Annotated in this window: 51 protein-coding genes, 1 tRNA gene and 1 riboswitch (1 of these 53 only partly in view); of the genes, 15 read left to right on the top strand and 37 right to left on the bottom strand. The window is 38.9% G+C overall.

The window, feature by feature from the left end; translation table 11 throughout:
* The 3 genes from H0185_RS21495 to xylA all read right to left on the bottom strand — a co-directional run.
* Window positions 1–672 carry the 5' portion of a carbohydrate ABC transporter permease gene (locus H0185_RS21495; protein ID WP_221875548.1) on the bottom strand. 207 nt of this gene lie to the left of the window's left edge, so the window shows 672 of its 879 coding nt (coding positions 1–672); the start codon lies at window positions 670–672; the stop codon falls past the left edge of the window.
* Window positions 673–775: 103 nt separating this feature from the next.
* Entirely contained in the window at window positions 776–2098 is a 1323-nt protein-coding gene (locus tag H0185_RS21490; RefSeq protein WP_425515841.1) for an extracellular solute-binding protein, read from the bottom strand.
* 270 nt (window positions 2099–2368) lie between these two features.
* Window positions 2369–3694: a xylose isomerase gene (gene xylA, locus H0185_RS21485; RefSeq protein ID WP_221875547.1), complete on the bottom strand. Its 1326-nt coding sequence runs from the start codon at window positions 3692–3694 to the stop codon at window positions 2369–2371.
* Window positions 3695–3974: 280 nt separating this feature from the next.
* On the opposite strand from xylA, the gene H0185_RS21480 reads away from it, so the two are divergent.
* The gene (locus H0185_RS21480; protein ID WP_221875546.1) at window positions 3975–5072 is read left to right on the top strand and encodes an ABC transporter ATP-binding protein; all 1098 of its coding nucleotides are present in this window, start codon (window positions 3975–3977) and stop codon (window positions 5070–5072) included.
* Window positions 5073–5138: 66 nt separating this feature from the next.
* Here H0185_RS21480 and H0185_RS21475 read toward each other — a convergent pair whose 3' ends face one another.
* Window positions 5139–6569 (bottom strand): glycoside-pentoside-hexuronide (GPH):cation symporter, encoded by a 1431-nt coding sequence (locus H0185_RS21475; protein WP_221875545.1) that lies wholly within the window; start codon window positions 6567–6569, stop codon window positions 5139–5141.
* A 469-nt stretch (window positions 6570–7038) separates the two neighbouring features.
* Between H0185_RS21475 and H0185_RS21470 the strand changes: the two genes are divergently transcribed.
* The 3 genes from H0185_RS21470 to H0185_RS21460 all read left to right on the top strand — a co-directional run bounded on the left by H0185_RS21470 (window position 7039) and on the right by H0185_RS21460 (window position 10399).
* Window positions 7039–8193, top strand: a complete 1155-nt coding sequence (locus H0185_RS21470; protein WP_221875544.1) for an ROK family transcriptional regulator — start codon at window positions 7039–7041, stop codon at window positions 8191–8193.
* Between the two features lie 583 nt (window positions 8194–8776).
* Window positions 8777–9109 (top strand): hypothetical protein, encoded by a 333-nt coding sequence (locus H0185_RS21465; RefSeq protein ID WP_221875589.1) that lies wholly within the window; start codon window positions 8777–8779, stop codon window positions 9107–9109.
* Window positions 9110–9130: 21 nt separating this feature from the next.
* A complete protein-coding gene (locus H0185_RS21460) occupies window positions 9131–10399 on the top strand; it encodes an erythromycin esterase family protein (protein WP_221875543.1) in 1269 nt (422 codons plus the stop codon).
* Between the two features lie 139 nt (window positions 10400–10538).
* On the opposite strand, the gene H0185_RS21455 is transcribed toward H0185_RS21460, so the two are convergent.
* The 6 genes from H0185_RS21455 to H0185_RS21430 form a co-directional block, all read right to left on the bottom strand.
* Complete coding sequence (locus H0185_RS21455; protein WP_221875542.1) at window positions 10539–11324, bottom strand: hypothetical protein; 786 nt, start codon at window positions 11322–11324, stop codon at window positions 10539–10541.
* A gap of 186 nt (window positions 11325–11510) precedes the next feature.
* Window positions 11511–13106 carry an amidohydrolase gene (locus tag H0185_RS21450; protein WP_221875541.1) on the bottom strand — a complete coding sequence of 532 codons (1596 nt, stop codon included), beginning with the start codon at window positions 13104–13106 and terminating at the stop codon, window positions 11511–11513.
* A 238-nt stretch (window positions 13107–13344) separates the two neighbouring features.
* Complete coding sequence (locus H0185_RS21445) at window positions 13345–13875, bottom strand: hypothetical protein (protein ID WP_221875540.1); 531 nt, start codon at window positions 13873–13875, stop codon at window positions 13345–13347.
* Window positions 13876–14120: 245 nt separating this feature from the next.
* Window positions 14121–14570, bottom strand: a complete 450-nt coding sequence (locus H0185_RS21440) for an SRPBCC family protein (protein ID WP_221875539.1) — start codon at window positions 14568–14570, stop codon at window positions 14121–14123.
* A 284-nt stretch (window positions 14571–14854) separates the two neighbouring features.
* Window positions 14855–17059, bottom strand: coding sequence for a transglycosylase domain-containing protein (locus H0185_RS21435; RefSeq protein WP_221875538.1), 2205 nt, complete (start codon window positions 17057–17059; stop codon window positions 14855–14857).
* An 83-nt stretch (window positions 17060–17142) separates the two neighbouring features.
* On the bottom strand, window positions 17143–17373 hold the full coding sequence (locus H0185_RS21430) for a hypothetical protein (protein ID WP_221875537.1): 231 nt from the start codon (window positions 17371–17373) through the stop codon (window positions 17143–17145).
* A gap of 439 nt (window positions 17374–17812) precedes the next feature.
* Between H0185_RS21430 and H0185_RS21425 the strand changes: the two genes are divergently transcribed.
* Window positions 17813–18682: a DUF1002 domain-containing protein gene (locus H0185_RS21425; RefSeq protein ID WP_221875536.1), complete on the top strand. Its 870-nt coding sequence runs from the start codon at window positions 17813–17815 to the stop codon at window positions 18680–18682.
* 127 nt (window positions 18683–18809) lie between these two features.
* On the opposite strand, the gene H0185_RS21420 is transcribed toward H0185_RS21425, so the two are convergent.
* From H0185_RS21420 to H0185_RS24580, 3 genes are all read right to left on the bottom strand, one after another.
* Complete coding sequence (locus H0185_RS21420) at window positions 18810–19538, bottom strand: MOSC domain-containing protein (protein WP_221875535.1); 729 nt, start codon at window positions 19536–19538, stop codon at window positions 18810–18812.
* A gap of 93 nt (window positions 19539–19631) precedes the next feature.
* Window positions 19632–20354, bottom strand: coding sequence for a metallophosphoesterase (locus tag H0185_RS21415; RefSeq protein ID WP_221875534.1), 723 nt, complete (start codon window positions 20352–20354; stop codon window positions 19632–19634).
* A 537-nt stretch (window positions 20355–20891) separates the two neighbouring features.
* A complete protein-coding gene (locus H0185_RS24580) occupies window positions 20892–21176 on the bottom strand; it encodes an ROK family protein (RefSeq protein WP_425515842.1) in 285 nt (94 codons plus the stop codon).
* 467 nt (window positions 21177–21643) lie between these two features.
* On the opposite strand from H0185_RS24580, the gene H0185_RS21405 reads away from it, so the two are divergent.
* The gene (locus tag H0185_RS21405; RefSeq protein ID WP_221875533.1) at window positions 21644–23131 is read left to right on the top strand and encodes an MFS transporter; all 1488 of its coding nucleotides are present in this window, start codon (window positions 21644–21646) and stop codon (window positions 23129–23131) included.
* Window positions 23132–23768: 637 nt separating this feature from the next.
* Here H0185_RS21405 and H0185_RS21400 read toward each other — a convergent pair.
* Window positions 23769–23865, bottom strand: a tRNA-Sec gene (locus H0185_RS21400).
* 144 nt (window positions 23866–24009) lie between these two features.
* Here H0185_RS21400 and H0185_RS21395 point away from each other — a divergent pair.
* The 3 genes from H0185_RS21395 (at window position 24010) to H0185_RS21385 (ending at window position 25381) form a co-directional block, all read left to right on the top strand.
* Window positions 24010–24435 carry a DUF2621 domain-containing protein gene (locus H0185_RS21395; RefSeq protein WP_221875532.1) on the top strand — a complete coding sequence of 142 codons (426 nt, stop codon included), beginning with the start codon at window positions 24010–24012 and terminating at the stop codon, window positions 24433–24435.
* 112 nt (window positions 24436–24547) lie between these two features.
* Window positions 24548–24650: riboswitch (guanidine-I (ykkC/yxkD leader) on the top strand.
* A 75-nt stretch (window positions 24651–24725) separates the two neighbouring features.
* On the top strand, window positions 24726–25067 hold the full coding sequence (locus tag H0185_RS21390; RefSeq protein WP_221875531.1) for a DMT family transporter: 342 nt from the start codon (window positions 24726–24728) through the stop codon (window positions 25065–25067).
* Entirely contained in the window at window positions 25067–25381 is a 315-nt protein-coding gene (locus tag H0185_RS21385; RefSeq protein ID WP_246629342.1) for a DMT family transporter, read from the top strand. The genes H0185_RS21390 and H0185_RS21385 overlap by 1 nt, the downstream gene beginning before the upstream one ends.
* 220 nt (window positions 25382–25601) lie before the next feature.
* Here the strand turns inward: H0185_RS21385 and H0185_RS21380 are convergent, their stop codons facing one another.
* On the bottom strand, window positions 25602–26090 hold the full coding sequence (locus H0185_RS21380) for a CcdC family protein (RefSeq protein ID WP_221875530.1): 489 nt from the start codon (window positions 26088–26090) through the stop codon (window positions 25602–25604).
* A gap of 109 nt (window positions 26091–26199) precedes the next feature.
* On the bottom strand, window positions 26200–26907 hold the full coding sequence (locus H0185_RS21375) for a cytochrome c biogenesis CcdA family protein (RefSeq protein ID WP_221875529.1): 708 nt from the start codon (window positions 26905–26907) through the stop codon (window positions 26200–26202).
* 246 nt (window positions 26908–27153) lie between these two features.
* On the opposite strand from H0185_RS21375, the gene H0185_RS21370 reads away from it, so the two are divergent.
* A complete protein-coding gene (locus H0185_RS21370; RefSeq protein ID WP_221875528.1) occupies window positions 27154–27324 on the top strand; it encodes an aspartyl-phosphate phosphatase Spo0E family protein in 171 nt (56 codons plus the stop codon).
* Between the two features lie 115 nt (window positions 27325–27439).
* On the opposite strand, the gene H0185_RS21365 is transcribed toward H0185_RS21370, so the two are convergent.
* The 5 genes from H0185_RS21365 to sirA form a co-directional block, all read right to left on the bottom strand.
* Complete coding sequence (locus H0185_RS21365) at window positions 27440–29236, bottom strand: ABC transporter ATP-binding protein (protein ID WP_221875527.1); 1797 nt, start codon at window positions 29234–29236, stop codon at window positions 27440–27442.
* A gap of 3 nt (window positions 29237–29239) precedes the next feature.
* Window positions 29240–30988: an ABC transporter transmembrane domain-containing protein gene (locus tag H0185_RS21360; RefSeq protein ID WP_221875526.1), complete on the bottom strand. Its 1749-nt coding sequence runs from the start codon at window positions 30986–30988 to the stop codon at window positions 29240–29242.
* Window positions 30989–31286: 298 nt separating this feature from the next.
* A complete protein-coding gene (locus H0185_RS21355; RefSeq protein ID WP_221875525.1) occupies window positions 31287–31802 on the bottom strand; it encodes a hypothetical protein in 516 nt (171 codons plus the stop codon).
* A gap of 216 nt (window positions 31803–32018) precedes the next feature.
* Window positions 32019–32234: a YneF family protein gene (locus H0185_RS21350; protein ID WP_221875524.1), complete on the bottom strand. Its 216-nt coding sequence runs from the start codon at window positions 32232–32234 to the stop codon at window positions 32019–32021.
* Window positions 32235–32321: 87 nt separating this feature from the next.
* Window positions 32322–32765 (bottom strand): sporulation inhibitor of replication protein SirA, encoded by a 444-nt coding sequence (gene sirA, locus H0185_RS21345; RefSeq protein ID WP_221875523.1) that lies wholly within the window; start codon window positions 32763–32765, stop codon window positions 32322–32324.
* 253 nt (window positions 32766–33018) lie between these two features.
* On the opposite strand from sirA, the gene H0185_RS21340 reads away from it, so the two are divergent.
* On the top strand, window positions 33019–34038 hold the full coding sequence (locus H0185_RS21340) for a DUF3231 family protein (RefSeq protein ID WP_221875522.1): 1020 nt from the start codon (window positions 33019–33021) through the stop codon (window positions 34036–34038).
* 154 nt (window positions 34039–34192) lie between these two features.
* Here the strand turns inward: H0185_RS21340 and tkt are convergent, their stop codons facing one another.
* From tkt to yneA, 4 genes are all read right to left on the bottom strand, one after another.
* Window positions 34193–36199, bottom strand: a complete 2007-nt coding sequence (tkt, locus tag H0185_RS21335) for a transketolase (protein ID WP_221875521.1) — start codon at window positions 36197–36199, stop codon at window positions 34193–34195.
* Window positions 36200–36385: 186 nt separating this feature from the next.
* Complete coding sequence (locus H0185_RS21330) at window positions 36386–36625, bottom strand: DUF896 domain-containing protein (RefSeq protein ID WP_221875520.1); 240 nt, start codon at window positions 36623–36625, stop codon at window positions 36386–36388.
* A gap of 185 nt (window positions 36626–36810) precedes the next feature.
* A complete protein-coding gene (locus tag H0185_RS21325; protein WP_221875519.1) occupies window positions 36811–37476 on the bottom strand; it encodes a YneB family resolvase-like protein in 666 nt (221 codons plus the stop codon).
* 10 nt (window positions 37477–37486) lie between these two features.
* The gene (gene yneA, locus H0185_RS21320; protein ID WP_221875518.1) at window positions 37487–37807 is read right to left on the bottom strand and encodes a cell division suppressor protein YneA; all 321 of its coding nucleotides are present in this window, start codon (window positions 37805–37807) and stop codon (window positions 37487–37489) included.
* A 156-nt stretch (window positions 37808–37963) separates the two neighbouring features.
* Here yneA and lexA point away from each other — a divergent pair, with 156 nt between their 5' ends.
* Window positions 37964–38587 (top strand): transcriptional repressor LexA, encoded by a 624-nt coding sequence (gene lexA / locus H0185_RS21315; protein ID WP_221875517.1) that lies wholly within the window; start codon window positions 37964–37966, stop codon window positions 38585–38587.
* A 292-nt stretch (window positions 38588–38879) separates the two neighbouring features.
* Here the strand turns inward: lexA and glnA are convergent, their stop codons facing one another.
* The 8 genes from glnA to miaA all read right to left on the bottom strand — a co-directional run bounded on the left by glnA (window position 38880) and on the right by miaA (window position 47359).
* The gene (gene glnA / locus H0185_RS21310) at window positions 38880–40214 is read right to left on the bottom strand and encodes a type I glutamate--ammonia ligase (RefSeq protein ID WP_221875516.1); all 1335 of its coding nucleotides are present in this window, start codon (window positions 40212–40214) and stop codon (window positions 38880–38882) included.
* A gap of 37 nt (window positions 40215–40251) precedes the next feature.
* On the bottom strand, window positions 40252–40653 hold the full coding sequence (locus H0185_RS21305) for a MerR family transcriptional regulator (protein WP_221875515.1): 402 nt from the start codon (window positions 40651–40653) through the stop codon (window positions 40252–40254).
* A 178-nt stretch (window positions 40654–40831) separates the two neighbouring features.
* A complete protein-coding gene (locus H0185_RS21300; protein WP_221875514.1) occupies window positions 40832–42103 on the bottom strand; it encodes a methionine gamma-lyase family protein in 1272 nt (423 codons plus the stop codon).
* Window positions 42104–42116: 13 nt separating this feature from the next.
* Window positions 42117–43379 carry a GTPase HflX gene (hflX, locus tag H0185_RS21295; protein WP_221875513.1) on the bottom strand — a complete coding sequence of 421 codons (1263 nt, stop codon included), beginning with the start codon at window positions 43377–43379 and terminating at the stop codon, window positions 42117–42119.
* 365 nt (window positions 43380–43744) lie between these two features.
* Window positions 43745–44482, bottom strand: coding sequence for a metallophosphoesterase family protein (locus H0185_RS21290; RefSeq protein WP_221875512.1), 738 nt, complete (start codon window positions 44480–44482; stop codon window positions 43745–43747).
* 183 nt (window positions 44483–44665) lie between these two features.
* Window positions 44666–45622 (bottom strand): stage V sporulation protein K, encoded by a 957-nt coding sequence (spoVK, locus tag H0185_RS21285; RefSeq protein WP_221875511.1) that lies wholly within the window; start codon window positions 45620–45622, stop codon window positions 44666–44668.
* Window positions 45623–46144: 522 nt separating this feature from the next.
* Entirely contained in the window at window positions 46145–46375 is a 231-nt protein-coding gene (hfq, locus tag H0185_RS21280) for an RNA chaperone Hfq (RefSeq protein WP_221875510.1), read from the bottom strand.
* A 27-nt stretch (window positions 46376–46402) separates the two neighbouring features.
* A complete protein-coding gene (gene miaA, locus H0185_RS21275; RefSeq protein ID WP_221875509.1) occupies window positions 46403–47359 on the bottom strand; it encodes a tRNA (adenosine(37)-N6)-dimethylallyltransferase MiaA in 957 nt (318 codons plus the stop codon).
* A gap of 280 nt (window positions 47360–47639) precedes the next feature.
* Here miaA and mreBH point away from each other — a divergent pair, with 280 nt between their 5' ends.
* A complete protein-coding gene (gene mreBH, locus H0185_RS21270; RefSeq protein ID WP_246629350.1) occupies window positions 47640–48647 on the top strand; it encodes a rod-share determining protein MreBH in 1008 nt (335 codons plus the stop codon).
* Window positions 48648–49063: 416 nt separating this feature from the next.
* Here the strand turns inward: mreBH and H0185_RS21265 are convergent, their stop codons facing one another.
* From H0185_RS21265 to mutS, 3 genes are all read right to left on the bottom strand, one after another.
* Window positions 49064–49249, bottom strand: a complete 186-nt coding sequence (locus tag H0185_RS21265; RefSeq protein WP_221875508.1) for a twin-arginine translocase TatA/TatE family subunit — start codon at window positions 49247–49249, stop codon at window positions 49064–49066.
* Between the two features lie 153 nt (window positions 49250–49402).
* Complete coding sequence (gene mutL, locus H0185_RS21260; RefSeq protein WP_221875507.1) at window positions 49403–51406, bottom strand: DNA mismatch repair endonuclease MutL; 2004 nt, start codon at window positions 51404–51406, stop codon at window positions 49403–49405.
* A gap of 43 nt (window positions 51407–51449) precedes the next feature.
* Complete coding sequence (gene mutS / locus H0185_RS21255) at window positions 51450–54164, bottom strand: DNA mismatch repair protein MutS (RefSeq protein ID WP_221875506.1); 2715 nt, start codon at window positions 54162–54164, stop codon at window positions 51450–51452.
* 518 nt (window positions 54165–54682) lie between these two features.
* On the opposite strand from mutS, the gene H0185_RS21250 reads away from it, so the two are divergent.
* Together H0185_RS21250 and H0185_RS21245 are read left to right on the top strand one after the other, a co-directional pair.
* Complete coding sequence (locus tag H0185_RS21250) at window positions 54683–55396, top strand: ABC transporter ATP-binding protein (RefSeq protein ID WP_221875505.1); 714 nt, start codon at window positions 54683–54685, stop codon at window positions 55394–55396.
* Window positions 55389–56588, top strand: a complete 1200-nt coding sequence (locus H0185_RS21245; RefSeq protein WP_221875504.1) for an ABC transporter permease — start codon at window positions 55389–55391, stop codon at window positions 56586–56588. Before H0185_RS21250 ends, H0185_RS21245 begins: the two co-directional genes overlap by 8 nt.
* 360 nt (window positions 56589–56948) lie before the next feature.
* Here H0185_RS21245 and H0185_RS21240 read toward each other — a convergent pair whose 3' ends face one another.
* Window positions 56949–57497: an outer spore coat protein CotE gene (locus tag H0185_RS21240; protein WP_221875503.1), complete on the bottom strand. Its 549-nt coding sequence runs from the start codon at window positions 57495–57497 to the stop codon at window positions 56949–56951.
* Window positions 57498–57671: the final 174 nt, after the last annotated feature.

Here is a 57671-nt window from a genome sequence, read left to right as displayed (position 1 = left end):
TAGTGAACCCACAAAGGATAAAACGATTGTTACTTTAATGACCCCCATAATAAGTGGAAGTTTAATCTTATAAGCAATTTGCAAAGGAGAGGCTCCATCAATTTTTGCCGCCTCAATAACAGAGTCTGGAATATTTTTTAGTGCCGCATAGTAAATCAAAATGTAAAACCCTGCATATTGCCAAATAATCGGGACAAAGATGGCACCTAAAACTAGATTAGGTTCAGCCAACCACGCTGGCGGATTATCTACACCGAAAAAGACGAGAAGGCTATTTAATAACCCATTCGAAGGGTGATAAATTTTTAACCATAACTGTGCAATGGCCACTGAAGACAATAGCATTGGAATTAGGTAAATTTTTCTTAATAGGTCTGCACCTTTTATTTTGGCTGCAAGAACAAGCGAGATCGCTAAATAGCCAATTAAACTTAATAGAGAAAAGATGGCCAGCAGTAATGAGTTTAATGAACTCTGCCAAAAATCATCATCGGTTAATAATTTGGTATAGTTACTTAAACCGATAAAGTCCATCTCTCCGATTCCGTCCCATTTCATTAATCCATAATATCCAGTCAAAATAATTGGGACATAAATTAACACTAAAATTAATAGGAGTGCTGGCAACACATACATAGCGATTACCCATTTATTAGACATCACTTTGTTCATCTAATCATCCCCTTTCCCTTGTTTAAAATCAGAAGGTATAATTAAGGAAAAAAGGGCATATCCATTTAATCGATATACCCTTTTCCTCCTGTTCATCCCAGTTTTATTCCTCGTCTGCGAGGACCTCTTCATGTCTGGTCGCGAATTCTTCTGCGGTAATTTCTTTTCCAAATAACGATTGAATTAAATTCAAATGCTCTTGTGCGGCAGACGCGCTCATTTGGACATCTGCATATAGAGTGATGTTTGAAGCCTTGTTTAACTCATCCAAAACATCAATAAACATCTCTGGTAAATCCAATTGAGAGGTATCTACTTTTGTCGCTGGGATTACACCGGCACCTGTAACAGATACTTCTCCCCATTTTTGAACAAAGAATTTTACGAAATCCTTTGCTTCTTGCTGAACCTTTGAATTCTCAGAAACGAATAATCCTACACCAGGGCCACCAACAAAGCTATTGATATCTCCTTTTCCACCTTCAACCAATGGGAATTTAAAGAAACCAATTTGATCCTTAAATTCTTGTGGAACATCTTCATTTGTTGTGAAGTTTGGTAATTCCCATGATCCCATCATATACATCGCAGCTTTTTCGTTCATAAATGGTCCTTTTGCCTCTTCATTTGAAAGCCCATTGTACCCCTTAACAAATGCACCAAGGTCTACTAAATTTTGAATCTCAGCAGCAGCCTGTACCAACGCTGGATCTTCAAAAGAACCAGAACGGTTAATCGCATTGGTTAATGTTTCCTTTCCACCAATTCGGTCAGCCAAATACATATACCACATGGAACCTGTCCACGGCTCTTTATTTCCAACAGTAATTGGAGTTACTCCATTATCGACTAGTGTTTTGACGACATTTTTAAAATCATCAAAAGTCTCAGGGACCTCCAGATTGTTTTCTTCAAAAATTCTTTTATTATAATAAATCGGAGCAATATTTAGTTCCAGTGGTAAGCCATAGGCTTTTCCATCCACTGAAAAAGCCTCTGTAGTTCCAGAAATAAAGGATTCACCCAGCTCACCTTCTAAAACATCATCCAGCGCAGCAAACTTTCCACCTTCAACATACGGTCTTAAAAAGCCTGCAGCCCATGTGAGCCCTACATCAGGCAATTGATTCGACGAAGCTAAAACCTTAATCTTCTCTTTATACTGATCATTTGATAAAATTTCTGTTTCAATCTTTACATCTGGATTTTCTTCCTCATACTGCTTAATAATATCTTCGACGATTCCATGATGCTGCTTTGAACTCCCTGCCGGCCATAGGTGCATCATTTTTACGGTAACTTTGTCGCCTCCGCCTGCAGTACCACCACCGTCACCAGCGTCATCACCTCCGCCGCAACCACTTAAAACGATGGCCGTCATCATTGTAAGAAGTAACAGCAAAGAAATACCCTTCTTTTTAAACAATATATTTCCCTCCAAAATTTTTGTCGTCACTCTAAAAAGAGCAGAAAATCTGCCATAAAACCTTCCATCTTACTCTTCTTCAAGTAGTTTCGATTTATTCATAGGAGTCCGTTTTCTTCCTGCCTTGCTTATCCACAAAAATTATGGATTCACCAAAAAGCTGGGTACAAACGTAGACCAGCTTTTTGGTTTATTTATTATGTGTTTCTTCTTAAAAATCGTTTGAACCAAGCGACTTGTCCATCACTTAACAAGCACTTCTATATTCTCTTATCCTCTAACTGCATCCAATAAATATTGATTTAAGATGGCCTTTAAATTCTCTTGACGTCCTGATTTATTGCTTTCAACCTTATCTAGTTTAAGAGCATACTCGCTTAGTTTGTGGAAGTCTGCCTTTCCTTCCACCACTTCAAGACCGATTCCCTCTCTATAGCTGCTGTAACGATCGGCAATGAAGTTCTCGAAAACCTTATCTTCAATCAGTTTTTGGGCAACCTTTGTTCCAACTGCAAAGCTATCCATTCCGGCAATATGTGCAAAGAATAAATCCTCAGGATCAAACGAGCCTCTTCGTACCTTCGCATCGAAGTTCAAACCACCTGAGCCTAGTCCACCGTTCTGGATAATTTCATACATCGCTAATGTTGTGGAGTACAAATCTGTTGGGAATTCATCCGTATCCCAGCCGAGTAATGGATCACCTTGGTTTGCATCCACAGATCCTAACATCCCATTGATGCGCGCAACACGTAATTCATGTTCGAATGTATGACCAGCAAGAGTAGCATGGTTCGCTTCAATATTAAATTTGAATTTGTCTGCCAAATCGTACTTCTGTAAAAACGATATTCCAGTCGCAACATCAAAATCATATTGATGTTTCGTAGGCTCTTTTGGCTTTGGCTCAATAAGGAACTGACCTTCAAACCCGATTTCTTTTGCATAATCGAGTGCCATATGGAAGAAACGTGCTAAATTATCAAGTTCAAGCTGCATATCTGTATTAAGTAAAGTCTCATAGCCTTCACGTCCGCCCCAGAATACATAGTTTTCAGATCCTAATTCTTTTGCTACTTCAAGTCCCTTCTTTACTTTTGCAGCGGCATAAGCATAGATATCTGCATTTGGAGAGGTTGCTGCACCAAATAACCAACGCGGATGGGTGAACATATTGGCCGTATTCCAAAGTAATTTGGTTTTACTCGTCTTTAAATGATCTTTAATGACCCCAACAATTTGATCAATGTTGTCTAAAGTTTCTTTTAAAGAATTCGTCTCAGGTGAAATATCAAAATCATGGAAGCAGAAATATGGAACATCTAGCTTTTCAAAGAATTCAAAGGAAGCTTCAACACGAGCTTTGGCTAAATCCATTCCGGTAAAATTGTCATAAGGTCGAACCATTGTCCCTTCTCCAAATGGGTCAGAACCTTCTCCAGTAAAAGTATGCCAATACGAAACTGCAAAGCGTAAAAACTCTTCCATGGTTTGTCCGTTGATTGTTTCTTGCGGATTATAGTATTTAAAAGCATATGGGGATTTGGAATCCGGCCCCTCGTATTTCACTTGATTTACATTTCCAAAATAGCTCATTACCCGTACCCTCCATCTTTATAAAAATTAAGTTGTTGGTAACACTGATTGAGAAATGATTGCCACCAATTTCTAGTGTGTTGCTTGAGAGTTAATTTATTCTTTAAAATTTATCTGACCATTCCGCCAATCGAAGTTGCCTTATACGTACCCAATTTCGCCTAGGTTAAATAGTGATCCAATGCATAGGTCTGTTAATCATTTCCTATACTACAGTTAGGTTTGTACTTATAAGCAATGATAGATAGAGTTCAATACATATAGGAGGGAATAAAAATAAATGGCGGAACTTCGACTAGAACATATTTATAAAATTTATGATGGGGACGTTACGGCAGTAACTGATTTTAATTTAGATATCAAAGACCGAGAGTTTATTGTATTTGTAGGACCATCTGGTTGTGGGAAATCCACCACTCTTCGTATGATCGCAGGATTAGAAGATATCTCAAAAGGGGAATTCTATATCGATGATCGACTGGTAAACGATGTTCCTCCAAAAGATCGCGATATTGCCATGGTTTTTCAAAACTATGCCTTGTATCCTCATATGAAGGTCTATGATAATATGGCTTTTGGATTAAAGCTGAGAAAAATGGATAAACAAGAAATTGATCGACGGGTGAGGGAAGCGGCAAAGATTTTAGGACTTGAACAGTACTTAGATCGAAAGCCGAAAGCACTATCTGGTGGGCAACGCCAGCGTGTTGCTCTAGGTCGGGCAATTGTTCGTGATGCAAAGGTCTTTTTAATGGATGAGCCATTATCTAACCTTGATGCAAAACTACGTGTTCAAATGCGCTCTGAAATTATTAAACTTCATCAACGCTTAAACACGACAACCATATATGTTACCCATGACCAAACAGAAGCAATGACAATGGCTACTCGTATCGTTGTGATGAAAGATGGGATTATTCAACAAATTGGGGCACCGAAAGAGATTTACGATAAACCAGAAAATGTTTTCGTTGGTGGATTTATTGGTTCCCCTGCGATGAACTTCTTTAATGGGGAACTGAAGGAAAATAAGTTTGTAACTGGAAATTTTTCATTCGAAGTTCCAGAAGGCAAATTAAAGCTTTTACGTGAGAAAGGCTACATCAACAAGCCCATTACCCTTGGAATCCGTCCGGAAGATATACATGATGAACCTTTGTTTCTTGAAATGTCACCAGGTTCAACCTTCACGACGAAAATCGATGTTGTAGAATTAATGGGGGCTGAAACGATTCTTTATACTACCATTAATGAGCAAAATATGATTGCACGAATTGACTCAAGAACAGATATTAAAGCCGGACAGAGTTTGGCTTTAGCCTTAGATATGAATAAAGCACATTTCTTTGTTCATGACACTGAGGTAAGAATACGCTAAAATATGTGCTTTCCTGCCAAACAAAAAACAGGCTATCATATGTTGATAGCCTGTTTTTTTACTATTTTAGAGTTGTCCATTTGATATTTGTTCATTAACTTTTTGACGATTCTCTAATTCTCTAATAACCTTTGCATACGTTTTGTCATCAAGGTTATAGAACTTAATGTCAATCATCGCCAACACAAGTAAGACAATTGGTACAACTGTTGTTGTAAGCAAAATACCCGTTAAAGAAGATTGAGTTTGAGCTTGGTTTGCAACATAACCGAATTGTGTAAGAACTAAACCAGGGATGATTCCTCCAAGCGCCATACCAAATTTAAAGAAGAAACCAACGATTGCGTAGATAAGTCCACCCATTCTTTTTCCTGTCTTGTATTCACCATATTCGATTGTCTCGGGGATAAGTGCCCACATGTATCCTCCAGCAGTTAGAGCTCCTGCAGCCGCAACCAAACGGAATATCATGATTGCCCAAACTACGGATGGTGGTGTTATAAGGATACCTAGTAATCCAACGATCGTAACAGCTAAGGAAATATAAAGTAATTTTTTCTTTCCTAGCTTTTTATTTAACCAAGGAATAAATGGCAGGATTACAAAAGCTGGAAGCGTACCAATCAAGCCATACCATTTAACAAGATCAGGACTATCCATATTGTACGTAACATAATAAATACCCACGGAGTTAATAACTGAATTCACACCAAAGATAATGATAAAGAAGATACTTAAAACAACTAATGGACGGTTTACACGCAACTGTTCAAAAATATCAGTTGGTTTAATTTTCACGCCAGCCTCTACTACTTTTACACGTTCTTTTGTTGATTTAAAAGTGAAAAGGATAAGCAGGGTTCCAACAACCCCCATAATTCCCATTGTTATTTGCCAACCAAGAGCTGTATCGCCTGACATATCTCCGATGTATGAAGATAAGAAAGGTACAAAGAAGGAAACAATTAATCCACCGATGTTCGCGAAAATCATACGAATAGAAGTAATGCTGACTACTTCATCGTTGTCACGGGTCATCGCAGATGTTAGAGCTCCATATGGAATATTAATAAATGTATAAACAACTGTTAACAAAGTATAGGTAACATATGCATAAACCAACTTACCCCACTCATTGAAGTCAGGAGTTGTAAAACAAAGAACTGCTAAAATGGCAAAGGGAACTGCACTATATAACAAGTAAGGTCTAAATCTTCCATACTTTGTGTTTGTTCTATCTACAAGACTTCCGATGATTGGATCGTTAATTGCATCGAAAACCCTAACTACTAAGAACATTGTACCTGCCGCAGCGGCAGAGATACCAAAAACATCGGTATAAAAGAATAATAAATATGTAGAAACAGTAGCATAGATAAGGTTACATGCTAAATCACCTGAGGCATAGCCCACCTTTTCTAATTTACTTACTTTTGTATTGCCGCTTGTTTCCGTCACTTCTGGACTTCCAAACTCAACTTTTTGTGCCTGAGCCATAATGTCATCACCTTCTATATTTTTATCACTAACTTTTTGGTAACCTCACAAACAAAATTTGAATACTGTAGCGGTTACGTTATAGAGTTTTAAAAAACATCATTCTAAATCCCTGGAACTGCTTACAAATATAAGTAATAAATCTATTAAAATTATGTATGCAAATGCATACTGGGTGTTTTGTCTTTATCATATCCTTCATTGAAACATAAAATCTTAAGATTTAAGAACGGTTACATAAAATGGTTTAAAACGATCAAAACCACATTGGTATGCCATCTTAATACAATGTTTCTTCTATGAAGCTAGAATTCATTTCCTTCCTTCACACTTTGTTAGTTCGTTCAATGAACTAACTATTAAAAATCATAAACCCGTTCTGTTTTTTTGTCAACGGTTTCAAAACAAAAATAGACAACTCACTTTTTTGTGCTAAAATAATAACAATGGAAGAAATAGGGGGATCATAATGGTATTCGTAGATAAATACGCAATACGTGAGATGAACGAAACAATTGTTCTCGAACATATTGTGAATCAAGGACCACTCTCACGTGCAGCCGTTGCGAATAATACGCATTTAAGCAAAGCGTCTGTTTCTGAGATTGTAAGAAAGCTAACAGAAACCAATCTTGTCCATGAAATTGGCATTGGTGACAGTACGACCTCCGGTGGCCGACGACCAATTATGCTAGAATTGAATAAACATGCAGGGGTTAGCTTAAGCTTTGACATCGGTTATAATTACATCGCTACGATGCTTACCTATCTTGACGGTGAAATTATTACTGAGCAAATTATAGAAGATAAGATTAATAGAGAAACGCTTATCGACAAAATTGAAAACGTTGTCATAGATTATCAGCAGATGATCCCCAAAACAAGCTATGGTATTGTTGGGATTACCATTGCCATTCATGGTGTTGTGTATGATAATTCAATTGTGTTTACTCCTTACTATGATTTAGCGAAATTAAATATATGTGAGGTCTTAGGGAACCGTCTCGGAATTCCTATCTTTATCGAAAACGAAGCAAATCTTTCAGCGATTGCTGAGCAAACCTACTCATCAAACTATAAAAATTTAGTTAGCATCAGTATCCACTCTGGGATTGGAGCCGGAATTATTATTGATGGGGAACTTTATACTGGTGAAAGAGGCTTCAGTGGTGAAATTGGACATAAGATTCTCTTTCCTGATGGAAAACCATGTCCCTGTGGAAATCGTGGTTGCCTTGAACAATACTGTTCTGAAAAGTCAATTCTCGAATTCTTTACTGAAGGAAACCAACCCACCGAAACAACCATTGCTCAACTTAAAAGTGCTTATTTGACAAAGGATCCTAAAGTGACTGAGTTAATTGATAGAGCCGCAAAATACTTAGCGATAGGAATTAATAATGTGACAACCGCCTTTAGTCCGGGCGTCATTTTTCTTAAAAGTAGGTTAACTCGTGAAATTCCTGATTTTCTCGAGAAAATCAATAGCAATCTTAACAGTTTTATTAATGAAGATGTTGAACTGCGGAATTCAACTCTTGGAGATCAGGCAACCTTATTGGGTGCATCAGCTGTAAGCATTCGGAATTTTTTACGTATAAAATCCATGAAAATACAGCGCTAAGGCTTATTCTTTCGCACATTCAGATAGGTAGATTCAAGGGTAAATGACATTTTCCTTAAAACGAAAATGCAAGCGTTATCAATTCTATTCTATTAAAAACCATTTTACTTTTCATCCTTTGTTAGCTAATTAGAAAACAAAAAGTACGTACAGAATGAATCGACAATTCGTCGATTCATTTTTTATTTAATCCCTTTTTTCTGTATTTATATACATGCCCTTCATTCACTAAAAGGAAAAAGAGAGCCACTAATTTACAAACAATCTCCCCTCTACTGTCGGTTAAAACCCTTTCCTTATGAAAACACTATGGTATGGGGAACTTTATTTGAATGGTTGTTTTCGAGATGCTAAAACTCTAAAGCTAATGGTAGCGTGACCTCCCCCAGTTCTTAAGCGTTCATCTCGTTTGCAAGCTCTTTTCTCATTTGTAATTTTTTTGTAGCTAACCAAGAATGAGCTCAGGTTAATGTTTTTCCTTTAGAAGCAACCTAGTTTGAGGAAAGAGTCAATTGATTTAAGAAGAGGGTGTGTTGTCTTGGACGATCATGTAGTGGACGTATTGGATGATGAATTAAAAAAAATGATTGATGTGGAAATACAAAGAATGACGTACACAAAAAATTTCCGGTCTCCGTCTGCAGAGGAATGGTATATCTTTTTACCCAACTACAAAGACCCTTCAACTGGCGGTGCCGCAGCTAAAGCCATTATTCAATACAATATCTTTGACAATAAAGAAATTTTTATCAATACGACAATTATCTTCGACGATCCTGCTCTCTTTAATAACAAACTGAACCGTCTAGTTTATGCCCTTTCAGATGAAATTGTTAATCGTCTGGTTGGCTATGCAGATACCCTTTTATCTGTACATGCTGGTGAAAATTCCTACAATGCTGTGTATAAACAATAACCATTATTGGAGGGGGTTAAGATGAATCATAAATTAGTTGAAAGTATAAAAAAGGATGCCATTCCACTAAAAGATTTCAATGACTACAGTCCACTAATGAAAAAAGTGGCTGAGGCTAAATTTGTTTTACTGGGAGAATCCTCTCATGGCACATCCGAATATTATCAAATTCGGGCCAAGCTCTCCAAACAACTTATCCAAGAAAAGGGCTTTACTTTTATCGCTGTCGAAGGCGACTGGCCAGCTTGTCAACATATTAATCGGTATATAAAAAGCTATGATAACCGATATAAGAATGCACGAGAGGCCCTGACCGCTTTTGGACGTTGGCCTGCTTGGATGTGGGCAAATGAGGAGTTAATTGATTTAATTGAATGGATGAAAACCTATAATCAGGATAGGCCAAAAGAAGAGCAGGTGGGCTTTTACGGGGTTGATGTTTATAGTTTATGGGAATCAATGGAAGAAATCATTAAGTATTTGGAGAAAACCAATTCTCCTGATCTTGAAACAGCCAAAAAAGCCTTCGCTTGTTTTGAACCCTTTAACCGTGACCCTCAGCTCTATGGTGTATCAGGCTCATTTTACTCTGAGGATTGCAAGGATGAAGTAGTCAAACTGCTCACTGAGATAACATTAGAAAAGAAAAAATACACAAGTTACTATGAAGAAGGCAAATTGAACCTCGAAGTGAATGCAATTGTGGCTGCAAATGCTGAAAATTACTATCGAACAATGGTCACTGATGATACAGAATCATGGAATATTCGTGACCGGCATATGGTAGAAGTCCTGAATAAAATTAGCTCCTTTTATGGAGAAAAGGCGAAAGGGATTGTTTGGGAGCACAATACCCATGTTGGGGACGCACGTGCAACTGATATGGCTGAAGTAGGGATGGTAAATGTCGGGCAGCTTTTGCGAGAACAAAATGCCGACGATGAGGTGTTTATCGTTGGATTCGGTACCCATCGCGGGACCGTCATTGCGGCAGATGAATGGGGGGTAGATTTTGAACGAATGATTGTCCCTCCTGCTCAAGAAGGAAGCTGGGAGGATGTGATGCATAAAGCTGGTCCGCATGACAAACTCTTAATTTTCGATAAAAATAATCATGATAGCTACACCGACAGCATTGGTCACCGTGCAATTGGAGTTGTTTATAATCCTAGGTATGAGCAATATGGAAACTATGTTCCATCTATTATGAGCGAACGGTATGATGCATTTATATACATTAATAACACCAACGCCCTTCAACCATTAGAAGTGGAAAGAGTCCTTCTTTAATTCTTTTGGCTCCTTCCTCAAACCTTACTTTCACGAAAACAGCACTTCATTCAAACATGGAAAACCCGCCACGAGGATTCCCCTCATCGTGCGGGTTATTTATGTATGATGTATCATAAAATAAAACAATTCATCCTATCTATTTCAATGTACTTCTAAACTGGTCATAATCAGATTTAATATAATGAAAAGCTGCTTCATGTCCACCAGCGTCTGGATGGGTTATTTTCAGTAATTTTTTATAGCTTGCCACTACTTCTTTCGGACTGGCTGTTTTTGATAGTCCTAACTTTTGTCGATAATTAGGTGATTTCATAGGTCGTTGTGGCGTCTTCTCAGGCTCTTTTTTATTCCCTTTATAGAGCTCTTCTTTTAACCTTAATATTTCCTTTCGTAACTCAATGTTTTCTTTCATTAAAGCACTAGTTTCTTGCTGTATTTCCCGATTTTCATTTTCTAATTGGACAATTTCTTTTCTGTATTGCTCTTTTTGCTGAAGAAGTCTATTAACTGAATTTTCATGGAGCTCTTCTAAACCCTTTATATGCTCGTCTTGTGCTTTTAATTTTGCTTTTAATTGGCGAATGACTCTTTCTTGATTTGAGAGATTCGTTGAGTATTGCTTAGCATCCTTTTCACTTGAAATGTATTCGGACAGCTGCTTTCCTTCCCCAACATTTTGAATCCTTCCTTCACGGAGCCATCGTTTAACAATTTCCATCCCTGTACTAGAAGCAACACCGGCGTCCATCAATAGATTAATGGCTTGATCCGTATCATCGAGGATGTATCCTGATTCTCTACGCTTGGATGGGGCATATTTCACCTTACGTTCAAGTAGCCAACGTCTAACGGTTAGAATTCCTACATCTTCTGCAACTCCTGCGTCCTTTAATAATTCAAAGGCCTGATCCGTGTTCACCATGGTCCCTCCTTCTTCCCTCTTCAGCTAGTACGTCATTTGTTAATCCTAATCATATAGGAGTTAGTAATTAAAGGGAATGGATAAAAAAGACTAAAAAAACGGTGAATCCAATGGCTTATTTTTATAGTGCTATTTGCGTAAAGATTATTGCTAACATCCTCAACATCATATTTTTTCAAATGGTAGTTATTTTTTTCGATATTTTATTTCTCCTCCAATAATCGTCATTTCAATATCCGTGGTTAATAGTTCATCGGGGTCTTCCATTTCGAAAGGGTTGGCTGAGTAAACCGTCATATCCGCTAATTTCCCTCTAGTAATTGTCCCCTTTATTGTTTCCTCATTTGTCGGGTATGCTCCAAGTTCGGTAAATAAGCGAAAAGCTTGCTTCATCGTGAGCTTTTGTTCTGGATAATAGCCATCATGCGTTTCTCCTGGTTTTTTACGGGTAACGGCTGCATGAATTCCAAGTAGTGGATCGACTGGTTCAATCGGGGAATCCGACCCCCCTGCACAAATGACCCCACCATCGATTAATGATTTCCAGGCATACGAAAGCTTCATTCTTTCTTTTCCTAAACGTTCCTCGACCCACGGGAAATCACTCGCTAAAAAGCGTGGTTGTATATCCGCGATTCGATTTGGATGAGAAAGACGTGGGATAAGTTCTTCCCGTAAAACTTGTGCATGAATTAATCTGTCACGATAAGTGGTTGGCGGAAATTGATCCAACACATCAAGAACATTTTCCAAAGCTTTGTCCCCAATCGTATGAACAGCAATGGGCATATCTAACTTGCGAGACCGTCTGACAATATCATATAGATGTTCCTGATCATACATCGCATCCCCATAATTCTCAGGATCATCCTGATAGGGTTCAGATAAAAGAGCGGTCCTTCTTCCGAAAGCTCCATCTGCAAAGATTTTGACTGCCCCAATTTGCAACGTATCGTTCCCGTAGCCTGTATACATTCCAAACTCTTTTAAGTCTGGTAAAAACTCATGGTTGATTAAGAGATTACTACGCAAACCAATTTTTTCTCCATTTAATAGCTCATCAAATAGCTTCCATGTTTTTTCTAATCCTCCCAAGTAAAGAGGATCATTCGTATGGACACTTGTTAAGCCCTTTTCCATGGCAACATGCATAGTTTTACGCATGACATCTTTCCATGTTTCATAAGAGTGGGCCGGAATATTCCGTTTTACCAAGGTCATTGCAGATTCAAGCAACAACCCAGTCGGCTGCTTCGTTCTCTCATCTAATACAATTGTTCCGCCTTCAGGAACCGTGATGGCTGGATGATACTGACTCATTTTAAGAGCCTTGCTATTTACAACCGCAGCATGTTGACAAACCCTTGTTAGCATTAAAGGATTCCCTGGGGCTACAAAATCCAGTTCAGAAGTCGTTGGGATGCTTCCGTCAGTAAATAAATTTTCATCCCAACCGATCCCTAATAGCCATTGATCTGGTTTTAGTAGCTTTGTATGTTCCTGGATTTTAATTAACATTTCATGTTTGGAGCTGACACCCGTTAAATCTAAATGGATAAGACTATCTGCGATAATGGAAAGATGAAGGTGACTATCGATTAAACCTGGTGTAACGGTGTTCCCTTCTAAATCTATAACACAAGAGGTGCCACCCCATTGAAGCAGAATTTCTTCCGTTGTGCCCATGTCAATGAAACGGCCATTCTCGGTGACAACGGCCTGTACATTTGGAATACGTGAATTGAATGTATAAAAGTTTCCATTTGAATAGATTGTTCTCAAGCTAAATCTCTCCTAATAGCCTATTTAATGCTTTTATTTTACCATTCAACCAGATTGATAGCACAGGGGCAGGGATACAATTACTTTGGCTTTTTAAGTTTTAGCAACATTCTTTTCGAAAACAGCATTTACTATCAATAGGATTCGATCCCCAAAAGCATAAAAAAATAGCGTGAAGCCCTATGGGATTTCACGCCTGAAGCTTATTGTATGAGTCTCTGACATTCCTTATGATTGGTTACTTGCGATCTTTTCTTTCTACGGCATATTTTGCCTCAGTGTAACTTGTTACCTTCCCATTAATAGGATCATCCTCTTCAAATTGGATAAAAGAGATTGTATGTATTCCCGGCTTAAGCATAGAACCTTGTAAACCTATTGATGTATCTTTTCGGTCAACAAACTGTTCCGGTCTTACATACGTTTTATCTACAAACACAAATGATTGTCTACTTCCATCGAAATCTTCTGCATCAATGCCAATTTGTATCCGACGATCATCACCATCCACAAAAAACACTGGCGTTTTCCCATCTTCGGAGGTGCCAGCTGGTGTATGAATCGTAATTTCACCGCTCCCTTTTTCAGTAACCTTATTTGGAAATGGGTATTTTCCCATCATCATTTCCTCATTGTCATTATCGTTCGTTTCCATAATCGTACTATATCCACTCATATTATTGTTTTCCGCACTATTATTACAGCCAACTATTGTTACAAGAATAAAAAATATTCCAGTCAACATGAATACTCTAGCAAATCGACCCAATCCTTTTCCTCCTTAAATTATTTTATTGAACAGGTAAAGTTAAAGGAAAGGTTGTAGCAACCTTAAGCACAATCCTTAAATAGGGTGCCCAATTGAATGAAAAACATACTCTGATCAATAAGACAACTGAATTGGTGGCACTAGTTGTATAATCATGGCAACGAAATAAAGTCACTCAAATAAAAATAGGAAGAGACTCTCAATCTATAGATTGGGAGCCTCTTCCGTTATAAAACTACCTTTTATTACACTGTTTTGATTTGATTGGCAACTGCGGTTGTAATATCCTTTGTTGTTTTCGGGACGAATTTTTTTAATACCGTCTTTTGCATGGTAGCAAGTGGGCCTTTTGTGGATACAGGCTCAATCTCAAGATAACCTGTTATCCGTGTATGATTGTTATCAATCACATCTGCTTCATAATGCCCTTTCCCAACAAAATCCTCTGAAAGACTCCTAAAATGGAAGGCTACTTTTCTTGGTTCAACCCATTCCTTGATATCAACCTTCAGTTTGGCTGTTTTCTTTAATATCCCTATATCCCCTTTAATTGCCCATGTCGATTGTTTTTCGTTCACAATCTCATGTTCTTCATAACCAGGTACTGTAGCAGCCCAGTTATCAATATCGCTTATGTACGTCCAAATTTTTTCGATTGAAACTGGAAGTTCAATTGTATGTTTCCCATTCGCCATTTTTTCACCTCATTGGTTATTTACATGTTGTTACCACAAAATGAGTGTTTCATATTCTTCAATCTTTTTGCTCAATATTAACTTTATGGTTTACACATGTTGGCTATGACTAATTATGTTATTTGACCCTGAATCGTTCACCCTCGCTTCATACAGTAATACTGTGATTCTTTAATAGGAAAGACACAAAAAGATGACCTCATGGAATGTTTGAGGTCATCTGAAAAAATTCTAGGTTTATTGTTCCTAGCTTTATAGGCAAATCAAATCCGCACTTTTTATGATTAATCGTCCTTATCCTTCTTTTTATCTTTCTTCTTATCCTTCTCTTTCTCTTTCTCTTTCTCCCTACCGTTTCTGTTCTCCTTACCGTTTCCTCTACCCTTTCCATGGTTCTCTTTCTTTTTCAACCAATTCTTTTCGGGATTTCCTCGATCCTTTTTTTCTTCCTTTTTCGGCATTGGAGGTGCGGGCACATAATCCCGTTTAACTCCTTTTATATATAATTCATTTTGAATTTTTTCTACAGATTCTGGCTGTACAAAACGGCCACTCTCTTCGGCGTATGCCTGCATCATTGTTTTAAAGATATAATGGGCAATCCTCGAATCCTCTGCTGTCAGGTAGTTTCCGGTTCCGTTCTGGGCATATCCAGTCCAGACAGTCATCGTATAGCTGGGGGTATAGCCAGCAAACCAGCTATCACTTGTGGCATCCTCTGGATAGCCATATTTACTAAGCGTCTTTGCGTTGAAGTTGGTAGTTCCTGTTTTCCCCGCAAGATCAACTCCCGGTAAGGCTGCTAGTTTCCCTGTTCCATTCGGTGCATTGATGACTCCCCGAAGCATATCTGTCACCATATATGCGGTATAGTCCTGCATCACCCGCTCCGCTTTCGGCTGAAAATCGATTACTTTTCCATCAGGAAATTCGACTTTCGATACAAAATGGGGCTTCCTATAGATTCCTTCATTGGCAAAGGCTCCATAAGCTCCTGCTAATTCAATCGGAGAAACTGTATTACTTCCGATTGAATAGGACTCGTATACTGTTCCATTAGGATAAGTAATACCAAGGTTCTCTGAGAAAGCTTGTGCCTTATCCAATCCCACGCTCTCCAGTGTTTTTAAAGCAGGAATATTTCTTGACTCAATCAGTGCCTCGCGGATGGACATCATCCCACGATAATGTGTATACGCATTTCGGATTGGATCCCCTGTTGAATACTGGTAAGGAGCATCCTCGATTTGATGATAAGTAGACCAATTTAAATATTCAATCGCAGGTCCATAGTCAAATATTGGTTTAAATGTTGAGCCAGGTTGGCGTTTTAAATCAGTCACAAGGTTATGGCCACGGAACGTGGTTTTAGACTCATTTCGTCCACTTCCAATTGCTCGTATTTCACCTGTTTTTGAATCCATAAAAGCAAAAGCAGTCTGAAAGCGGTCATTAGGATAAGCGACCAGGTCCCCTGCTAGAATCGAATCAGCAACCTGTTGAGCCTTAGGGTCAAGCGTTAGGAAGATTTTCAATCCATCTTTTGTAATATCCACGTCTTTTATCTGTGTTTCTACTTCCTTTACCGCAGCGTCTAAAAACGCTTCATATGGCATGCCGTTGCTCGTTTTTTCTTCAACAATCCCCTCAGTCACTGGAACTTGTTTAGCTTCATCTCTCTCACTATTGGAGATATAACCATGTTTATTCATTAATGTAAGAACCACATTACGTCGATGTGTTGCTGCCTGAAGGTTTTCCGGCTTTGTCGGATCATAATTATTCGGACTCTGCGTCAATCCAGCCAGCATTGCTGCTTGGGGCAATGTTAATTGGTCGAGATTTTTTATATCCAACCCATAATAATTCTCAGCTGCAGCCGCCACACCGTAAGAACGGTTCCCAAGATTAATTTTATTGACATACATTTCAAGAATCTCTTGTTTGCTATACTGCTGATCCAGTTGATAGGCTAGGTACCATTCCTGCACCTTTCGCTTAATCGTTTTTTCTGGTGTTAGAAATGAATTTTTAATCACTTGCTGAGTAATCGTACTAGCGCCCTGGCTACCAAATTCTCCGGTTACGTTCACAAAAATTGCCTTAGCTGTTCTTAATATATCTATCCCACGATGTTCATAGAAGCGGTTATCCTCCGTCGCTAGGATAGCTTCCTCCAATTGTTTCGGAATTTGGTCGTACGAAATTTTTGTTCGGTGTTCCGTTCCATACTCGTGGATCATTTGGCCGTCTTTATCATAAAACTTCGATGATAGCGGGTCAGCTAATTGGGCTGAATCTAGCTCAGGAGCATCTTGAATGAAGGCATAAACACTGACCCCAACTACTGCTAAGCAAATGAAACAAAAAATTAGGAATCCGATTAATAGCTTTTTTATCGTTTTCGTTGGCTTTTTCTGTCGCCTGTTTCGCTTGTTGGCTTTTTCGGCAGACTTACGTTCTTCTCTTGTATGATAAGTACTCGTCATGATGATGTCTTCCTACCTTTACCTTTGTTCTTATTCCAATCGATATCTACATGTCTGTCTTCAGAATCTCTATAGCTTTTAATCTATTTTTTTAAAAGTTCCTTTTCATTTAAAATAGAAACACGGATATACCGAATACGCGATGTATCAAGGCGATCCAACCCCTGTTCCGAACGTATCTTTAAAAAGTTTGATGTCGCAATTTTCTTTACCAATTCCTCAAATATTTGTCCTGCTTGTATATTTAAATCTTTCACAATATTTTCTGTTTTCACCTTATCATCCAAAATATAACAAACTCGGAATTTATTCATAACACAACACCTTTTCCATTTTTCTATCTCACCATAACCAATTGAAATGATGACTACTGAATATCATTCGTTAACGTTCTATTCTTTATGGGGGTTTTTTTATGGAGACACACCTTGTGCTTCCTTCCAAACTATTATTAACCAATTATGCTTTCCCATGGCAAAACAAGGCCTTCTTTATTTGCTAAGGTACTATTCTCAGATCAATTAGCTACTGAGCATAAAATAAATATAATTTTGCTCTGTTCCACTACAAAATACTTTTTTACTATAAGAACCTAGCTTGCAAATTTACGATAACGTACAAAATCTTTTATCTTGTGTTAAAATCGACTTTAGGATTTTAACAGCAATCGATCCGAATACAGCTTTAGATTAAATAGAAAAATGAGTGTCAATACTCAAACATTTATTTCATATTCGAACTGGAGGAATACCTATGAAGAAAATCTCAATTCTCTTTCTCTCTCTTCTTGTCATGATGTTTACTTTTTCATCTATCACTTTTGCTGATGTTGCCGAAGGGGACAAAATTATCACCCTTGGAGAGAATTTATCAGAGGAACAAAAAAAGCAAATTTTATCTGAATTAGAAGCAACAGATTCCACTCAAGTTATTACCGTTTCGAACCAAGAAGAACATAACTACCTTGGTAATCTACTCCCTAAGGCAACCATTGGCACAAGAGCCATTTCGTCTTCTTCTATCACTTATACCGAAGCTGGAAGTGGATTAAACGTTACCACCCACAATATTAATTGGGTGACGGATGAAATGTATTTAAACGCACTAATAACAGCAGGAGTAAAAGATGCTCATGTTGAGGTAACCGCTCCGTTTAGCGTTTCAGGTACCGCCGCACTTACAGGATTGATTAAAGCATATGAAATTTCAACAGGAGAAAAGATTCCTGAAGATGTGAAGAAGGCTGCTAACGAAGAAATGATTCAAACAGCTAAATTAGGGGATCAAATTGGAGCAGAAAATGCATCTGCATTATTTGCTAAAATTAAAGAAAAAATAGCCGCAAACTCCCCTGAAACTGATGCAGAGTTACGTGATATTATTCTGCAAGCTGCAAAAGAGTTGGGAATTACCTTAACAGAGGAACAAATCCAACTGTTAATGGACGTGTTTAACAAACTGAAAGAGTTAAACATAGATTGGAACCAAGTGGGAGAGCAACTGAACCAGGCTAAAGATAAAATTTCAAAATACCTACAATCCGAAGAAGGACAGAACTTTCTTGAGAAGCTTAAGCAATTCTTTATTTCCTTATTCGATGCCATAAAAGCCCTATTTAGTTAAGAGCCTTACCGAGGCTAGCATTCTCAAAGTAAAGTAAACAATAAGAGGACCCTTCAATTCGAAGGGTCCTCTTATTTGTACGCTAATTAAAGAAGTACGGTCTAAAAAGTGCATTAATGTACAAGTTTCAATCTAGAAGAAGAACTTCATCGCCCACCTGAATTTCACCAGTTCTGATGACTGAAGCATAAACACCAAAATTACTTTTTCTTTCTTTAACAACCGTTTTAAGTAAACTCGAATCTAGTTCTGCATTGTCTGGATTAACGGTAATAATCATACACCTTTCGCAGTGAGCTACTAATTGAATTTCAACTTCACTGCCTATTTTAATTCGTCGACCCATCCATTTTTCTTCACTAAACGGCACTTTGTCTATTAATGAAATGAATAAATTAGGTCGAAAACGTCGAACATCAATCTCTTTTCCACCCCATAATTCTTCCAAGTAATCCAATGAAGCGTCTGTCGCAAGGAGAATATGTTCTACTTCAATGGGTCCAATAGGCACAAGCGATGGAGAATATTCCTTAGTAGAAATTTTGCGTTTCGACTTATTTTCCATCTCTTTAATTAATTCTTCATCTTGCCAATTGAAAACTTTCCCCTCAGGCGTCATGACCTCGACTTTTGGATATTCGTCTAATGAATCTTCACCTATAAACCTCGCTTGATATTGAACCATTTCTTTAAATTGGGTGATGGTTAAGAACTTCCCATGATTTGTCTCGTCTATATAAGCATGGCTACGATCTCCATATAACCCATATTCCATTATTTTGGACTTTTCTACACTTTCTCCGCGAAGAGATTTTACTGGGTGACGAACAAGTTCTTTAATATGACCAATCAACATTTTAAATCACTCCAACATCAATTTAACTTGCAGGATATATAACTAATCTTTCAGTTTAGGATACTTCTAAACTATCATGTTCTGACTGACAGATTATTTTCCGTTTTTTACTACTGACATTGTATGAAACATACCATTTTCAATGATTAATGCATTGAGTTGACCATCGAAGGCACAGCCACCATCAATACCGATAATCCGGTTCTTACCAAAGTAAACATTGTCTTGATTATGTATTTTTCTTGTGGGTGTATGTCCGAAGATAACAGTCTCAGGCTGATTGTAGTGATAAATAAATTCATCACGAAGATGGAGAAACTCTAATTTGGTTGTTTTTTTCAGGCCGTGTATCGGATTAACTCCAGCATGAACAAAAATTAGATTTGAGTCCACTTCAACGTATGGGAGTGATTTTATAAAGGAAACTTGCGAATAAAAACGATCTAAAATCATTTTTCTTATTTGATTTTCTTTTATTACGTCACTAAGTAATTGAGAAATATCTACCCTATTTATCCCTAGTCGATTTAAGCAACTATTTATCGTAGCCAGTCCACCATTCCTGCCAGCATAATAAAGAATATTTTCCTTATCTTCAAGCCATTGTATAAATAAGTCGTCATGGTTTCCTAGTAAAGCCCTTGCACCTTGTCTACACCATTCGATTACTGTATCCAACACTCCTATGCTATCAGGTCCCGAATCTACATAGTCTCCAAGAAAAATAACTTCTTCTGGTTGAGCGTTTGTCTTCTTTAACAGTATGTCTAGTTCTACAGAACAACCATGAATATCCGAGATCGCGATTTTTCTCATTTTTTCTTTTCACCTGCCCTATGAATACTTTCGACATAACTGAGCTCATTAAGGTACTTTCAATCTTGTCTCTGATAGATTAGTAACTCTTACTCTATAATAAACCCTATTATGCCTAACATTGTATTAATTTCGAAAGATTCCAAATAAAAACTATACAGACTTTCATGGCCTGATTGCTGTTCCTCCCACGAATCGATCGGCACTTGTAGTAAACGTAAGCCAATAATCAACAGAGAACAGAATTCGCTCTTCCCTTGTTATCCCGCTTATTTTCCCTGCGGATTATTATATGTATTAGCTAAAGGAATTTTTGAACCAGAACCATCATATTGATTTTTATTAATTGTCTAAAAGTGAGTCACAACTAGTCTTCCTTAATAAAAAATACCTTGGAGGCTTAAGATTCCAAGGTCCTTTTTACTTATTACAACTATTAAATAGCAAACACTATTGAAAAACCGGATAATCTTATCTATGGGGAAAAGATCTAATTAAATTTGAAGTCCCTTGGGTCTTGAAGGAAATTGGTTATGCTTAACGATGCAGCTCCGAGGGCCCAGCATATTTGTTGAGTTGGGAGATGAATATCTCATCCTTTAGCGAAATATACCTCGATTCCCTCTTTGTAACCGCCTTCTTTATGGACTTTAAAATAATGGGATTAGACTCAATCAAGTCACTTCTCAAGATAATCGAATCGGGGTTAAACGTATTGAAAATATTTGGTAAACCAACCCCTAAAAAATAACCAAATTTCTCTATTTCCAACAATATATCCCAATCGTTTTCTAAAATCTTATGGACTTGTTCAAGTGTTATTTCCCTTCCCTCTTTTATCCTAGAAAGATTCCTTTAAACAAAGTACCGATCCCTTTATCTGAATTTTATTATATCGAAAAAATTTATTAATTTGTATATTGTTCTCTTAAAAAATATGTGCTAGTATAAATTCACAAACTTAGTTTATTCAGTAAACAAACAAAATTAATAATCTGTTTTATTTTTTCGTAAAAATGTAAATGGTTTCACTATGATATTACTAGTTAAAGAGGTGAAAAAAGGCTCAACATAAAGAGAAACTCAACATATTTACCTTTTGAAGGAACCTAAATTTTTAATAGTATGATTGAAAGTTATTTTACAATATCCACAAAATTAGATCATTCAGATAAACTAAGTAAGCGCTTTTTTTATTTATCAATTATGTAAGCGGATAACGTTTCACCAAACTTATTTATGTAAGCGGATAAATCGGATAAGAATTTAACCGAAAAGGAGATAGTAACATGGCTTTAATGAAGTCAACAATTCCAGAAATGGACAATAATTCTAACAAAGACATTAAAAATGACGAGTATCGCGAGGTCGGCCTTGCTGAACGTATCGGTTACGGTCTTGGGGACTTTGCCCAGAACCTTGTATTTGGTACAGTCGGAGGATTCCTGGCACTCTACCTGACTACAGTTAATGCCATTGGTACAGCAGCTGCTGGCTTTATCTTTTTGTTTGTCCGGATCGTCAACGTTGTCTGGGATCCGATGGTTGGTACGTATGTCGATAAACGAACATTTAAGAGTGGTAAATATCGTCCTTGGCTTCTGTATGCAGGTATTCCACTTCTCATTTTATCAGCGATGCTATTTGTTCCAATTCCAGCCATTCGCGGTTCAGTCGCAGTAGCCTTTATCACTTATTTGCTGCTTGACTTAGTTTATTCACTGGTTAACATTCCTTATGGTTCTCTGAATGCATCACTAACACGGAACCCTCGATCAGTAGACAAAATCACAACTACTCGTATGATGCTGTCAAACGTTGCTAACCTAATGGTTTATACACTGTTCCCAATTTTTGTCCAAATGGCATCACCAAAAGACCGCGAACTTAAAGACACAGGGTTCTTCGGTCTTCAACTCAACATGGGTACTTATACCGATGAATCAGCAGGTAACGCCTGGTTTTGGGTTTTCATGGTTTACATGGTTATTGGTGCAGTCGCGTTGTTCCTTTGCTACCGCCTTACAAGAGAAACAGTAGTCGCAACTGCGGAACAAACTGCAAAAGTAAAAGCTTCCGACCTGTTCGTTGAAATGAAGAATAATAAGCCACTCGTTATTCTTGGTCTGTTCTTTATGCTTGCTTTCACTTTCATGTTCTTCATGAACACCGTAAACGGTTTCTTTAACCAATACGTGGTCAACCATTCAGAGTGGATGGGTGCGATAGGTCTTATCGCTTCTATTCCTGGTATACTTTTCCCAGTCTTCTGGCCAAAAATCAAGCATATCTTTGGTAAAAAAGGATTCTTCTATCTCTTCCTTGGTATGTTTATTATAGGTGAACTCCTTACTTGGGTATGGTCGTTAGAAGGCATGCACGATTCACTTGCCCTTGCTTATGTAGCAACCTTTATCAAACAATGGGGTCTCACTTCAGCAACTGGTTTCATGTGGGCACTCGTTCCTGAAGTTGTCTCTTATGGTGAAATGAAGTCCGGCAAACGTAACGCTGCTATCATTAACGCCATCATGGGTCTCTTCTTCAAAGTTGGGTTTACACTAGGCGGTGCCATTCCTTTATGGGTACTTGCTGCATCTGGTTTCGATGGAAATGCAGTGAAGCAAACAGCAGGTGCCCTTGCCGGTATCAATTTAACAGCTATCTGGATTCCAATTGCGCTTGCTATCGTTTCAATGATTATCATTGCTCTTTACCCACTTTCAGATAAAGACGTCGAAGATATCAATAAAAAACTTGATGCTTCTCGTGCCTAAGCAACACTCAGATAGACTATTAAAAATGAATTGAAACACGAAAAACAGCACAAGGACTGTGCTGTTTTTTCGTTGTTCTACTACTCCTTTAACCCAGCGGCAACAGAATCGTCGTCAGTACCCTATTTTTACTGGTTTAAAGTTCAAGTATGGAATCATCTATATATCCATTTAAATCGCAATATCTTAAGAATCTCTTATTGTTTTTATCCTTACATTAGCAGGAACTGGACTTAATCACTAATCATGTAACATATAGGAATTATAGCTTTTAAGAAGTCTTTTATTAATATCATGATTTGCTATATCCTCCCGAATAATTCATGAAGTAATTAAAGTATACATGATAATGATGTATCATTCTTTTAGAAAGCCATCCTATGGCTTTTATCGTTAAGAACATATCAAGCATAGTGGTAAATAAAAATTCTTCTCTAATCTTTAGATACATTTACTCAGTTTCTCGTATAAATCTAACCTTTGAGAATTTTGTTTTTGGCATCAAAAAACCTCCTACAATGTTTTAGTAGAAGGCTACAAACTAAATATTATGCAAACGGTCTACAACTGAATCGCTAAAAAAGTATAAAAATCCGTTTGGGCATATAAATGACCAATATGTAAGAAACCTGATGGTTGGCGGGACCGCGTGGGAATCGAACCCACCTGACCTGGCACGCAGGTCACAAGCGGTTTTGAAGACCGTGGAGGACACCAGTACCCCATCCAGCCCCGTAGTGACAAGTTCTATTATAATTCGCCATTCATATTTTTTCAACCTTCTTGACTCATTTGCCAAAGAATCCCTCACTTGTCTTATTCACTATGCTGATACTATAATAAAAATAACGAGATTTAGTGAATGAAGGGGATTTAAGATGCTAGACGGATGGTTTATGTGGTTTATCGTATTTTGGTCGGTTGTGATGGTCGGGTTAATGGCAATTGGTGGGTTTTTTATGTTTCGGAAGTTCTTGAAAAAACTTCCTAAGGAAGACGGTAAATCCGATATGGATTGGGAAGAGCATTATGTGAACGAAACGAAGCATCTCTGGCCTGATGATCAAAAGGAATTTCTTGAAGATCTAGTGAGCCCAGTTCCGGAACTATTTCGCGATGTGGCACGTCAAAAAATCGCAGGAAAAATTGGCGAGTTAGCTCTAAAGGAAAAGGTTTCAAGAATTACCCAGGACCTAGTCATCCGTGGTTATATCATGGCGACACCAAAACGTGATCATAAATTTTTACGACAAAAGTTGTCTGAGAACAAAATTAATATCCAACCTTATGAACATTTATTTTAAGCTGTCTCAGTCGAGACAGTTTTTATTTTGCCCTGAAACTTTAAGGGATTTTTTTAAGTCATATGTCTATAAAAGCTGCTCAAAAACTTGTATAATGTTATCTAATTGCATAGTAAATGTTTTCTAGGGTTCCGCAGGCGCACCATGCTTGGTCTGGTCCGAGAGAAAACACACAGTATTTATCTGTGCCACGGAGGGATAAAAGCCCGGGAGATCTGTTACCTATCCTAACAGTTCTCTCGGTTTTTTTATTTTACGGGTAACCTATTAAATATAAGGAGTGAGTCTTCATGAATCGCAACTGGATCATCGTAATTATTGCGGCCCTGTTTGAGGTCTTTTGGGTTATTGGGTTAAAGCATGCCGATAATGCTTTGGAATGGGGCGGCACCATTATTGCTATTATTGTAAGCTTTTACGGATTAATCATTGCCGGCCGGGGACTTCCTGTCGGAACTGTATATGCCGTTTTTGTTGGCTTAGGGACTGCGGGGACAACTGCTGCAGATCTCCTCTTTTTCGGAGAACCTTTCAAGCTTGCGAAAATCCTCTTGATTCTTCTTTTACTTGTAGGAGTAATTGGCTTAAAGCTGGTTACAGATGAAAAAGTTTCTGAGGAGGTGAAGGCATAATGGCATGGGTCTCGTTAGTGATTGCAGGTTTATGTGAAATGGCAGGGGTTGCGATGATGAATCAATATACCCATGATCGTAAACTGCGTTCTCTCCTACTGCTAATTCTCGCCTTTGGTGCAAGCTTTTCCTTCCTATCCCTTGCAATGGAAACCTTACCTATGGGAACAGCCTATGCGATTTGGACAGGAATAGGTGCCTCAGGAGGAGCTGTGATTGGTATGTTATTTTACGGGGAATCAAAAGATTGGAAACGGATATTATTTATTGCGATAGTGTTGAGTGCTGCAGTTGGGTTAAAGCTAGTTTCTTAATTTAGGGGCTGGACGATTGAGCATGATTATAGCTGAAGGTTATAGTAGTAGTTAGATTGTTTTCATATTCAATCGTCTAGGAACTCCCTTCTTTTCGGGCAATTAACTCCCTCTATTTTCCCGTTGTACCCACCTTTCCATGCTCACCAGGCAATTACTCTTACTCCCATAAAAAGACGTGTGAACCAAGTTCACACGTCTATTCATCAACTTATTCTAATTAGACTGTCGTTGGCTTAATCTGTCCGTTTAACTCACGAAGAAGCTTTTTATACTCAATGAGCATCGCTACACGCCATGGAACAATCATTCCAAACGCAAGGATCCAGAACATTCCTCCTAGCTCACCGACATCGATTGTTGCGCTTAAAATAATCTTAGCAACCAGTCGAACCAATAAAAGCCCTACTAAGATATACATGAACGCCTTTGAGCGTTTTAAATAAATTTCGTTATCTTTAATTTCAAACTTAGACGTTCTAATCAGCAAGATTGAAAATAGCATCCCTATGGCCAATGCCTCGACCACTTGTAGGAACTCCACTCGAAACATGGGAAACAAAAACATTAACGCTCCCGTACTCATAAATACTGGGGGCAGAATGATTTTTTTCGCTGATGTTGGTCTTTTCGCTGCCTTCATACGCACGAACAGTGCAAGAGTCCCCATCCCAATTGCACCTATTGTCGAGAGTAATAAATAGTCCATATGTTTCATCCTTTTAAGTAGGTTTACATTGTCATTATACAGTAATTTCGTTTTGATTTTAACAAAGTAAAATCATATATACTTTCCTCTCATTGTTCGAACGGTAAACTTATAGACCTTGAAAGCCTCCAAAGAGTGGGGATAGGAAAGCAATAATTCGAGTCATCCAATCAAAATAAAGGACAACCCCCATCAGGATCATGATGTAGCCACCAATTTTCATGATTTTCACATTGTTTTTTCGAATCCATTGCATTTTGCCAACGAAAAAGCTAAGGATGAAGAATGGAATCGCAAATCCTAGAATATAAGCGATCATATAAAGCATTCCCGATCCTGGATTAGAACCTGCAAGCAAAATAACGGACGCAAGGATAGGGCCAGTACATGGAGTCCACCCAGCTGCAAACGCCATTCCAATGAGCACCGTACCAAAATAACCTGCAGGACGGTTTTTAAATTCAAATTTCCGGTCTTTCATTAGCCATTTTGGTTGAAAGATTCCGACCACCATTAAGCCAAATAGTACAATGAATATCGCACCAATTTGTCGAATTAAATCATTGTACTGACTGAAGATCTGCCCGATAAATGAAGTGGCAAAGCCAAGGGCAATAAAAATAATGGAAAAACCAACAAGAAAAAACAGTGTATGGAGCATGCTCCGCCTTTGCAGCATCGCATTATCACTCTTAATCTCCCCTACTGACATCCCCGTGATATACGATAGAAACGCGGGATAGAGGGGAAGGCAGCACGGTGATATGAAGCTTAAGAATCCAGCCCCAAATGCTAGAAGAACGTTAACATCCGTCATTAATAAACATCTCCTGTTTTACATCAATTCGTTTTCATTCTAACAAATCCACTCCATAAAAGATACGAAATGGACTGTGAACAATTTAGTAACGTTGCAAACCTCAGAATCTCTCGCAATTCGTCGAATGATTCCCTTTGAATTCTAGGCTATTTTGAATTATACTAGATTTCGTGCCTTGAAATTTCTTGAATTTTTTTCAATAGATTTACAGATAATAGTTACTATTATTGGAAAGGAAACTCAATGTCAAAAAACGAACTAGTTAGACTCATTGAAAAGAAACGCTCCGAACTCATCCAAATAGCGTCTACCAATGGATTAACCTCCTCTGCAGCGATCCGCTATAGCCAAGAACTTGACCATTTACTAAATACCTACAACCGAAAATACACTCAAACAAGTAAAACCTATTAAAAACAGCTGAAAGCCAAGAAGGCAACCAGCTGTTTTATTTTTTTCTTCAGGCTCCCGATCAAACTTTGTCTCTTTTTCCAATAAAGTTGATCGCATATGATTAGAGCATGCAAAGTTAACTCACCACATCCTCTAATCTTTCAACAGAACCATTTTGGAGCAAATACATCTTATGGTATAGCCCTTTTAGGTTGAGAAGCTCTTGATGGGTTCCCCGCTCTACGATTTCCCCTTGATGAAGGACTAGAATTAAATCAGCATCTTGAATGGTTGATAGACGATGAGCAATCGCAATCGTCGTTCGCCCCTTGCGCATTTTTGCAAGAGCTGTTTGAATTGCTTCCTCAGTTTCTGTATCAATATTTGCAGTTGCTTCATCTAAGATTAATATCTTCGGATTGGTTGCGATTGTTCTAGCAAAAGCTATCAACTGTCTCTGACCACTTGAGAACGTCGCTCCCCGTTCGACCACCTGATGGTCAAAGCCTTCCTCAAGCTTATTTACAAATGCGTCCGCCTGAACAAATTTTGCCGCTTCTTCAATTTCCTCATCCGTAATTCCCTCGTTGTGAAGACGAATATTATCTTTCACGCTTCCAAAGAAGAGGAACGGGTCCTGAAGAACGAGCCCCATACGGTCTCTAAGCTCATTTATTGGGTAATCCTTAATGGATACTCCATCAATGATGATTTCGCCACGGTTGTACTCATAAAAGCGCATCAAGAGATTAATAATTGAGCTTTTGCCACTACCTGTGTGACCGACAAGGGCAACTGTTTGACCCGGCAATGCCGTAAATTCAATGTTCTTCAAAACATCACGTTTACCATCATAAGAAAAGCTCAAATTACGAACCTCAATTTTCCCATCTACAACTTTTTTATCGCTCACAACAGGCTGTTCTGGTGCGATATCTTTGTCGTCTAGTAGCTTAAATACTCTTGAAGCAGCAACAATGGCCTGCTGATACATCGACAACCGCTGCATAATTTGGTTTACCGGCTCAAAGAATCGATCTAGATAATTGATAAACGCATAAAGTACACCAATTTCAACTGGATTTTCAAACGAACTAATCCCAAAATAGCTTAAAACAATAATAAGTGCGAGGATATAAACAAGATCAATCGCTGGTCGTAATAATAGTCCGTCTGCTTTTATATTACGCATGCCTGCCTGATAGTGTTTATCATTGATTTCCCCGAATTCACCTCGAAGGCGTTTTTCCTGACGGAATACTTGAATGATCGACATTCCCTGCAACGATTCGCTAAGTTTCGCATTAAGCTGACTAAGACGCTCACGCATATCTAAGTAAAATTTCGAGCTAAGTTTTCTGTAAATCACCATGATCATCATAATAAACGGCATAACAATCAAACAGAAAAGAGCCAATTTTACATTTAACACAAACATGGCAACCAGGATTCCTACTAGTAAGAACCCACTCTGGATAAAGGTGGCAATGACAAAAACGAACATATCCTTAATCGCTTCAGTATCATTTGTTACTCTTGAAACAATTGACCCTGCCGGGGTTCTATCGAAATATCGTAATCCAAGGGATTGTACCTTCGTAAACACATCAACCCGTAGCTGCTGAATAATTTTAAGAGCAACCTCTTGAAATTTATAAAGTTGATAATACGATACAAACACGTTCATAATTTGAATTCCCATATAAGCGATCCCGAGCATCAGCAAGGGCTCATATGGAAAATGTCCTATTGTTAAATAATCATCAATGAATATTTTGATTAAAATGGGTCCAATGACATCCCCAACCGTCGTCAGCAATAAAAACCCAAATGCAAGTAATATTGCTTTAATATGCGGCCTAGTATAAACCAATAATCTTTTTAACACTGTTCGTTGTTGTTTCGAGTCTAACGGTGTTAGTTTCTCCTCCATACGTTACCCCCCTAACTCGACAATCTCTTCTAGCTGTTGGCGCAAATACATATCCTTGTACCAGCCCTCGTGTTCCATTAACTGCTCATGAGTGCCGCGTTCAACAATCTCGCCTTCGTCTAAAACGAGAATTAAATCCGCATGTTCAATCGCGCTTAGGCGATGTGCGGTAATCAAAGTTGTCTTTCCTTCCCGATTGTCTTTCAATGCTCCTAAAATTTCTTCTTCTGTCTTCGCATCAACTGCGGAAAGAGAATCATCTAAAATTAAAATCTCTGGGTTCATTAAGATTGCCCGGGCAATCGATATCCGTTGTTTCTGTCCCCCTGACAAGGAAACACCTCGCTCCCCAACAACCGTTTCATAGCCATTGGTAAAATCAAGGATATCTTCATGAATACGTGCAATTCGAGCCGCCTCATAGATTTGTTCACGAGGGGCATTGGGTTCAGCAAAGGCAATATTTTCAGCAACTGTGGCTGAAAATAAAAAATGATCTTGAGGAACATAGCCAACCGCTTCCCTTAATTTATCTAGTTGATAATCTGTCAGCATTTGTCCCCCAATGGAAATACTTCCATCATAGCCTTCAAATTCACGAATGAGGACCTTTAGAAGCGAAGTCTTCCCCGCCCCTGTTTTACCGACAATCCCTAAGGTTTGGCCTTGATGTAATGTAAAATCAATCTCTTTTAACTGAGGCTTTTGTTCCCCTGGGTAAGCAAATCTATCTATTTTATAGACAATATCTCCTTTAGGAACCATTTGAATTGCACCCTTTTGATCGCGAATCTCTACCTTTTCACCTAATAAGGAATTAACTCGGTCAAGTGAAGCCCGCCCGCGTTCGACAATGTTGAACAAGTGACCAAAGGCTAGCATCGGCCAAATTAAAAGCCCTAAATAGGTGGTAAAGGATACCAGGCTCCCAATCGTCATTTCCCCATTTAGGACGAACCTTGAACCAAAGGCAATGGATAAAAAGAAGGAAATCCCGACGATTAAAGAAATGGTTGGATCAAATAAGGCATCAATCTTTGCAACAGAAATATTTTTCTTTACAACATCCTCTGATTGTCTACGGAAATCTTCTATATCTTCTTTTTCCTGACCAAAGGTTTTAATGACTTTAATCCCCGTTATACTTTCTTGGGACTTATCATTCAAGGTTGAAAATGCCTCTTGGGCCTTATGGAACCGCGAATGAAGCATTTGTCCGTACCACCCAGTGAGAATGGCCATTAAGGGCATTGGCAAAAGACAAATCAACGTCAGTTTCCAACTGATGGTGGTGGCCATCGCAATCACAACAAACCCACCGGTAGCAAGGGAGTCGACCAACGTAAGTACCCCTACCCCAGCCGTTTGTTGGATAGCTTGTAGGTCATTTGTAGCATGAGCCATTAAATCTCCAGTTCTCCGTTTTTGATAGAAATTTGGCGACATCCTGGTAAAATGCTCATAGAGCCGATTACGTAAAAGCTTGGCTAGCTTTACAGACGAACCAAAAATCATAATTCTCCAGAAATAGCGAAGCACATACATCCCTACTCCAGCCACAATCAGGATTAGAACCCATTGAAAAAGTCCCTGTCTTGTCAGCGTCCCCGTCTCAATCTCGTCTACAACCATTCCAATTACCCGAGGTGGAACTAGCTGTAGAAAAGCAACAAAAAGAAGCATAAGAATTCCAATTAAATACGCTTTTTTTTCTGCTTTAAAGTACCACATTAAATCTAGAAATGCTTTCATTGTCTTATCCTCCAAGCACGTTACTCTTAAGCCTCACTATTTTATCAAATGTTCACAAAATAAGGAAGATTAATGTTTCCGCAATAATTTTAATCATTAGACTCTTTAAATCCATTTGGATAAGAGTAGCTCAATAAAAAAACTGCCCCAATTGTTAGCTATCAACAAAATGGGAGCAGTTATTTAGGAGTACTATATGAGAGTAATCCTTTTCCTATTAATGGAGGAGGATTACGGTTTACTTATTATGGTCACACACTACACTGTTTAGTTCTAGGAGCTTTGGTTAAACTTACGCTTATTTTGCTTGAGTTTGTTTATCTAACTCCTCCTGGTTTTGAGCGGCTTTCTCTTCTGCCTCTTTTTTCATTTCTTCGATTTCAGTTTTCATTTCTTCAGGGATATACTCTGCCTTGTCTATATACCGAATGATTACTTTATAATCGCTGATCATATCAGTGTAGTTTTTCTCATTTGTACTTTCATCTACATAGGATTTTGATTGCATTTCATCATGCTTTTTTAATGCAGAAGCCAAATTGTAAAAGTCTTTCTGAGAATCAGAATCAAAGGCAACCGTTTCTTTGATTACCGTATCATAGTCTCTCGCAAGTAGTAATTCAGTGTATTTTTTATCTTCTTCCGTTGGAGTTCGTACACTTTGTTCTTCAGTGTTCTTGTCTTTCTCAGAATTCTTTTCTGTTTCAGCTGCCTGATTGCCTTCCGGTGCAGACTGCTCTTCACCAGCTTCTTTCGTTCCACAAGCTGACAATACTAAAAGTGCAGATAGGATAAGAAATAATGCTTTTTTCATGTAAAAGTCTCCTCTTGTTTGTTTTGTTTCTATACTTTTTTTAATATGTACCTAAACCATGATATTTAGGTGTAGAAGAATTTTCAATTATCCCAAAACTTCTTCAGTAAACGTGAAAAACCACTTTTCTTTGTCATTTCAAAGAAAAAGTGGTTTTTCATGTGTGCTAGCTTTTACCTCTAGCAAATGTAACCTACTTCAGTAGTAGTGCTCATTTTATTTACCTTGCTGTTTATTCATTGCTGACATCATTTGATTGATCTTCTTCTGAGATGGTTTTTGTCCCATCTGCATCATCATGACTTTTAGCATTTGTTCATTAATTGGCGGATTTTTCTTCAAGTAGTCCATCATATACTTACGAGCAATGAAAAATCCTAGTGCTACACCAGCAGCTAAAGCTAGTATACCTACTAGAACGTAAGTCCACATAATCTTTTTTCCTCCTTCATGTTGTCTACCATACAGTGTACTCGACCAAACGTAATTATACAATATTCGCGAGCATTTTTCTCTGTTTTAGACAAATTTTCTTTCTTTGATAGGCTTCAACCACCCATATCGGTTGCTGCCGATATCAACAGCCATGAAAGAGGTTTCAATTTTACGAAGGACTTCAAAGAAAATTGTTTCTGCTTCCAGACTTCCTTCGGATTCTACCAAGAGAGTTCGATCATTCAATACTTTTAATGCGGCGCTACTTTGTATTTTATTCGTTCGAAGATAGTACATTCCTTGTTCTGCCTTAAACCCAGTATGTTTTGAAAGCTGCTGATAAAGCAATTGATGGATTCGTAGTACAGGTAATGGTTTAGTCAGATACTCAATTTGCCTTGAGATGATTGAATGCAGTTCACTATTTGCAGAGCTGTGTTCCTTAAATAATTGATAGAACATTCTTTCACGACCAACATAATGGCTAGCGATTTCATCTTTAATTAAATAAAGTTGATAGGACCTCATCCGATCCCCTCCTCTTTAGACAGGCTTTATTCCATTATAGAAAAATAATGCTTTCGTATTTGTCTAAAGGTGTTGCGAAAAGGCACTTTTTTTGTCAGATTCGAAAATTTACCCTAAATGTATAATACTATCCAATCCTTTTATTAAAAAAAGTCCTTTCTTCACATGACAAGACATAAAAAGGGAATACTATCTATCACCAAGGTTATTGAAATTACAACTTGATTTCTCTATAGAAACGGAATGATTGAAGATGGAAGATAAAACAAATATTCGCTTAACAGCTGCAGAGATGTCAGGATTATGGACCCAATACATTAACGACACATTAGTGAAGTGTATAACTAGTTATTTTCTCGAAAACGTGAGCGACGAGAAAGTTCGCCCTGTGATTGAATTTACTTTGAATACTGCCAATCAGAACTTAACCATGATAGGCAATATATTTAAAAAAGACCACTTTCCCATTCCGGTTGGATTTACGGATGAGGATGTTAACATTAAAGCTCCGAAGCTTTTTTCTGATACATTTATGTTGATGTATTTACGTCATCTGTCCATCCTTACCATGGCCGCGAGCAGTGCGATGTTAGGTGTAGTCACTAGAAGAGATGTTGTCGAGATACATAAAGTCGTTTTGAAAAAAAGTGTAGAATTACAAGATAGGACAAGGGACCTCATGTTAGAGCAAGGTACTTATATTCGTCCTCCCTTTATCTCCATTCCTGATAAGGTTGATTTTGTAGAAAAACAGCAATTTTTAACTGGTTTTTTCGGAAAGAAGCGCTCCCTTTCCTCAGTCGAAATTACTCATCTGTTTCTTAATATCCAAACGAATTATATTGGAAAGACCTTAATTACTGGTTTAGCTCAGGTTGCTGAAAAAGAAGAAGTAAAACAGTTGCTATTAAGAGGAAAAAAGATGGCGCAAAAACATGTGGAAATCTTTAGCAAGTACCTTTTAGAGGAAGACCTACCAGCTCCTATGGGCTGGGATACAGCCATTACAGATACTACTGCGAAGGTATTTTCAGATAAGCTAATTGTATTTCATGTATCTGGAATGATAGCGGCAGGGGTTGGAAACTATGGTGCTGCGATGGCAGCTAGTCCGAGAAGGGATATTGGGGCACGTTATGCTTCCTTGGTCCCCGAAGTCACTCTTTACGCTGAGGATTGCGCAAACCTAATGATAAAAAAAGGCTGGATGGAAGAACCCCCACAAACGGATGACCGTGATGGGTTAATAAAAGGCGAACCTTTACCAGAATAATATTTTATATCGCTTTCAAAACTCCCTCTTTACGAGGGTTTTTTTATCCCTTAAGACATAAAAAAGGAATGAAGACTTTGTCTCCATTCCTTTTTTATTGTTCAGATACAAGGGCATCTATCATGAACAAGCCGCTTATTCGATTCTATGATGATTAGTTTTGAATAAGAGCTTTCACACGGGATACAACATTTTCAACTGTAAAACCATATTCCTGCATGATTTTTTCACCAGGTGCTGATGCTCCGAATTGGTCGATAGCAAGGACCTCTCCCTCATCTCCAACATAACGGTGCCATCCTAATGATGTACCCATCTCAATTCCAAGACGTTTCTTAACAGATTTCGGAATCACAGATTCTTTGTATTCCTTAGATTGTTGTTCGAAACGATCCCATGATGGCATGCTGATAACAGAAACCTGAATTCCTTCTGAAGCAAGAGCTTCTTGAGCTTTTACTGCAAGGCCAACTTCAGATCCAGAAGCAAGCAATAACGCATCAGGGTTATCATTTCCAGCTGGTGAAATTACATACGCACCACGAGATACACCGTCATATGCATTCTTATCAGTATCTTTAATTGTAGGTAAGTTCTGACGGGTTAACACTAGTGCGGTCGGCTTATCCTTGGATTCTACAGCTACTCTCCAAGCTGCAGCTGTTTCGTTTCCATCTGCAGGACGGATAACACCTAGATTTGGCATCGCACGTAGTGCTGCTAATTGCTCAACTGGTTCATGTGTTGGGCCATCTTCTCCAACTGCGATACTGTCATGCGTAAACACATAGGTTACTGGAAGTCCCATTAGTGCTGCCAAACGAATTGCAGGACGAAGGTAATCAGAGAAGACAAAGAATGTTCCACCAAATACTTTTAATCCTCCATGCAATGCCATTCCATTCATTGCGGCACCCATTGCAAATTCCCGAACGCCAAACCAGATATTACGACCTTCAAATGAGCCAGGGAAGAAATCTCCTGAACCTTTGACCATGGTTTTGTTGGAACCTGCCAAGTCAGCCGAACCACCGATAAAGAAAGGAACAGAATTTGCAACAGCATTTAGAGCTTCTCCTGAGGAAGCACGGCTAGCAAGACTCTTTCCTTCTTCATATACAGGAAGAGAATTTTCCCAACCTTGTGGAAGCTCTCCTTTAGTCGCTGCCTCAAGTTGTGCTGCGAGTTCAGGATATTCAGCCTTATACTTTTCAAAAAGTTCATTCCACTCTTGTTCGGTAGATTGTCCCTTTTCTACAATCTGCTTTTCGAAGTTTTGATAAACTTCTTCAGGTACATGGAAATCTTCTTCAAATGTCCATTTATACGCTTCTTTAGTAAGCTTTAACTCATCTGCACCTAATGGAGCACCGTGTACATCTGACTTACCAGATAAGTTCGGAGAACCATACCCGATGACGGTTTTCACTTCGATCATTGTTGGACGTTCTAAATCACTTTTCGCTTCTTCTAGTGCTTTTGCAATCTCTTCTAAATTGTTTCCGTCTTCAACACGGATATATTGCCAGCCATAAGCCTTATAGCGACCTTCTATACTTTCAGAGAAAGATTTATCTAAATCTCCGTCAAGTGATATATCATTTGAATCATATAAAACAACTAAACGCCCAAGCTTTAGATGAGCCGCTAGTGAAGAGGCTTCGGCTGAAACGCCTTCCATTAAATCGCCGTCTCCACAGATGCTATATGTAAAGTGGTTTACAATTTCGTATTGATCTTTGTTATAAACTGCCGCTAAATGACGTTCTGCCATAGCCATACCTACTGCCATAGCGACACCTTGTCCTAGTGGTCCAGTTGTTGCTTCTACCCCAACTGTGTGTCCATATTCAGGATGACCAGGGGTTTTACTTCCCCATTGACGGAATTGCTTAATTTCCTCCATTGGCAGTCCATAACCGGAAAGGTGGAGTAAGCTATAAAGCAACATCGAGCCATGTCCAGCAGACAAAACAAAACGGTCACGGTTCAACCAATCAGGATTTTTTGGATTATGATTCATGAAGCGAGTCCATAGAGTATACGCCATTGGGGCTGCCCCCATCGGCATACCTGGATGCCCAGAATTAGCTTTTTCAATTGCATCAATCGATAGAGTACGAATCGAGTCGATGGATAGAGTATCGATTTTATCGAACATTAGATACATCCTTTCTATTTAAACTACATACAACCTTAATATTATAGGTACTGCTTTTTTTATTCAACAATTGTCTACAAAAAAATGCAAAAATCTTCTTTAACCCTTTTTATTATCCCAAAAAGGTGAACTACTATGTAAATGCATAAAAAAGCCAAGGTCATGACCACGGCTTTTGAAATTCATTTAATGTAGCTTTTTCTTATCCCGAGCTTGTTCTTCCTTTAACTTCTTTGGTGTAACATCATTTCCAAGGGGATCAACAATAGTGACACCTTTTAATGTGTTGACCATAGAAGCTCTAAAAGTCTGGAGATATTCTGCTCGTAGTGCAGATTGTTCTTTCGCCTCTTTTTCTGTTAAACGAGAAGTCTTGGCTTTTCTCGCTAATTCATTAATTCTTGCTAGTTTATCTTTAGAAAGCATTAAAAAGCTCCTTTATTAAGAAATTAACATAGAAGCTATTTTACGTGAAAAGGGTCTTTTTTACAAGAATAGAGCACAAAACTCTCTATAGATGGATCACGTTCATTTTGAAAATGATTATAGTAAGAGAAAAGCGATTCAACGACCAACATCAAATTAAAAGATAAACATCTACCAATTACAAGTTATTGGGATTGTTCATCATCCAACGCTTTTGAATCCATATATTCTTGATAACGTCGGTGAACGGTAGCTTTTGATACTTGATATCCAAACCCTCTTAGCGTTGCTGCAATATCCGCGAAAGTTAGACCATTCTGGCGCAACCTTACGATTTCAGTAATTGGTGCATCTTTGCGCTCACGCCCAGAGTTTTCTCCTTGATTTTTTAAATTTCTCTCAGGCTGATATCCCCTTTTAATTGCTCGATTCATCCCACGTTTGATTTTAATATTATGTAGTTTTCTTTGGTACTCTTCGACCATACCTACAATCTGCAAAACCATTGTATCTGAATCAGAAAGCTGAAGCTCTCCATGGTGAGAGATGCTATATAATTTAGCACCTTCTTTCACTATGCAATGAAGGAGGGCAATCTTAGCATTTCCTCTGCCCAAGCGTGTTTCGTCTTGAATGAGTACAGCATCTATCTTTTCCTCCTTTATCGTTGTAAGGAGTTCTAATATCCCATCTCTTTCTAGGTCATAGCCACTAGCCTGTTCTTTTATAACGGTGAAAACTTCCAACCCTTTACTTAAGGCTAAACCCAGTAATTCTTCTTCTTGTCTTACTAGCGAAGATTCTTGTGTATCTTTTTTGGTACTAACTCTACAGTAAATAACTGCTTTCATTTTTTTCACCCTATTCTAGATCAATCCCAGCGTATTGCTCTGCATCGTTTGGTGCGGGGGTGACCGGTAGGACTAATTCCTCCCCTACATAGATTTTACCATCTGAAATTCCATTCTTTCTCTCAACCCATGCAACAAATTCATGTTTAGATAGATTATGATTATCTGAAAAATCCTCGGCCATCTCCCAAAGTGATTCCCCTGATTTTACTGTTACTTTTATGTATTTTTCATCCTCTAATTTAAGCCCACTAGCTAATATCAATGAAAGTATGAGACTCGTTGCGATTAATAAAATGGTATAAGAGTTGTTTCGCCATATCTTTTTCATTATTCACACCTCATTTCAGAATGTATGTTCGTTTATTTGATTTGATTATAATGCGAACATTTGTTTCTTGTCAACAAAAATGTTCGAACTTATGTTTGTACCATACGAACATACGTGTTATAATAAGAACAGATAAAAAAGACGAGGTGCGTGAAAATGACAAAATTATCAAAAAGGCAGCAAGACATCCTTAGTTTCATCAAGGATGAAGTTAGAAAAAAAGGCTACCCACCATCCGTTCGTGAAATTGGCGAGGCAGTAGGCTTAGCATCTAGCTCAACTGTTCACGGCCATCTGGCCCGTCTAGAAAGCAAGGGATTAATTCGCCGGGATCCTACTAAGCCACGTGCAATTGAAATCCTTGAAATCGACCAAGATATACCTACTCCAAAATACAGTGTTGTAAATGTCCCTGTTGTCGGAAGAGTTACAGCAGGTCAACCAATCACTGCTATTGAAAATGTTGAAGAATACTTCCCACTTCCAGATACACTTGTCCCTTCCGAAGAACAAGTGTTTATGCTTGAAGTCATGGGTGACAGTATGATTGATGCTGGTATTCTTGATGGTGATTATGTCATTGTTAAACAGCAGCAAACTGCCAATAATGGAGAAATTGTCGTAGCTATGACAGAAGAAGATGAAGCAACTGTTAAACGTTTCTTTAAAGAAAAAGACTTCATCCGCTTACAGCCAGAGAATCCAACCATGGAACCCATTATGCTTAGAAATGTTTCTATCCTTGGAAAAGTAATTGGCGTTTACCGTCATATGCATTGATTGATCTATCAAAAAGAGCTTGCCCCACTACCTTTTGGTTAAAATGGGACAAGCTCTTTTTGATGGGGATGGATAGTAGAATAGGATTATGGGATTTGGAGCGGCTAAGCTGACCACTTTTAGTTTATTCTCTTGAAGAGGAAACACTGAACGAACCACCGTGACCGTGTTCTGTTTTTCCCCTCTTAATGGATCGCTGCACGAACCAGCTTGACCATTTTCATATTTCTATTCCCTACATAAAAAACCCCCGACACCATAGGTGCCAGGGATTTTGGGGGTAACAAATTTATTAGTACATGCTCATGTACTGCTCGCGCTCCCATGGGTGGACTTGCGTACGGAACATATCCCACTCGATTTCTTTTGCTTCGACGAAATGTTCAAGGATGTGCTCACCTAATGCAGCACTGATTACTTCATTTGTTTGCAACTCTTCTAGGGCAAGATGAAGGTTTGAAGGAAGATCAACGATTCCTGCTTCTTGGCGTTCTTCTTTATCCATTACATAGATGTTGCGGTCAACTGGTGCTGGAGGAGTCAATTTGTTCTTGATTCCATCTAGTCCAGCTTGTAGAAGAACAGCCATTGCTAGGTATGGGTTAGCCGCTGGGTCTACGCTACGTACTTCAACTCGTGTGCTCAATCCACGGGATGCAGGAATACGAATCAATGGTGAACGGTTTTGTGCTGACCATGCAACATAACAAGGAGCCTCATAACCAGGAACCAAACGCTTATAAGAGTTTACTGTTGGATTTGTTACAGCAGTGAAGGCTGTTGCATTTTTAATCGTACCAGCAATAAACTGTCTAGCAGTTTCACTTAATTCAAGATCACCTTTTGGATCATAGAATGCATTTTCGCCATTTTTAAACAATGATAGATTCATGTGCATTCCAGAACCGTTTACACCAAACAATGGTTTTGGCATGAATGTAGCGTGAAGACCATGCTTACGTGCAATTGTCTTTACAACTAGTTTAAATGTTTGGATATTATCACAAGCTGTAATTGCATCTGCATATTTAAAGTCGATTTCGTGCTGTCCAGGAGCTACTTCATGGTGAGAAGCTTCAATTTCAAAGCCCATTTCTTCAAGCTCAAGCACGATATCACGACGGCAGTTTTCACCAAGATCAGTTGGAGCAAGGTCGAAATATCCACCATTATCATTTAACTCTAGAGTTGGTTCCCCTTTTTCATCCAATTTAAATAGGAAGAATTCTGGCTCTGGTCCTAAGTTAAAATCTGTGAAACCTAGCTCTTCCATTTCTTTTAAGACACGCTTAAGGTTTGCACGTGGGTCACCAAGGAATGGAGTTCCATCTGGATTCTGAATATCACAAATCAAACGAGCTACTTTTCCTTTTTCAGCAGTCCAAGGGAATACAACCCATGTGTCTAAATCAGGAATTAGGTACATATCTGATTCTTCGATTCGTACGAATCCTTCAATGGAAGAGCCATCAAACATCATTTTGTTATCTAACGCTTTTTCAAGCTGACTGATTGGAATTTCAACGTTTTTAATTGTTCCTAAGATATCAGTGAACTGCAGACGAATGAACTTAACATTTTCCTCTTGAGATAAACGCACAATATCTTCTTTAGTAAATTTAGCCATTCTTTTTTCCTCCTACTATTTTCATATTTTCATAATTTTACTGGAGTCTAGGCGGGTGGCCCTGGCCCCGATTAAATCTTCCGGCTCTGAGTAGCTCTTTGCGAAGAAGCTTACGCAACTCAGCATCCGATAGATCTTTGCGAACTTTTTCAGCTTCTTTGTTTTCTTCATCGGTTGGTACATCATCTTGTTGCTGCTTCACATTGAAAATTTGTTTAATGCCAGCAAGATTGACACCTTGGTCAATTAAATCCTTGACTTCAAGCAGTTTGTCAATATCGTTTAAGGAAAAAAGACGCTTATTGCCTTCTGTTCTTGCTGGAGAAATCAAGCCATGTTCTTCATAATATCGAATCTGCCGTGCTGTTAAATCTGTCAACTGCATGACAATCCCTATCGAAAACAGTGGCATATTCCGGCGAATCTGGCTTCCGCCCATTTGATTTCTCTCCTTTCTCCTTCTGATAATTTTATTATATGTAACGTAAGTTAACATGTCAACGGTATGTTATATAATCTAACATGGTTTTTGCTTAAGCGTTTAGAAATAACTTCAAATAAGTCAATCTATGGTCGTCCGTAGCGTTAGTTATCCCTTATCGACGAATCTTCATCCTTTAATCAATCATTACCATTCCTTTTTCAACTAATCGATCAAGCGCAAGACAGATGGCCATTTTTACATGGGAATACGTTAAACCACCTTGGACATAAGCAACATACGGTGGACGCGTTGGACCGTCTGCGGTTAGTTCTATACTTGCACCTTGGATAAACGTACCTGCCGCCATAATGACATCGTCTTCGTATCCAGGCATATAGCTTGGGTACGGGGTAACATGAGAATTAATTGGAGAAGCGAACTGTATCGCTTGGCAGAAAGCAACCATTTTGTCGCGGTCATCAAATTGAACCGACTGAATCAGGTCCGTCCTTTCTGCGTTCCATTTCGGCTGTGAGTTCATCCCACAGCGCTCCAGGATGGCCGCTGTAAACACAGCTCCTTTTAATGCTTGTCCTACAATATGCGGCGCTATGAAAAAGCCTTGGTACATCTCCTGTAGTGTGTAAAGAGAGGCACCTGCTTCGGCACCAATTCCGGGTGATGTCATTCTGTAAGAACAAGCTTCTACTAATTCAGTTTTTCCGACAAGATACCCACCTGTCTTGGCTAACCCACCCCCTGGATTTTTAATCAGCGAACCAGCCATCAGGTCAGCCCCGACATGACAAGGCTCTTGCGCTTCAACGAATTCACCGTAACAATTGTCTACGAAAACAACCACATCTGGTTTAATTTCTTTAACAAAGCGAACCATCTCACCAATTTCAGCCGTCGTGAAGGAAGGTCGAGTTGCATACCCTTTTGAACGCTGGATGCCAATCATTTTTGTATTTGGCTTAATTGCTTTTTCAACGTTTTGCCAATCTATTTCGCCATCGGCCGTTAAATCGACAGAATCATAAGAGATGCCGAACTCTTTTAACGACCCATTGCCACTCCCGCGAATTCCAACGATTTCTTCTAGCGTATCGTAAGGCTTCCCCGTCATATATAAGAGCTCGTCACCCGGGCGGAGGATTCCAAATAAGGCAATGGAGATGGCATGGGTACCGGAAATGATTTGTTGCCTTACCAAACCAGCTTCACCACCAAATACATCGGCATAAATTTTCTCTAATGTGTCACGTCCAATATCATCGTACCCATACCCAGTGGACGGAATAAAATGAGAATCACTGACCCTATATTTTTGAAAACTTTGCAACACACGAAACTGATTGGTATCAATCATTTCATCGATTTTTTTATGCACTTCCGCAATTTGTTGCTCGATTTGCTGAACTAGTGGTTCAAGCTTTGCTCCGGAGTTCAATTGTGTAAACATGTTGTGGTTTCTCCTATCTGACTGAATATTTATTAAGCTGCCCTGCCACTTGGTGGTCTTTTAAGGCAAACCCTTTACATACATATCCTTGCTTTTCTTCATCAAAAGCAAGCTCTCTTAAAATAGTCTCATTTTTAAGCTGAGAAAGTAATTTTCCCTCGCCGGAGGGAATCAGCACATGGAAGGGCTCCATAAGCTCAATCACCGTTTCTTCAATACTATGTCGGATTTTTGCTCGGTCCTGTTCATCAAGAGCGCTAATAAAAGCTGTCTTTGTTTTCGCGGTTGGAACGAAATCTGGATGAGCAATATCTCGTTTATTATAAATAGTTATTTGCGGCAATTGGTCGGCCTTGAGATCCTCTAAAAGTTTATTAACGGTTTTCTCATGTGAAAAATAATCTTGGTTTGCCATATCCACGACATGTAAAAGCAAATCGGCTTCCTGTACTTCTTCCAATGTAGAACGGAATGCAGCAACAAGTGTGGTTGGCAAGTCCTGAATGAATCCAACTGTATCTGTCATGAGGACAGAAAAACCACTTGGTAAGATGACTTTTCTTGTCATCGGATCTAGCGTCGCGAACAATTGATTTTCTTCATATGAATCCGCTTCAGTTAGTCGATTGAACAAGGTTGATTTTCCCGCATTCGTATACCCAACAAGCGCAATTTGAAAGGTCTTATTTTTCTTCCGGCGTTCCCGATATCGGTCGCGATGCTGAACTATGACATTTAGCTGACCCTTGATATCATCTATTCGACGACGAATATGACGACGATCTGACTCAAGCTTTGTTTCCCCAGGACCTCTCGTCCCAATACCAGCACCCAATCTTGACAGAGCAATTCCTTGTCCCATTAAACGCGGTAGCAAATATTGGAGCTGTGCTAGCTCTACCTGAAGTTTCCCTTCCTTTGAGCGTGCTCGTCGGGCAAAGATATCTAAAATCAACTGTGTACGGTCAATAATGCGAACTTCGAGGTCTCTTGACAAATTCCGAATTTGACTTGGTGAGAGTTCGTCATTAAATATAATTAAATCCGCTTCGAGCTCCTCCACCAAGGCTTTTATTTCATCTACTTTCCCTTTGCCAATATACGTGGAAGGATGGATTCGTTCACGTTTTTGCACGACCGAGATTAGGACCTGGCCTTGGGCCGTTTCTGTTAAAGAAGCTAGTTCATCCATTGAATATTGAAACCGCAAATCATCCGACGCAGGTGTTTGACAACCGACGAGGATCGCTTTTTCAGAAACACCTTTCTGTTCCAAGCGACTACCACCTTTCTCCTTATGTATTCTGAACTCATCATACCAAAAAAGAGTGGGGAACCAAAATTTTTCCACAACAATTATCTTGGCCAAAACAAGCTCGTGTTGGTAACATCATCTCAATTTATAAGACTCAAATAGGAAGAACCTGGCTATAGTTTAAAAAACTTTATATTAGTAAAAAGTCTGCAATCTACAATAAACGTAGAAATCACTTATCCTTCGTTAAAATCTAGAATTGGTTTTTAACTATATCTTTTCCAATAGCAGCCCTTATCCAAAGGGCAATGTTAAAGAGAATAGAATTGCCCTTTGCCTTCTTTTATGAATAGTTACTTCCACATACCATTTCATTTCATTTCATTTCATTCTAAATACAAATGCTGGTTCCCATAAAAATTCTTCAAAACAAATTCTTTTGCTGGAATTGGGAGTCTTGAATAGGACATAAGAAATTCCTTGTTATCGTACGGGACTTCTTTTAGAGACACATCGATATTTCCTGATTCCCTAACAGTGACAATTGCATAAGGTGCTAACGGCTTGTGTTGGCAACCTAAAGAGCCTGGATTAAAATAAATTCGTTCATGTGACTTAAAGTGATGGACAACATGGTGGTGACCAAAACAAACCATATCAGCTTGTGATTCTTGATAATGGGCATCAAGTTTTTTTACGGTTGGTTCATAATCTACTGGCAACAATTTTTCATCATCCGTTAAGTGATAATGCGTGAACAGAAATCTCTGGCCATTGTAGACAGCTGTAGACTTTTTCGGTATTTGTTCTAGATGTGGAATGAAATCATGATTAAAGTGCTCAGCAATCCATTGATGGTGCTCCCTCTCAGCCCCCCTACTATCTGGTTTTCCACCAGCGAGTATATCTAAGATTGCTTGATCATGATTTCCAATGACAAAGGAGATATCTTTTCTTGAAAACATTAGGTCAAGGACCTCATTCGTTTCATGTCCAATCCCAATTAAGTCCCCTAAACAATGGATATGAATTTTCTCATTGTCTTGGTCAATCTCATCCAACACAGCTTTTAACGCCGAATAATTCCCATGTATATCGGTCAAAATCGCTAATTTTTGCTCCATACCCAACCCCCAGGTCATATCAAATCAAATACCCCTTTTTTCTTCGCACTCCATACTATCGGCCATATGGAATCTTATATGTTATTATACAAATTTTAACATATATGTTCCTATTTTTTGTTTTGGATGTTTTACAATAGATTAAGGGCGAAAGCTTATGCTTTCGCCCAGACGAGTTAGTTTCTAATTTTCGTTCAATATTAAATCATTGCTGCGCAGGGTCACCAGTTCATGTCGTTCGAACTGATTTTCAAGCAATAGCCTCATTGCCTGGGCACGGATTGATTTTTCGATGATATTCCGGATATATCGCCCATTTGAAAAACCAGTTGGACCTAGGCTTGATTTAACCCAAGCTAGATGTTCACGAAGTTTCCTTTCTGCTTCGTGACTTAATGTATATTCCCTTTCATCCAGCATCCGTTGTCCGATTTCCATTAGTTGGTTGATGGTATAATCCGGAAAATCAACAACGAGCGGAAATCTTGAATGCAATCCTGGGTTTAACGATAGAAAATAATCCATTTCTCGAGAGTATCCAGCTAAAATCAGAATAAACTCATGTTGTTTATCCTCCATATGTTTGACAAGCGTATCAATAGCCTCTTTTCCAAAGTCCTTTTCCCCGCCTCGCCCTAAGGAATAGGCTTCATCAATAAATAAAATTCCTCCAAGAGCCTTCTTGATTAAATCACGGGTTTTCTGTGCTGTATGACCAATGTATTCCCCTACTAAGTCAGCCCGTTCTGCTTCAATTAAATGCCCCTTGGAAAGGACATTCATTTTGAGAAAGAGCTTTCCTATTAATCTAGCCACCGTCGTTTTTCCAGTGCCTGGATTACCTTTGAACATCATATGCAAAGCTTGGCGACCTGTCTTTAACCCTTTTTCTTCCCTTTTTTTATTTACATAAATCCAAGCATAAATTTCCTTTATCATCCGCTTCATTTCTTCCATACCAACCAGTGTCTCAAGTTCATCCTCAATTTCTTTTAGGGCTTCATGATCAGTTGGCTTCGGTTTCGGTTTCACCTCTAAATTTGGCGATTTAGGCAATTCTTTTATTGCCGGATTGCGTTTTTGTGCATTCAAAACAATGCTGATTTGTCCATTGTTATTCATGCGAAACGGTTGGTCCAAGCTTTCTCACCTCTATTCTAAGGGACAGTCTATATGAAGAAGCTCAAATTTTTAATAGCTGTGCAAAACGCTTCTGTATTCCCTCGCAAGGCACTACTACACATCCGTGAGCCTAGCTAACTCCAGCAGGAGCTTACTTCTTGTCTTTAACCACAACACCCTTGTAAAAAAACAAAGATGGCTCATGAAACACAGCTTAATTGAAAGCCTTTCTAGGAAAACCTCTTTTCCCCTAAGGGTTCATCCCCATATAAAAACAATCACCACTTTGCAGTTTAACGGGAAATACTCCTTAATCTATATGTATTCAAGCAATTAGAAATTCATTAAAAGGAATTTTTCAAAGCATAGCAAAAAGCCCGCAATGATATTGCGAGCTCCTGTATGATCATTCACCTAACCCTAATCATTTAAGGGTTAGGTTTATTCATCCATAAACGTGAGTTCAGTCGACGGTCCACTACCCCTGTGAACATCCTAATATTCACTTCCCAATATGAAGGAAAATGCACCTACAGCCTATTATTGCTGTGGGTCAAGATCAATTTGGACATTCTTTTGCGGTGCGAATGTTGAAATTGCATGCTTATAAACAAGCTGCTGTTTTCCCTCAGTTTCAAATAAAACTGTGAAATTATCAAAGCCCTTAATTTGTCCACGAAGCTGGAATCCATTTAATAAAAAGACAGTGACATTAATTCCATCCTTGCGCAGCTGGTTTAGATACTGATCTTGAATGTTAATTTGTTTCATTGCAGATCCTCCTTTTTATCTCTATTATTATGTATTCGCTTTAATCTGGAGCTTTCCTTCAATATAGTTGGAAATTTCCGCGAATTTTTTTTCATTGGCATTTGCCATTGACAATATTTCAAACCACTCTACATCCATTTTATTACGGAACCACGTTAGCTGTCTCTTGGAATAGCGGCGTGAATTTTGCTTTAAGTTTTCGACTGCTTCTTGTAGTGTAACTCTGCCATCAAAGTATTCATACAACTCTTTATATCCTATTGCCTGTATCGATTGACAGTCTCTAATCCCTCTGTCATACAAGTCCTTAACTTCTTCAACCAATCCTTGCTCCATCATTAGGTCCACACGCTTGTTTATTCTATTATACAATACCTCGCGTTCCATCGTTAATCCAACCAAGCAAGTATCATATAACAGTTCCGGCTGTTGTTCCTGTTGGTAAGCAGTCATGGTCTTACCTGTGCAATGGTAAACCTCTAGTGCCCGAATCACCCGCCTGAGATTGTTCGGGTGAATTCTCTCCGCACTTTCAGGATCAACTTTTTTTAATCTTTGATGGAGTTCTAGATTGCCTTTTTCTTCTGCTAATTGTTCAAGCTTCATACGAAACTCATGATCTGATGCAGCTTCTGTAAACTGATAATCATATAAAACGGATTGAATGTATAGCCCTGTTCCGCCGACAATCATAGGCAGTTTTTTTCTACTACTGATTTCAGTAATTTTCCCTCGAACCAATTCTTGAAATTCAGCGACTGAAAATGGCTCATCTGGATCCTTGATGTCAATTAAATGATGGGGGATGCCTTCCATCTCTTCCTCCGTAATTTTAGCGGTACCGATGTCCATCCCTTTATAAATCTGCATTGAATCCCCGCTGATAATTTCACCGTTAAACCTTCTCGCGAGTTCTATGCTCAATTTTGTCTTGCCAACGGCGGTTGGCCCAATTAAAACGAATAATTTCTCTTTTTGTTTCAAACAACTTCACACTGCCTTTTTTTAATCTATCTATCATTCTAACCTAAAAGTTTTTAGAAAAGCAGTTGAACATCTAAATATTATAACCCAAATATAAACGTCCTAATCTAAAATCCCTATACTTTTCCCAATCTCTTCTATTTATTTTATATATTTTTCCATCGTTTTTACATTTAGGTAACGATTCGATAACAATCGACACTTTACCCCCATAATCATGGTACCTTTTATAGAAGATTATGGGGACATAACTTACTAGAAGGAGACACAGGTGAAAACAATGATGATACAAGCTGAAATAGGAATTGACTTAGGAACTGCTAATACATTGGTCTATAGTAAAAATAAAGGAATTGCATTAAATGAGCCTTCTGTCGTGGCCATTGATATGGATACAAAAAAAATTGTCGCTGTTGGCACAGAGGCAAAGGAAATGATCGGGAAAACGCCTGAAAAAATTATGGCAGTCCGTCCTCTAAAAGATGGCGTCATCGCCGATTTTGATATTACCTCAGAAATGCTCGTCCAAATTATGAAAAAGGCAATGAAAAACGGAGGATTCGCGCTACGCAAACCAAATGTAATCGTTTGTACCCCTTCTGGCTCAACAAGCGCTGAGCGCCGTGCGATTCATGAGGCCGTACGAAGTGCGGGGGCGAAAAAGGTCCATATTATTGAGGAGCCAGTTGCCGCAGCAATTGGCGCTGGTTTACCTGTTGATGAACCTGTTGCCAATGTGGTCTTAGACATCGGTGGCGGTACATCAGAGGTTGCCATCATTTCCTACGGCGGTGTGGTTGCCTGCCATTCCCTTCGTATAGGAGGAGACAGGTTCGATGAACATATTATTCAGTATGTCCGTAAAGCCTATAATATCTTAATTGGTGAGCGCACAGCTGAGAGGATAAAAATTGAGATTGGTCACGCACTTGTTGAGCATGACAAACTTGAAATGGATGTACGTGGTCGAGATCTTGTTACTGGACTACCAAGCACCATTACTCTAAACTCTTACGAAATAAGAGATTGTTTAAAAGAATCCTTGCTTCAGATTCTCGAAACCGTTCGAAAAACACTTGAGGACTGCCCAGCAGAGCTAAGTGGGGATATCGTTGATCGTGGACTTGTCTTGACCGGTGGAGGTTGCTTGTTAAACGGAATGGAAGAATGGTTGAATAAAGAGATTTTTGTTCCCGTCCATCTTGCGCCAAACCCACTTGAAGCAGTTGCCTTCGGAACAGGTCAAGCATTGAAGTATATTCATAGCCTTCAACCTCTAGCAAAATAAAAAGATATAAGAAAACACACCTCAATCAAACTTGAGGTGTGTTTTCTTATATTCGTGATCTCTTATTATTTTTTGGGGAGTGTCATTCAATTTGCTACGTATTTCCAGTGAAGAGGGGCTCTATTTACATATAGGCTCGTTCTATTCGAGAAAAGATAGGCTATTCACACATTTCCTCGTTCTATTCGCAAAAAGCCTGGCTCTATTCACTCATTTCCTGAGTCTATACACGAATTTCATTCCTCTATCCGCATAACTATTTTCTATTCACACATTTCCTTGTTCTATTCACAAAAAGTCTGGCTCTATATTCACTCATTTTCTTTGTCTATTCACGAGAGTCACCTAAAATACGATTACTATTTTCCAAAGAAAAAACGCACCTCTTATTTGATGAGAGTGCGCTTGATTTATAATTAGATTTTTTTATCTTCTTTAGAAACTTCTTTGTCGTCTTCCATTAACCCTTTAGTTGACTTTTTAAATTCCCCTAAGGTTTGTCCAACTGCACGACCTAGTTCAGGTAGCTTTTTCGGTCCAAAGATGATAAGGGCTAAGACTAGTATAAGGATCAAGCCAGGAATACCAATGTTTGAAAACATTGCAATCCCTCCTTCTTGTTTATTAGTGTTAAGGAGGCGAAAGGTATGAGCGTTCAGGATAGGCTCTCAAACCTGACGGAGTAACACTTACCTAAATCATAAAACAAACTACTAGATTATACAAATGACAATTATCACAATTAATGTCTTCCGTTACATAACCCGCTTGAACATTTTTTCCATTTCATAGGTTGAATAATGAACAATAATTGGGCGTCCATGTGGACAGGTAAACGGATCTGAGGAACGTCTTAATTCATCAAGCAATGCCTGAATTTCATCATTACGAAGATGACGGTTCGCCTTAATCGAGCCTTTGCAACTCATCAGAATGGCGGCTTCTTCTCGCAACTTTTTAATGTCGACTTTTTTCATTTGTAAGAGCTGTTCAATCATTTCCTCAATTGTTTCTTTTTCCTCCCCACGTGGAAGCCACTGCGGATGGGCACGAACAATAAAACTATTTGGTCCAAATGGTTCTAAGAATACCCCCACCTTTTCCAACTCAGGTAGGTATTCATTAATACGGATCGATTCATCAGGCGAATATTCAAAGGTTAATGGAACTAACATTTCCTGAAGCTCACTTTCCACTTGGCCCACTTTTTCACGGAAATATTCATATTTGATTCGTTCCTGCGCCGCGTGTTGGTCAATAATATACAAGCCCTTTTCATTTTGAGCTAAAATATAGGTCCCATGCATTTGGCCAATCGGATAGAGCGTCGGAACACGTGATGGCACTCCAGATACATCCTGTGTACCTCTATTAGGAGGTGGTGTACCAAACTGGTCGTTAGCACCTAAGGTTGGCCATTCTTCTGACTCAGCTATACCACGGCTCTCAGGATCGTCTAATTCATACTGTGATTGGGTCGCAACACTTGAATACTCCTGCTCTTGTTGGAACGAATGGTTTGCGGATATACTTGACCAGTTAGTAGCCTCAATGTGTTCAGGCTCAGCATCTACCGAGTCAATCTTCCTTGTCTGGAGATTTCCCTGGCTTTGGGAAGGACTCCATGCCTCCCTTATTTCCCCATTTCCTTCAAAAGGGCTTTTTGGCAACAGAGCTTCTTTTTCAGGCATATGATCTAGTTCAAAATATGTTTGTTCTGATTTTGGTTTTTCCACTTTCGGGACGGGAGCTGTAAATCCTGCTGGAATTAATTGCTGCGTTTTAAAAGTGCGCTTGATTGTCTCCGTTACTAGTTGATTTAGCTCTTGTTCTTTACTTAGGCGAACTTCCATTTTGGAAGGATGCACATTGACGTCTACGAGCAACGGATCCATCTGTATGTCTAAGAGGACCAATGGAAAACGACCGATTGGAAGCAAAGTATGGTAACCTTCTTGGATCGCCTTTGCCAATGGATAATTTTTAATAAACCGGCCATTGATCATCGTCGAAATATAATTTCGTGATGCACGGGTGATTTCAGGAAGTGTAATCCATCCCTTAATTTTATAATCAAGAGACTCTCCGGAAATCGCAATCATATTTTTCACCATATTCATCCCATAGATGGCTGCCAACACTTGTCTGACGTCACCATTTCCCGTTGTATAGAGCAGTTTTCGGCCATTATGCACAAGCCGAATGGAAACCTCTGGATGAGAAAGTGCGAGCCGGTTCACTACATCGGTAATATTGCCAAGCTCCGTATGGATGGTTTTCATATATTTAAGACGCGCCGGAGTATTATAAAACAAGTCAGAAACGGTGATATCCGTACCTTTTCGGCTATCCGCCTTTTCGACTGTTACCACTTTCCCGCCTTCAATCACAATTCTTGTCCCAGCAGTTTCACCTGTGGATGTTTTCATCTCCAAACGCGCCACTGATGCGATACTAGGCAACGCTTCTCCGCGAAAGCCTAGAGTCCGAATTCTGAATAAATCGTTTTCGTCCTTAATTTTGCTTGTGGCGTGACGCTGGAACGCAATGAGAACATCTTCCTCTTCGATTCCGCCCCCATTATCGGTAATTCGAATTTTAGCCATGCCCGCTTCTTCTAAGTCAATCTCAACGATTGTGCTGCCAGCATCGATTGAATTTTCCACCAGTTCCTTTACGACGGATGCAGGACGTTCAACAACCTCACCAGCAGCAATTTTATTGGATAATGCATCATCAAGCTGTTTGATTTTTCCCATCCAAGTCCCCCCTCGTGTGGTTTCTGTTTGTACGTCTTTTAGATTACTTCTTCAACTTCCGCTGCAATTCATAAAGAGTATTCATCGCCTCAAGCGGAGTCATATCAAGGATATCTAATTCTGTTAATTTCTCGAGAACACGTTTTTCTTTTTTACTAGGACCAGAATTTTTAACGGATACAGATACTTCATCAAAGAAAGACAACTGTCCTGCTGACTCTTCTGTCTGATCCGTTACAGTTTGCTCCTGGGAAACTGACTTCTCTTCAAGTGGCTCATCAGCGATAACAGTCTCCGCGACAACAGATTCGCTGCTTGTTCTCTGCTCTTGTACGATGCTCCGACTCGCTACTGAAAGGCTCGTTCCATTCGACAGCTCGTCCTTCTTTTCAAGTGCCTCAAGAATTTCAGCCGCACGAGTGATAAGGTCCGCTGGTAAATCGGCTAGCTGAGCAACATGAATTCCATAACTTTTATCGGCTGCACCTTCTTTAATTTTATGAAGAAAAACAACTTTCCCATTTTGTTCAACCGCAGAAACGTGAACATTCTTCAGCTTTGTTAATTCTTCAACCAAAGAAGTCAGCTCATGATAGTGCGTGGAAAACAAGGTTTTCGCACCAATTCGGTCATGAATGTATTCAATAATCGCTTGCGCTAGTGCCATTCCATCGTAAGTGGAAGTCCCCCGTCCAATTTCATCAAATAAAATCAAACTGTTTTCTGTAGCGTTCGCGATTGCATTATTCGCTTCAAGCATTTCAACCATGAATGTACTTTGGCCAGATATTAAATCATCGGCAGCCCCAATTCTCGTAAACACCTGATCAAAGACAGGGAGCACCGCCTCAGCAGCTGGGACAAAGCAACCGATTTGCGCCATGATGGCTGTTAAGGCAATCTGCCTCATATAGGTACTTTTCCCCGACATATTTGGTCCTGTAATTAGGAGCAATTCACGATCTTGGTCCATGAAGCAATCATTCGGAACATACTCCTGTGCAGACATGACTTTTTCCACGACTGGATGGCGACCATCTTTCAAGACCACTTTCCGTTCATTTGTAAAAAGAGGTTTTATATAATGGCGCTGTTCGCTCAATTCAGCAAAACTTGTGAGAACATCAAGCTCACTCACAGCTTTGGCAAGCGCTTGGAGTCTAGGGATGTATTCTTTTACCGTTTCCCTAATCGTTACGAAAATCTCGTATTCTAGTTCAACGATTTTTTCTTCAGCCTGTAAAATTAAGTCCTCTTTTTCTTTTAATTCAGGGGTAATGAATCGTTCCGCATTCGATAATGTCTGCTTCCGCTCATATTGGCCTTCTGTTAACAGATGCAGATTTGCCTTTGTCACTTCAATATAGTAGCCAAACACTCTGTTATAGCCAATCTTCAACGACTTAATGCCTGTCTTTTCTCGTTCCTGACGCTCTAAACTCGCAATCCAGGTCTTTCCGTTTCGACTTGCATCGCGATACTGATCAAGCCGTTCATCGTAGCCATCCTGTATGATATTTCCTTCTTTTATTGAAATTGGCGGATTTTCTATCAATGCCTGTTCTAATAAATCTGTTACTTCCTCACAAGGATCAAGATTTTCAGCCAACTGAACCGCAGCCTCATCCCCCATCGCTACGAGCGTTTGTTTTAATATGGGAATTTGCTGCAATGATTTCTTTAATTGAACAAGGTCGCGCGCATTGACATTTCCAAATGCAACACGTCCAGCTAAGCGTTCTAAATCATAGACTTCCTTGAGCATTTCTCTAATTTCATGGCGTTCGAAGAAGCTCGTCATAAACAATTCAACAATCGACTGTCTCCATTGAATTCCTTTTACCTGAAGCAAAGGGCGATTGATCCATTGCTTTAACATTCTGCCCCCCATGGCTGTTTTGGTTTCATCGAGTAACCATAGAAGTGATCCTTTCTTCGCTGTAGAGCGAATGGTTTCTGTTAACTCAAGATTCCGCTTTGAAAAGTAGTCAATTTTCATAAATTGTTCTACTTCATACGAAACAACCGGCTGCAGGTGGTCTAAATTCCGCTTTTGAGTACGGTGAAGATAATTGAATAGTCTTGCTGCAATCAACTGCAATTTAGAATCTTCTAATTCAGAGAGGAGATGTTGATAGCTTTCATTGATTTCAAGATTGTCCTCAAAGGAGAAAGCAAGCACAGATCGTTCTTTTAATTTCTTTTGAAGTTCCTCTGGGGTTGCAGTATCAAGGACCACTTCCTTCGCACCTGATAATGATAGTTCATTAAGAACTTCCTCCACACTCCCTGAAAGAATGGTTACCCTACTTTCTCCTGTAGATAAATCACTGCAGGCAAACCCGTAAGTACCATCCTTAAAAGTAGTAACCGTTGCTATGAAGTTATTCTCCTTCTCACTTAATCCTCTACCTTCCATAAGCGTACCAGGAGTAATGAGCTGGACAACCTCACGTCGAACCATTCCTTTAGTGGCCTTGGCGTCCTCCATTTGTTCACAAATCGCAACCTTATATCCTTTTTGAATAAGCTGTTCTATATATCCTTTAGCCGAATGGTAGGGTACACCGCACATTGGAATTTTATTTTCCCCACCGCCTTCACGACTCGTTAATGTAATTTCTAATTCCTGAGATGCTTTGATGGCATCGTCAAAAAACATTTCATAAAAGTCGCCTAGGCGAAAAAATAAAAAGGCATCCTGATAATCTGCCTTAATCTGTAAATATTGCATAATCATCGGCGTATAAGCTGCCATAAAAATCCCCCAAAATCATCTTGTTTCGACATCATTCTAAAAACCCATTATATCATAATTTCAATCTCACTTTTTCTTCAATTCGTGATTTTTAAAGGGGAGTTCTGGAAAAAGGACTGTCTATCCTACCTACCCTAATTTAAAAAAGATTATATGCTTCGCGTCAATTCTTTTATAAATACAGAGATCCTGTTTAATCAAAAAATCCTAGAAACTGAAACCAGTTTTCATGAATGTGAACCCAATAATACCTGTAAAAGCCGACCATACTACTTGTCTTATCTATAAAATCGAACCAGTATAATCTTTTATTTTCTAATCTAGTTTTGGTTATCCTCTTCTCTTATTTGTTTACGAGATTTCATTTCATGTGACCTTCCATTTTCCAAATGACTTTGTATTTTGTATCCTCCTAGAGTCTATTTTTCGAACCAACCTTATCGAAAATGATATAATCATAACTGTTAAATAATCTGAATACTATTTCTTTTGCAACTTTTAGGAAGGAGGGTGATCATTTGTCATTACTTAAGGCTTCTATAAACAAAGCTGGGTATGAGATTGATAAAACTATTATTCATGATATTCACTTTAGTATTGAGTCAGGTGAATTAATTGGGCTGATTGGTCCGAACGGGGCTGGTAAAAGTACCACCATCAAAAGCATCCTAGGCTTGATGGCTGAGCTGGACGGTATAATAGAGTTTAAAAAAGATAAAAACTATTCCTATGTCCCTGAACGGCCAATCTTTTATGATGAATTAACATTATGGGAACATCTTGATTTTATTGCGGCTGTTGAGGGGTTAGTTGATCGCGACTATAAAAAGAAGGCAAAAGAGTTATTGGACGCCTATAAGCTCACAGATCATGCCCATGAACTGCCTAACACTTACTCTAAAGGGATGCAGCAAAAGGCGATGCTTATTTTATCTCTTATTGTTAGTCCTTCGATTTATATTATCGATGAGCCTTTTATTGGGCTAGATCCGAATGCGATGAAATTATTTTTATCTTCAATCGAGGCGGAACGAACAAGAGGGGCAGGCATTTTAATGTCGACGCATGTCTTGGATACGGCCGAAAGGGTATGCGATCGTTTCCTTTTGATTCATCAAGGCCGGTTAGCTGCACAGGGCACATTGGACGAAATCCGCCAACAATGTAATCTGCCGGGCGGTTCCCTTTATGACTGTTTTCATTTAATTGCTGAAGGAAAAGATTATGAATAGTATTTCTACCAGTCGTCTGCAAATGAGTACTTTTACTCTATTTTTCCAACGATTAGTGGGAGAATGGAAGTTTCAAACGCGAATTTTCCGTTCTATTTTGGATTGGACCGTCATTGTGTATATCTTGCTTCCCTGGCTTGTAGTATTCGGATTTATTTATCGTTCCTGGTGGGTTGACCAGCCTGATTGGATTGAACAAATTCCTTTTGTTCTGTTTATTGTATTAGGATATCTAGCAGCTTGGACCGGAAACTACCGTACTTTTATTCAAGAAGCAGACAAGGTATTCCTGGTCAAACACCCTGTGCTATTGGTTGCACTTAAAAGGATTAGCTACGGTTATTCTCTTTTGTTTCATGCCCTAGGGATTGGGTGTGTTACCTTATTGTTTTTACCGTTTTTCATCCATACTTACCAGTATACATTTACACAGGTTCTTCTCTTCTTTGTTCTATTAACAACATTAAAATGGTTTGTAATGGCCCTCAAACCAAAGCTGAAAAAGATTGAAGGGAAATTTGTCAGAGGTGTTTGCCGTGGACTAGTGTTCGTTTTGGGGAGCTGGAGCATTCAGTTTATTTATGGCTTCTGGATTCATGAAAGTTTGCTATTGCCAACCCTTGCATGCTTTCTGTTCACCGCCCTGGCGGTAGCTCTCTATGCCCCGCATCTCTCAAAGCTTTCCAACTTTGAAGAGGTTTTGGCAATTGAACAAGAGGAACGGAATAAGTATATGAACTCTGTACTTACCCTCTCACCTGAGTTGGAGAAGGTGAAGGTTTCAAGCCGAAAACGTCCATGGTTCTATCGTAAATCTAAGCGAATTTTTAAAAGAAGAAATGCAGAGACCGGATTTTCAGAGCTATTCATAAAAGTTTTCATAAGGAATTCTGCCTATTGGAGCGGATTTCTCCAAATTGTATCGGTTACAGCTGTAGCGCTCATTTTCGTGCCTCCGGTTTGGATTAAAACAGTAGTTTTTATTGCCTTTATTGTGATGTTACGTTCTTGGCTCATGTCCATCTGGAGTCAAATCACGATTTCCCACCCATTAACAAAAAAATATCGAGAAACCGATGCTTTTTTTACCGCTCGAAAGAGAGTTCTTTGGTCTCTTGTCATTATCGGACTTCTTCTGGTCCTTCTATCCGCTTTGGTCGGTCGTTTTCTTCTAACATTTGTCATGCTTTAATTTCAGAAAGCCAAGCACTGAAAGCACATCAGAACTTGGCTTTCAAATTTATTTTCTTCAAGCCTATTCCCTAAAAGAGAACACTAAATCCATGCCTTCGTAAAACTTAAACGTAAATTCTAACCCAAAATTTTAATTCTATTTTGTACTCATATTTTAAGGAATGCTATTTCCTGGGGAACAATGCCAATTAAACCTTGAGCTTTTGGGAGCTTTCCACCACTCGAAGGTGGAAATAAACCTGTAAAAATTTGAATGATCGTAGTTTTCCTGCACCATTCGGCCCATGCAGTCAACCTAGATAACATTTTGAACTTTAAGCAAAAAAAAACTAGGAAGTACTACCTTCCTAGTTCGTGCCTATTCTTCTTCTGTTCCTAAAAGGAAATCAGGATTTAAGTCCTCAAACTCATCGTCCTCGACTTCAAGGCCCCATTCGTCATCATCACAGTCTTCACAACCATCAGGATTGATGGCAACGCATACCTTTGTTTCACCAATCACTTCAGTTATGAATTCTCTTTCGACATGAACAATAATTTTGTTGCCATTCGGTGAAATGACTGCTTCGATGCAGTTTGGCTGTTGAAGAACTTGAACGAGTACTTCATGATCATCGATGCAATCCGGGTCACGGTACTTTAATTTGATGACATCACAATATGTCACTTTTTCAGTAACAACTTCTGTTCTTGTATTATCATCAAAAGAGTACCAAACGTTGATATCATAGGAACCATTGACCTCAACTGTTTTCCCGGACTTTTTCGCCTTATATTTGTGGTTAATGACCCAGCAGCCAAGAATACTACTTGGATCATGTGGTGGGCAGATCGTATGATTGGACTGTGTGAATTTACGTCCCTTCGCTACGACAGCTTTCGTGATAATCTCTCTGTATTCTCCCATTGCGAGCGAACCCTCCTCAATCAGTTTCAATTCATCCTATGCGGGACAGTAGACTAGTGTGCGAGATGATTTTTATCTAAATCCCAAGGATTATCAAAGGCATACAACATGATATGCCCAACACGATGAAAGGTTCTTAAAGGTCTCAGAAAGGAGAAAAAAATAAGGTGCTAG

The organism is Mesobacillus maritimus, assembly GCF_019749255.1.
In the GTDB taxonomy this organism is placed as follows: domain Bacteria; phylum Bacillota; class Bacilli; order Bacillales; family Cytobacillaceae; genus Mesobacillus_B; species Mesobacillus_B maritimus_A.
Note: the sequence above shows the minus strand (reverse complement) of the source record. Positions and strands in the feature narration are given on the sequence as shown.

Coding starts and splice junctions, on each gene's coding strand:
- xylA (WP_221875547.1), bottom strand. CDS start 3,694: ATGAGCTATTTTGGAAATGTAAATCAAGTGAAATACGAGGGGCCGGAT.
- H0185_RS21480 (WP_221875546.1), top strand. CDS start 3,975: ATGGCGGAACTTCGACTAGAACATATTTATAAAATTTATGATGGGGAC.
- H0185_RS21475 (WP_221875545.1), bottom strand. CDS start 6,569: ATGGCTCAGGCACAAAAAGTTGAGTTTGGAAGTCCAGAAGTGACGGAA.
- H0185_RS21470 (WP_221875544.1), top strand. CDS start 7,039: ATGGTATTCGTAGATAAATACGCAATACGTGAGATGAACGAAACAATT.
- H0185_RS21465 (WP_221875589.1), top strand. CDS start 8,777: ATGATTGATGTGGAAATACAAAGAATGACGTACACAAAAAATTTCCGG.
- H0185_RS21460 (WP_221875543.1), top strand. CDS start 9,131: ATGAATCATAAATTAGTTGAAAGTATAAAAAAGGATGCCATTCCACTA.
- H0185_RS21455 (WP_221875542.1), bottom strand. CDS start 11,324: ATGGTGAACACGGATCAGGCCTTTGAATTATTAAAGGACGCAGGAGTT.
- H0185_RS21440 (WP_221875539.1), bottom strand. CDS start 14,570: ATGGCGAATGGGAAACATACAATTGAACTTCCAGTTTCAATCGAAAAA.
- H0185_RS21435 (WP_221875538.1), bottom strand. CDS start 17,059: ATGACGAGTACTTATCATACAAGAGAAGAACGTAAGTCTGCCGAAAAA.
- H0185_RS21430 (WP_221875537.1), bottom strand. CDS start 17,373: ATGAATAAATTCCGAGTTTGTTATATTTTGGATGATAAGGTGAAAACA.
- H0185_RS21425 (WP_221875536.1), top strand. CDS start 17,813: ATGAAGAAAATCTCAATTCTCTTTCTCTCTCTTCTTGTCATGATGTTT.
- H0185_RS21420 (WP_221875535.1), bottom strand. CDS start 19,538: ATGTTGATTGGTCATATTAAAGAACTTGTTCGTCACCCAGTAAAATCT.
- H0185_RS21415 (WP_221875534.1), bottom strand. CDS start 20,354: ATGAGAAAAATCGCGATCTCGGATATTCATGGTTGTTCTGTAGAACTA.
- H0185_RS21405 (WP_221875533.1), top strand. CDS start 21,644: ATGGCTTTAATGAAGTCAACAATTCCAGAAATGGACAATAATTCTAAC.
- H0185_RS21395 (WP_221875532.1), top strand. CDS start 24,010: ATGCTAGACGGATGGTTTATGTGGTTTATCGTATTTTGGTCGGTTGTG.
- H0185_RS21390 (WP_221875531.1), top strand. CDS start 24,726: ATGAATCGCAACTGGATCATCGTAATTATTGCGGCCCTGTTTGAGGTC.
- H0185_RS21385 (WP_246629342.1), top strand. CDS start 25,067: ATGGCATGGGTCTCGTTAGTGATTGCAGGTTTATGTGAAATGGCAGGG.
- H0185_RS21380 (WP_221875530.1), bottom strand. CDS start 26,090: ATGGACTATTTATTACTCTCGACAATAGGTGCAATTGGGATGGGGACT.
- H0185_RS21375 (WP_221875529.1), bottom strand. CDS start 26,907: ATGACGGATGTTAACGTTCTTCTAGCATTTGGGGCTGGATTCTTAAGC.
- H0185_RS21370 (WP_221875528.1), top strand. CDS start 27,154: ATGTCAAAAAACGAACTAGTTAGACTCATTGAAAAGAAACGCTCCGAA.
- H0185_RS21365 (WP_221875527.1), bottom strand. CDS start 29,236: ATGGAGGAGAAACTAACACCGTTAGACTCGAAACAACAACGAACAGTG.
- H0185_RS21360 (WP_221875526.1), bottom strand. CDS start 30,988: ATGAAAGCATTTCTAGATTTAATGTGGTACTTTAAAGCAGAAAAAAAA.
- H0185_RS21355 (WP_221875525.1), bottom strand. CDS start 31,802: ATGAAAAAAGCATTATTTCTTATCCTATCTGCACTTTTAGTATTGTCA.
- H0185_RS21350 (WP_221875524.1), bottom strand. CDS start 32,234: ATGTGGACTTACGTTCTAGTAGGTATACTAGCTTTAGCTGCTGGTGTA.
- sirA (WP_221875523.1), bottom strand. CDS start 32,765: ATGAGGTCCTATCAACTTTATTTAATTAAAGATGAAATCGCTAGCCAT.
- H0185_RS21340 (WP_221875522.1), top strand. CDS start 33,019: ATGGAAGATAAAACAAATATTCGCTTAACAGCTGCAGAGATGTCAGGA.
- tkt (WP_221875521.1), bottom strand. CDS start 36,199: ATGTTCGATAAAATCGATACTCTATCCATCGACTCGATTCGTACTCTA.
- H0185_RS21330 (WP_221875520.1), bottom strand. CDS start 36,625: ATGCTTTCTAAAGATAAACTAGCAAGAATTAATGAATTAGCGAGAAAA.
- H0185_RS21325 (WP_221875519.1), bottom strand. CDS start 37,476: ATGAAAGCAGTTATTTACTGTAGAGTTAGTACCAAAAAAGATACACAA.
- yneA (WP_221875518.1), bottom strand. CDS start 37,807: ATGAAAAAGATATGGCGAAACAACTCTTATACCATTTTATTAATCGCA.
- lexA (WP_221875517.1), top strand. CDS start 37,964: ATGACAAAATTATCAAAAAGGCAGCAAGACATCCTTAGTTTCATCAAG.
- glnA (WP_221875516.1), bottom strand. CDS start 40,214: ATGGCTAAATTTACTAAAGAAGATATTGTGCGTTTATCTCAAGAGGAA.
- H0185_RS21305 (WP_221875515.1), bottom strand. CDS start 40,653: ATGGGCGGAAGCCAGATTCGCCGGAATATGCCACTGTTTTCGATAGGG.
- H0185_RS21300 (WP_221875514.1), bottom strand. CDS start 42,103: ATGTTTACACAATTGAACTCCGGAGCAAAGCTTGAACCACTAGTTCAG.
- H0185_RS21290 (WP_221875512.1), bottom strand. CDS start 44,482: ATGGAGCAAAAATTAGCGATTTTGACCGATATACATGGGAATTATTCG.
- hfq (WP_221875510.1), bottom strand. CDS start 46,375: ATGAAACAAATTAACATTCAAGATCAGTATCTAAACCAGCTGCGCAAG.
- mreBH (WP_246629350.1), top strand. CDS start 47,640: ATGATGATACAAGCTGAAATAGGAATTGACTTAGGAACTGCTAATACA.
- H0185_RS21265 (WP_221875508.1), bottom strand. CDS start 49,249: ATGTTTTCAAACATTGGTATTCCTGGCTTGATCCTTATACTAGTCTTA.
- mutL (WP_221875507.1), bottom strand. CDS start 51,406: ATGGGAAAAATCAAACAGCTTGATGATGCATTATCCAATAAAATTGCT.
- mutS (WP_221875506.1), bottom strand. CDS start 54,164: ATGGCAGCTTATACGCCGATGATTATGCAATATTTACAGATTAAGGCA.
- H0185_RS21245 (WP_221875504.1), top strand. CDS start 55,389: ATGAATAGTATTTCTACCAGTCGTCTGCAAATGAGTACTTTTACTCTA.
- H0185_RS21240 (WP_221875503.1), bottom strand. CDS start 57,497: ATGGGAGAATACAGAGAGATTATCACGAAAGCTGTCGTAGCGAAGGGA.